The following is a 45,978-nucleotide window of genomic DNA, read 5'->3' as shown; positions in this document are numbered from 1 at the left end:
CTAGGGCGTGACTGGTGGATCTTGTGGTCGTTGGTCAGGTGTGTCGTATGGCGAGTTGTCCGATCGGGAGTGGGAGCGGTTGGAGCCGATGTTGCCGCAGGTCACGCCGCAGCGGGGTGGTCGGTGGCGGGAGCATCGGCAGGTGGTCGAGGGCATGATCGTCACAGACCGCGCCAGCTGCCCGTGGCGGGACCTGCCGGAGCGGTTCGGTCCGTGGCAGAGGAGTGCAGTCTCGTTTCTACCGGTGGGCCGCCGGCGGCACCTGGGATCGGATCCTGACCGAGCTGCAGCGGGCCGCCGAGGCCGCCAGTGAGGTGGACTGGACGGTCAGTGTGGATTCCACCGTGGTGCGCGCCCACCAGCACGCCGCCGGAGCAAAAGGGGGGCACCCGCAAGCACTGGGCCGGTCCCGAGGAGGGCTGAGCACCACGATTCACCTCGCTGTCGACGGACGAGGCCGTCCGCTGAGTCTGCTGATCACGCCGGGACAAGCCGGTGATGCTCCGCAGTGTCTGCCGTTGTTGGCGGCCATCCGAGTTCCCCGCCCAGGGCGTGGGCACCCGCGCACCAGACCGGTGCGCATCATTGCCGACAAGGCCTACTCCTCACGAGCAATCCGGGCCCACCTACGGCGTCGCGGCCTCGCCGCCACCATCCCGGAACCAGCCGACCAGGCCGGACACCGCCACAGGCGAGGCTCGGCGGGAGGCCACCCACCCGCCTTCGAGCCCACTGTCTACCGGCAGCGCAACATCGTCGAACGCAGCATCAACCGCCTCAAGCAATGGCGCGGCATCGCCACCCGCTTCCACACCAAAGCCCACTACTTCCACGCCACCCTGACCCTAGCCAGCATCCTCCTCTGGCTCCGCACCTGATCCACCAGTCACGCTCTAGGTGTGCTGTTCGGGCACGTGGACGGGGGCGTCGAGGCCGGAGTGGACTCGGCCCTTCCCGCCTTCGCTCGAGCCCACCCATCAGTTCTCCCGGAGTGTGAGATTCGGCGTCGTGCCGACGATGCCGCTGTTCGCCTCGTGCCACTCGATTCGAGGGTGTCCGACCATGAAGAACATCGTCCCCACCGCCGTTCTCGGCGGTCGATTCGGATCGTTCCGCGGTCCGTCGGAGCCGGACACCGCACGTTGCTGAGATCAACATCACCGAGACTCGACCGTCCGGATCGCCCCGTGCTGGTCACCGCCGAGTCCGGTGCTTCCCCGAACGCCGTCCCCTGGTGGTGTGAGGTGAAGAAGTGGTCAGCACGTCGCTGGTGCTGCCGCGATCAGGGGCCTCACCGGCGCGCATTACTGTCCACAGTCGACTTGTGTTGCGTCGTGATGATCAATTAGCTTGGCCGATCGGGTGACTGATGATCGCCTGAACGGGCGAGTAGATGTGGTCGTCCTCCGACTGAGCAGGACCATGCTCGGAACCGCGCTGGGGGAGTTCAGTGCGCAGGCGCTGACCGATCCGACTGTGCGGGCAGGAATGTGACATGCGTCGAACTGGTGGTGTGTGGTGACAAGCACGGAGTCGGTGTCCGGTCAGCAGAGTGGTGACGGGCAGTCGCGGTTGAGCCTGGGTACGTCGGCGGCGCGGAATCTGGCGACGACGACGAAGACGCCGCCGCAGATGCAGTCGATCACCTCGCGGTGGTTGCTGCGCCTGCTGCCGTGGGTGCAGGCCACGGGTGGTTCTTACCGGGTGAACCGGCGGCTGACCTACCAGCTCGGGGACGGGCTCGTGACGTTCTCCAACACCGGCTCGACGGTGCGGGTGATCCCGGGCGAGCTGTGCGAACTGCCCGCGTTGCGCGGATTCGACGACATCTCGGTGCTGGAGGGCTTGGCCGAGCGGTTCGTGCAGCGCGAGTACGCGGCGGGCGACGTGATCGCCGAGGCGGGCCGGTCGGTCGACGAGGTCGTGCTCATCGCCCACGGCAAGGTGAACAAGCTCGGTAGCGGCCCCTACGGGGAGCGGGCTGAGCTGGGAGTGCTGGCAGGCGGGGAGCACTTCGGTGGTCAGCTCCTGGCGGACGACGAGGCCACGTGGGAGTTCACCGCCAAGGCCGTGACCCCGTGCACGGTGCTGGCGTTGCCCCGCCAGTCCGCCCAGGAGGTGGTGGACCGTTCCGAAGCGCTGCGCGACCACCTCGCGCGATTCCGAACCGGGTCGCAGGGTGCGCACAACGAGAACGGCGAGGCCGAGGTCGCGGTGGCCTCCGGGCACGCCGGTGAGCCGGATCTGCCCGGTACGTTCGTCGACTACGAGCTCAAGCCCCGCGAGTACGAGCTCAGCGTCGCCCAGACGGTGCTGCGGGTGCACAGCCGGGTCGCGGATCTGTACAACGAGCCGATGGACCAGACCGAGCAGCAGCTGCGGCTGACCATCCAGGAGCTGCGCGAGGAGCAGGAGAAGGAGCTGGTCAACAACCCCGAGTTCGGGTTGCTGCACAATGCCGACCTGCGCCAGCGCATCCACACCCGCACCGGTCCGCCCACCCCGGACGACATGGACGAGCTGCTGTCGCTGGTCTGGAAGGACCCCGGCTTCTTCCTGGCCCACCCGAAGGCCATCGCCGCGTTCGGACGTGAGTGCAGTCGCCGCGGGTTGTACCCGGCCAGCGTGGAGGTCGGTGGGCACCACGTGCCGGCTTGGCGGGGTGTGCCGATGTTCCCGTGCAACAAGCTGCCGATGAGCGGCTCGCGGACCACGTCGATCATGCTGATGCGCACCGGCGAGGCCAACCAGGGCGTGGTCGGGTTGCACCAGACCGGGCTTCCCGACGAGTACGAGCCGGGCCTGTCCGTGCGGTTCATGGGCATCAACGAGAAGGCGCTGATCTCGTACCTGGTCTCCACCTACTACTCGGCGGCGGTGCTCGTGCCGGACGCGCTGGCGGTGCTGGACGACGTCGAGACCGGCAGGGAAGGCTGAGCCAGTGGCGAGCCAACCCTTTGAACTCCCGGAGTTCTACCTGCCCTGGCCCGCCCGGTTGAACTCGCACCTGGGGAGCGCGCGTGAGCACTCCACGGCGTGGGCGCGTCGGATGGAGATGGTCACCCCCGGTGGCGCGGCGGGCAGCAGCGGTGCGTTCGCCTGGGACGAGGCCACGTTCGACTCGGCCGACTACCCGTTGCTGTGCGCCTACACCCACCCCGACGCGACCGCGGCGGACCTGGATCTGGTCACCGACTGGTACGTGTGGGTGTTCTACTTCGACGACCACTTCCTGGAGCACTACAAGTACACCGGGGACCTGGCCGGGGCCCGGCGGTACCTGGCCGGGCTGTCGGCGTTCATGCCGACCGATCCCACCGCGCGTTCGCCGGAGCCGGCGAATCCGGTGGAGTGGGGCCTGGTCGACCTGTGGAATCGCACGACCTCGATCATGTCGGCAGACTGGCTCGTCCGGTTCGCCGAGGCCACCCGCAACCTCCTCGAGGACTGCGTGTGGGAGCTGACCAACATCAACCAGGGGCGGGTGCCCAACCCGGTCGACTACATCGAGATGCGCCGCAAGGTGGGTGGGGCGCCCTGGTCCGCCGGGCTCGTCGAGCTCGCCGCCCGCGCCGAGATCCCGGCGACGATCGCCGCGAGCAGGCCGATGCGGGTGCTCACCGACACGTTCTCCGACGGGGTGCACCTGCGCAACGACCTGTTCTCCTATCAGCGTGAGACCCAGGAGGAAGGCGAGCTCAACAACGGCGTGCTGGTCATGGAGAGCTTCTTCGGAACCGGTCCGCAACGGGCCGCCGAGCTCACCAACGATCTGCTGACCTCCCGGCTGGAGCAGTTCGACAACACCGCGCTGACCGAGGTGCCCGCGCTGTGCGACGAGCACGCCCTGGGGCCGGACGAGCGGGGCAGGGTGCTGGCCTACGTCAAGGGGCTGCAGGACTGGCAGGCCGGTGGTCACGAGTGGCACACCCGGTCCAGCCGGTACATGAACGAAGGCGTCGCCACGACACCCACCTTCACGGCCCTCACCGGTCCGACCGGACTGGGCACCTCGGCGGCCCGGGCGTTCACCCGACTGCGGCCCGGAGCCCGACGCCGGGCCCAACAGCAGTCCCACACCCCGTTCCAGCCGGTGGGGCATCTGACGCTGCCGGAGTTGTACATGCCGTACCCGGTGCGGATGAGTCCACACCTGGACAGCGCGCGCGAGCACGGCCTCGACTGGGCCCGGCGGATGGGGATGTTCGACTCGGTGCCCGGAGTGGAATCCCACGGAGTGTGGGACGAGCGCCGGTTCATCGGTTTCGACTTCGCCCACTGCGCGGCGATGATCCACGCCGACGCGAGTTCGGAGCAGCTCGACCTCTCGGCGGACTGGCTGGCCTGGGGAACCTACGGCGACGACTACTTTCCCGTGGTGTTCGGAGCGTCCCGCAATCTGGCGGCCGCCAAGGCGTGCAACGATCGCTTGTCGGCGTTCATGCCCGTGAACGGTGAGTCCGTCCCGGAGCCGACCAACCCGATCGAGCGAGGTCTGGCCGATCTGTGGCGCCGCACCGCCGGGCCCATGCCCACCGCCGCGCGGCGTCAGTTCCGTACCGCGGTGGAGGAGATGACCGCCAGCTGGTTGTGGGAACTGGCCAATCAGGCCCAGCACCGCGTGCCGGACCCGGTCGACTACCTCGAGATGCGTCGCAAGACGTTCGGCTCGGACATGACGATGAGCCTGTCCCGACTGGCCAATCTGGACCTCGTGCCCGCCGAGGTGTACCGGAGCACGGTGGTCCGGGAGATGGAAACCGCCGCGCAGGACTACGCCTGCCTGACCAACGACCTGTTCTCCTACCAGAAGGAGATCGAGTTCGAGGGCGAAGTCCACAACCTCGTCCTGGTCGTCGAGCGATTCCTCGACGTCGACCGCTGGCAGGCCCGTGACGTCGTGGCCGAGGTGATGAACGCCCGGATGCGGCAGTTCCAGCGGATCCTCACCGATCAGCTGCCTCGGGTGTTCGAAGAGTTCGGACTCGACGAGTCCGCCCGCCGGGTGCTCATCGGTCACGCCGAAGGCTTGAAGGACTGGATGTCGGGAATCCTGGAGTGGCACCGCAGATGCGTGCGCTACACCGAGGCCGAACTGCGACGTCGACACGCCCTGCCGACCGCTTCGGTGGAGACGTCACAGCCCGGGGCCGTCTCCGGGACCCCGCGGCCGGAGGGAGGGCTCACGCCCCGGCATCGCCTGGCCGGTCCGACCGGACTGGGTACGGCGGCCCGCATCGCCGCTCCGAAGGGCACTGCGGGAGTTCGGTCCCCCGAAGCCGGGTGACTCTTGGCCCACCGCAGCCTTCTTCCTGATCCGACACGCGAACGGTAGAGGTACATGACCGAGACCGCATCGAACGCGACCGCCACTTCCCGGTCCCAGGGGCGGGGACAGCTCAGCCTGGGCACGGCCGCGGCCCGCAACCTGGCCACCACCACGAAAACACCGCCGCAGATGCGGTCGATCAGCCCGAGGTGGCTGCTGCGCATGCTGCCCTGGGTCGAGACCACCGCCGGTTCCTACCGGGTCAACCGGCGGCTGACCTACCAGCTCGGCGACGGCCGCCTGACGTTCTCCAACACCGGAGACCAGGTTCGCGTGCTGCCGCCGGAACTCCGCGAGATACCGTCCCTGCGCGAACTCGACGACGAGACGGTGCTGACCGCCCTGGCCGACAGGTTCGCCCAGCACCACTACGCGCCGGGTGAGAACATCACGTCGGCGGGCCTGCCCGCCGACGAGCTGGTACTGCTGGCCCACGGCAAGGTCAGCACCAGCACGCCGGGGCCCTACGGAGACGAGGTCTCCCGGGACGTGCTCGCCGATGGCGACCACCTCGGCGAGCACGTCCTCACCGGCAGCCGGGACACCTGGCAGGTCACGGCCACCGCGCTGACCCCGTGCACCGTGCTGACTCTCTCCCGCGGTGCCCTGAACGAGCTCACCGGCCGTTCCGAGCCGTTGCGCACCCACCTCGAACAGGTGCGAAGCCGAACCCTGCCCGAGCACAACAAGCACGGTGAAGCCGCCGTGCGGCTGGCCTCCGGGCACGAGGGCGAGTCCGAGCTGCCCGGTACGTTCGTCGATTACGACCTCGCGCCCCGCGAGTACGAGCTCAGCGTCTCCCAGACCATCCTGCGCGTGCACACCCGGGTCGACGACCTCTACAGCGAGCCGATGAACCAGCTCGACCAGCAGCTGCGGCTCACGGTGGAAGAACTGCGCGAACAGCAGGAGGCGGACCTGGTCAACAACCGCGAGTTCGGGCTGCTGCACAACGCCGACCTGCGCCAGCGCCTCCAAACCACCGGAGGTCCACCCACGCCGGGCGATATCGACGAGCTGCTGTCCCGGCGTCGCAAGTCCGAGTTCTTCCTGGCGCACCCGCGCACCATCGCCGCGTTCGGCCGCGAGTGCAACCGCCGGGGTCTCTACCCGGAGACCGTCGACGTGCGCGGAACCCAGGTGACATCCTGGCGCGGTGTGCCGCTGCTGCCCTGCGACAAGATCCCCATCAGCGAGAGAAACACCAGCTCGGTCCTGGTCATGCGGATCGGAGCGGAGCACCAGGGCGTGGTCGGGCTGCACCAGACCGGCATCCCCGACGAGTACGCCCCCGGCCTCAACGTGCGGTTCATGGGCATCGACGACAGGGCCGTCACCTCGTACCTGGTCAGCGCGTACTACTCCGCCGCCGTGCTCACCCCCGACGCGCTCGGCGTGTTGGAGAACGTCGAGATCGGCCGGTGAAAGGAAAGCTCACATGGCCACCTCCGATGTGCTCCCCCACGCCACCGCTGACCATGAGGCGTATCGAGCCCTGGACGTCGCGCGCGGCCGCGTCGAGCCCGCGCTGCGGTCCGCTCTGGACACGCTGCCCGAGGACATGCGCCACATCGCTCGTTACCAGTTCGGCTGGATCGACGAGCACGGGCAGTCCAGTGACGCCTCCGGCGGCAAAGCACTGCGCCCCGCCCTGGTCCTCCTCGCCGCCGAGGCGGCCGGTGGTACCGCCGAGGCGGCGCTGCCTGCCGCGGTCGCCGCCGAGCTCGTGCACAACTTCTCACTGCTGCACGACGACGTCATCGACACCGACGCCACCCGTCGCCACCGTCCCACGGCCTGGACCGTGTTCGGGGCCAGCGCGGCGATCCTGGCCGGGGACGCACTGCTCTCGCTGGCGTACGAAGTGCTCGCGGGTAGTGGGCACCCGGGCGCGCTGCCCGGCATACGGCTGCTCAACACCACCGTTCAGGAGCTGATTCAGGGGCAGGTCACCGACCTCGCCTTCGAACAACGCGGCGATGTCGACGTCGCCGAGTGCCAACGCATGGCCGAAGCCAAAACCGCCGCGCTGCTGGCGACCTCCTGCGAGCTCGGGGCTCTGTTCGCCGGTGCCGACCGGCGGCGAACCGAGCACCTGCGCCGCTTCGGACACGACCTCGGGCTGGCCTTTCAGCACGTCGACGACCTGCTCGGAATCTGGGGCGACCCCGGCATCACCGGCAAACCCGCCTATTCCGACCTGCACGCCCGCAAGAAGAGCCTGCCCGTGGTGTTCGCGCTGAACTCCGACACCCCGGCCGGGCGACGACTCGGTGCGCACTACCACCAGCCTCCGACCTCGGAGGCCGACCTGACCGGCACCGCCGATCTCGTCGACACCGCGGGCGGGCGCACCTGGAGCCACGCGCAGGCCGACCGGCTGCTCACCAGCGCCCTGGGCCACCTCGACGCGGCCGATCCCCTTGCCCGAGTTGACGAGTTGACCGCGCTCGCTCATCTGGTCACCCGGCGCGACCACTAGCCGAGACCGGGCGGTCCCGCGGGCAGGGCGCGATCGGCTCCGGGCACCCCCGTGGTCGGGGTGAGGTGGGGGAACGACCGTTCCCGGTAGCCGCGGACGTTCACCGGTGGTGAGCTCGGCGGAGGGGCTCGCGACGCGCCTTTCCGTCAGCGGAGCGTGGCGGGGGTGGTCGAGGCGGATCGTATTGTCCGGCGGAACGCCACCGAGCCCCTCCGGTCCGGACACTCGGTGCGCTCCTGCGGTGAAGCGCGTCGGGGCCGTGCCGTGGTTCGCGTGGCGACGCACGTCTGTACTTCCCGAGTGCCCCGGTGAGTACTTGACACTTAGGCGCTTAATTGGCCTGTTCTCTGCGGCTGCTTCCGGAAACACACGGCGGACGGTGTGTGCCGGGCGGTGTGTCTCGCTGGCATCGGTGGTGTGATCGACGTCGGAAGCGACGAGCCGGTCCGACGGGTTTGGAGGTGTCGGACGCTCGTGTGGAGTGGATGACCTGTCGATCCGTTGATTCGACCGTCCTGGTGGGTACGTCGTCGCTCGACGCCGGGTGCGGAAGGTCAGTGGCGCTGTGCCGGGCCGGTGCTCGCCCGGGGGATCAGCTCCGGATCCGAGGTCTTGGCGTCGTGGGGTGTCTCGCCCGCGATGATGTCCGTCAACATCCGGATGGCGGTGGCGCCGTGTTCGGCGATCGGGCGGCGAACGGCGGACAGCGCGGGCCGGACCAGCTCGCACAACGTCGAGTCGTCCCAGGCGACCAGGGACACGTCCTCGGGAACCGACAGGCCGAGCTCCTGGGTGACCCCCAACGCCGCCACGGCCATCACGTCGTTGTCGAACACCAGCGCGCTGGGCGGTTCGTCGCTGGTGAGCGCTCGACGTGTCATACGTGCTCCGCTCTCGTCGGAGTAGTCGGCCGTGACGATGTGCGCCTGATCCAGGCCGAGGCGTTCGGCGGCCTCGCAGAACGCCCTGGAACGCGTCCTGGTGTGCAGGAACTCGCTCGGTCCGGCCACTCGGGTGATGCGCCGGTGTCCGAGCTTGGCCAGGTACTTGACCACCTCGACGATCGCCACCTCGTCGTCGGTCCACACACGGGCAACGTTGTCCGTATCGGAGGGTTCGCCCAGCACCACGGCCGGGAGGCCGAGTTGTTGGACCAGCTCCGTCCGGGGGTCCTCGATCCGCAGGTCCACCAGCAGCACACCGTCGACCCGATGCTCCGCCGACCACTGCCGATAGGTGGCGAGTTCGGCGTCGGTGTTGTCGGTGACTTGCAGCAGCAGTGAAGTGGGGCTTCCGGAGAGGGCCTCCTGGATGCCGGAGATGAGCTGCATGAAGTAGGGCTCGATCCCGAGGACCCGCGCGGGGCGGTCCACCACGAGACCGACCGCGTTGGTCTGGCCGCCGGTCAGCGAGCGCGCGACGCTGCTGGGTGCCCATCCCAGGCGCTCGGCGATGTCGAGGATGCGACGCCGGGTCTCGTCCGATACGCCGGGGCGGTTGTTGAGGGCATAGGAGACCGCGCCGATCGACACCCCGGCCGCTCTGGCGATGTCGGAGATGGTCGGTCGTTTGCCCGGCATCGATGTCTCCTAGTTGCTGAAGCGGTTTTTGTGAACTCTACTGGTTCGCTCCGGCCGGATCGGCGCTCGGTTCGGGATTCACTTCGGCACGCCCGGTGCCGGAAAGACCGGGAGGACGGCCGAAATGTGCTGGAACCGTGTCACCACCGGCCCCGCGCGACGCCCTCCCCGGCGCTACCGGAGGGGGAGCTCGGTGCTGCGTTCGTCTCCGGGACGGGGGCCGTGGACGCGTCGGTCGGTTTCCGCGATGGCGACGTCGTTGATACTGGCTTCGCGGCGCCGCATGAGGCCGTTCCCGTCGAACTCCCACATTTCGTTGCCGTAACTGCGCCACCACTGTCCTGTCGCGTCGTGGCACTCGTACTGGAAGCGGACGGCGATCCGGTTCTCGTGGAACCCCCACAGGTTCTTGCGGAGCGCGTAGTCGAGTTCGCGCTCCCACTTCCGGGTCAGGAAGGCGACGATCTCCTCCCGCCCTCGCAGGAACGCGCCCCGGTTGCGCCACGTGGAGTCCGGTGTGTAGGCGGCGGCGACCCGTCGTGGGTCGCGGGTGTTCCAGGAGGCCTCGGCCGCCTGGACCTTCAGCAGGGCCGTTTCCCGGGTGAAGGGTGGGTACGGCGGGCGGTCTTCCGGCATGGTGGGGCTCCTCAAGTGTTGAGAACGTGCGTTCTCCATCGATGGTGATCTAAGGTAGAAAACGATCGTTCTCGAAGTCAAGGAGGTGTGGATGCCAGCCCCGCTCACCGAGGAACGCGATCGCCTGGACCGTGCCGCGCTGCTCGACGCGGCGGAGCGGCTGTTCTACGAGCGAGGTATCCAGGCGGTCGGGATGGATGAGGTGCGTGCGGCCTCGGCGCTGTCGTTGAAGCGGATCTACCGGTTCTTCCCCGGCAAGGAGGACCTGGTGGTGGCGATGCTCCGGCGTCGCGACCAGCGGTGGCGAGACAGCCTGGCCACGTTCGTGGAACGGATATCGGATCCGCGCGAGCGCGTGCTCGCGGTTTTCGACTGGCTCGCCGAGTGGTTCGCCGAGCCCGGTTTCCGGGGGTGTGCCTGGATCAACGCCCACGGTGAGCTCGGTTCCGCGTCGGCGGCGGTGCTGGCCGAGGTCCGCTCGCACAAGCAGGCGTTCCACGACCAGCTCGCGGAGTGGGTCCGCGCCACCGGAGTGGCGGTGGTCGAACCGGTGTTCCTGCTGGTCGAGGGAGCCGTCGTCACCGCGGGCATCAGTGGTGACCCGAGCCCGGCCCGCCACGCCCGCACAGCCGCCGCGGCACTGCTCGGCACGCCGTGACACGCCCCACGGCGTCCCTGGCCGAGGCGCCTCGTACGGCACCGGAGCGCTCCGTGCCGGTCGTGAGGGGGACGACAGTTCTCGCGACGCTCTCCGAGTCGTGCCTGCCGGTGACCGGCGTACTCGTCCGACCCGCCCACCCGTGGCGGCTCGACGGGCTGTCACGGGTGGGCGCCTTTCTCAGCTGCTGGGAGCGGTGAGATCCCGGAGCCGTGCGAGTGACCGGTAGGGGTGAGGGCAGTGGCGGCCGGGCCGCACCCCACGTGCCTTTCCGGCCAGGGCGACGTGGAACTCAGGTGAGCCTGATCTGGCGGTTGACGTCCTTGTAGAGCAGGTAGCGGAACTTGCCGGGGCCGCCCGCGTAGCAGGCTTGCGGGCAGAAGGCGCGCAGCCACATGAAGTCACCGGCTTCGACTTCGACCCAGTCGTCGTTGAGGCGGTAGACCGCCTTGCCCTCCAGGACGTAGATGCCGTGTTCCATCACGTGCGTCTCGGCGAAGGGGATCACGGCCCCGGGGTCGAACGTGACGATGTTGACGTGCATGTCGTGGGACAGGTCGTCGGGGTCGACGAACCGGGTGGTCGTCCACGCGCCGTCGGTGTCCGGCATCGGGGTGGGGGTGATGTCCTGCTCCTGCACGGCGAACCCGCTGGGAATCGGGTGGTCCCGCAGCGGTTCGTAAGCCTTGCGGACCCATTGGAAGCTGGCCGTCCCGTCCGAGTCGTTGGTCACCGACCAGTCCGCGTCCGGAGGGAGGTAGGCGTAACCGCCGGGGGTGAGGACGTGGGGCTCGCCTTCGATCGCGACGGTGAGCGTCCCGTCGAGCAGGAACAGCACCGACTCGACGCCCGGTTCCGGCTCCGGCTCGGTGCTACCGCCGCCGGGGGAGACCTCGACGACGTACTGCGCGAACGTGGTGGCGAACCCGGCCACGGGCCGGGCGAGGATCCAGGACCGGGTGTGGTTCCAGCCGGGCAGGTTGCTGGTGACGATGTCACGCAGTACCCCCCTGGGGATGACGGTGTAGGCTTCCTTGACCACGGCCCGGTCGGTGAGCAGCGTGCTCTGCGGCGGCAGCCCTCCTCGCGGGGCGTGGTACGACGGTGCGTTCAAGGTTCCACTCCTGTTTCGGTCGGACTTCGCGTGCCCGGCCCGCGCTTCCGGTGTGGTCCTCCACCCTGTCCGTTCGGGTACGGGCAGCGCTCCGGACGGCCCTGGGCTGGTGGACGTTTCCGAGGTGCCGGGGAGGTTTCCGAGGTGCCGGGGAGGTTTCCGGAAGAGCCCGTCTTCCGGGGCTCGGGCCGGGATCGGTGCCGGTGCGTTCCCACCGGGCCCCGTGTGAGGTTCCGGTGGGGCGGCGACCGCGGAAGACCCGCTAGGTGTCCCCGGGGGCCGGGACGCACGTCGAGTCGGCCGCGATCGGCTCGCCCGACGAGTCGGCGGCCGTGATCCGCACCACGATTGATTCCGTTATTCGGAATAATAATTTCACATTTAGAATACTCTAGTGAGTGCCGTGCTCCGGGTCAACGCTCCGCCGGCCGGCCACACAGCGCACCACACTCGAAACCGGCTTCTCGGACGGGCCGCGTCCCGGCCGGAGAGGCTCCCGCACGCGAGGAAATCCCGTTGCCGCGAGACCGGAGTGCTCCCGGGCCGAACCGGAGACCCGGTTCGAGCACCGCTGGACGAGCACGACTGGTCAGTGAGCCACGATTCAGGGGAACGGGCCGGAACACGTGGCATCGGTGGTCGGTGTCCTCCGGGCCTGAAGCGTGGTGACGCTGCGATCGAGGAGTGGGTCATGACGAGCGATGTCGAACTGGGACACTCGCGTCGGTGCGTGGAGCTGGCCGCCGAGGCATTGCGGACGGGCGACGAACCCTTCGGCTCGGTGCTGGTGGCTTCCGACGGGAGCCGCCTCGCCGAGGACCGCAACCGTGTCTCCAGCGGCGGTGACGCGACCCTGCACCCGGAGTTCGCCCTGGCACGGTGGGCGGCGGCGAACATGACTCCGGCAGAACGGGCGGCCGCCACGGTGTTCACGTCCGGAGAGCACTGTCCGATGTGCGCGGCCGCCCACGGTTGGGTGGGGTTGGGCCGCATCGTGTACGTGAGCTCGGCCGCCCAGCTGGCAGGTTGGCTGGCCGAGCTCGGGGCGGGCGCGCCGCCGGTTCGGATGATGCCGGTCACGGAAGTCGTGCCCGGTCTCGTGGTGGAGGGCCCGCTCCCCGACCTGGCCGACGAGGTGCGGGAACTGCATCGGCGCTTCGCGCTCCGCCGTGACTGAACGACCGGCGCGAGCGGCCCCGCCGCGCACGGCTTCCGGCCGGGAAGGCGCGGAAAGGCCGCTCCCGCCGCGCGAGGCGTGGCTCCTGCCCGGCGTCCCGACCGCTACCGGGGGTCGGCGGGGACGTGGAGAGGTCCGTCGCGGCGAGCGGGTTCACGCGGGGTGGACAGCTCGTTCTCCGCCGCGAAGCACGCGCGCCTGGCGGTTGAGGTTCGCCAGGTCGGCGAGAGGATCACCCTCGACGACGAGCAGGTCGGCGGCGTAACCGGCAGCGATGCGGCCGGTTTCCTTGCCGTGGCCGAGAGCGTCCGCCGTCGTGGTGGTGGCGAGTTCGATGACCTCGGCGTTGCTGTAACCGATCTCCCGGTAGAGCCCGAGGGCGTTCGGGAAGTTCCGGAAAGCGGAACCGCGCAGCCCGGCGTCGGTGCCCAGGATGAGGGGTACCCCGCGCTCGGCCATCCACCGCAACCGCTCGATGGCCGCCCTGCTCCGCTCGGGGCCGATCCGTTCCGCGAAGTGCCGCCAGTCGGCGGGCCAGCCGGGGCAGACGGCGATGCCCCGCTCGGCCATGTCTCGTGCGGTGTCCTCGCGGAGGTCGCTGCCGGAGCCGCCCTCGGCGATCCAGGTCGCGTGCTCGATCGTGTCAACACCCGCTTCGACGGCGTCCACGATCGACTGCGTCCCGTGCGCGTGGGCGGCCACGGGCAGCCCCACCGACCGCGCCGCTTCGACCACGACGCGCAGCTCGGTCAACCCGAACTGCGACTGCCACATGGGGGGCGAGTTCGGGGTGACCGATCCGCCGGATGCCATCACCTTGACGAGGTCGCCGCCCGCGGCGGCGTGGTCCTCCACCCGGGTACGGATCTCGCTCTCGTTCGACACCTCGCCACCGAGGAACCAGCAGTGCCCGCCCGGCACGGTGATCGGCGATCCGGCGCTGAGGATGCGGGGACCGGCGAGTTCGCCGTCGTCGACGGCGTCGCGCAGGCGCATCGCGAGACCACCGCGGTCACCCAGATCGCGGAGCGTGGTGACGCCGGAGGCCAGCGCTTGCTGAGCTCGTCCGGCCATACCGAGGAGGAGATCGGGATCGTCGCTGTCGTTGAGGTGGGTGTACCACTCGGCGGTGGTGTCGAACGCGAGGTGCACGTGGGCGTTGATCAGCCCGGGAAGCACCGTGTGCCCCGGGAAGTCCACGTGTTCGGCGTCCTCGGCGAGTGGTGTCACCTCGCTGCGCGGGCCGACGGCCCGGATGGTCCCGCCGTCGACGAGCACCGCGCCGTCGGGCACGCTCTCGCCGGCCGGACCGGGCAGCACGGTTGCGGCGGTGATCAACTGCACGGGGACCTCCACGGGTCAGGAGAGGGAGCGGGAAAGGAGTACGAGTTGCTCCACGTCGGCTTCGACGTCGAAGGCGCCGGTCGAACTCGGAGCCGCGACCAGCACGGCGTCGCGGGTGCTCGGGGCCGTTCCGGACCGTTGGCGGCGGATGGCCTCATTGAGCAGACCGGACTGCTGGTGCAACGAGGTGTCCGGGTCGTAGCCCAGGTCGGACAGATGAGGGCTGAGCTGCACCAGACCGTCGCGGATCTCCACTACGGCCCGCCAGAACTGCTGATGAACTCGGCGCGGTGAGAAGCGGTCGATCCGCGACTGCTCGTGGGCCGGAACCAGTCTGTCCTCCGGGAAGAGGTCGTGGAGGACGGACCACAGCGGTCGCAGTTCGCGCAGGGCGCGCCGGTGCCGCAGCCAGATTCGGAACCGTTCGATCCGCGCGGCGGCCCCGGCCAGGCACACGCCGAACACGAACAGCAGCGTGCCCAGCGGCACGCCCAGGTTGACGAGGGTCGCCCACTCCGGGAGTGTGCCGCCGCCCCAGATGAGCAGGATCTGTCCGGCGCGGATCGCGGCCACGGAGCCCAGTGTTCCCAACGCCACCGCGGCGATGCGTAGCCCCAGCCGCGTGCGTTGCGTGCTCTCGGCGGCGTAGCTCCACGCCCAGATCGCCGCACGCCAGGTGACATAAGCGATGTAGGCTGATCCGACGATGTAGAAGGCCACCACCGATATCGAGACGTCGGAGGGTAGCGCGCCCCCGGCGCCGGAGGAGAATGCCTCGTCGGCATTCGGGGTGACAGCGACCATCACGGTCATCGTCAGCATCGCCGCGACCATGATCGCGATCTCCCGGAACGCGGTGCGCACCGCCCGGTGCGGTGTCGCGGCGAGCAGGAAGAACAGCAGCAGGGAACACCACGAGGCGGCCAGCGCGATGTTCATGACCACCTTGGCCACCGAGGCCGAGGACAGCACGCCGCCGAAGTGGCCGCGCAGATCGGCGATCCCGCCGGAGGCGAAGTAGCGGAACGCGAGGCAGGACACCACGGCCCAGAGCGCGAGGCTGTGGGGGGAACGAGTCAGGCGGTAGGCGAACCAGACGAAGGCGATGATGATCGCCAGCTGGATCGGGCTCTGGCCGGCCAGGGTCACAGCCATCCCTCCAGGTCGCCGAGTGCGTGCTGGGCCCGCTGGGCCCTTCCGGAGGAGCCGGGGGAGACGACGCCGTCGCTGGCCGCCGCCGACTCCAGCAGCAGCGTGGCGACGGTCTCGGCGTCCTGCTCCTGTTCGGAGTCGTAGGCGGTGCGGCGGAGAGCTCCCCAGTCGAAGGAGTCGGAATCCACGCCGTCGCTGGGCAGGATCGGGTCCGGCCGGTGACCGCAGAGGATGTGTCCCAGCTCGTGGGCGATGATGTGCTGCTGGTGCAGGGCGGTGGTCCGCGGTTGGAACAGGATCCACTCGGCCTTGCGCCCCGGCAGCCACAGCCCGAAGGGGCCGCTGGCCGCGAGCGGGTACTCCGTGGGGTAGATCGGACGGCTCCGGTTCCGTGAGAGGCGGTGGCAGACCTCCAGCATGTCCATCGGGTGGTCTACTCCGGCCACGCGCAGTGTCGTCCGCAGGCTGCGCCGCAACCGTCTCTCGCGTGCGCGCCGCGCGCGGCGCGCACGCGACTTCTCGCTACTCAGCACTGGCTGATCTCCGTCTCTGGCTCGACATCCCGCACGGTGTGGTGTGGACACGCGGCGCGACAACGGTGACGAGTCACTCGTTCGGGTCCTCCCGGGAGCTGTCCACCTGTGATTCGAGGAATCGGATGTACTGTGCGAGATGGGTGAGTTGCTCCTGGGGAAGCTCGCCCGCGCGGTACAGCGCCGCGGGGAGCTCGGGCTCGGTGGAACGTTCGCTGAAGGTCTCCACCCCCACGTTGAAGACGTGCGCCAGCGCGTCGACGAGCGCGAAACTCGGCTGCGCCCCGTCCCGCAGCAGCTTCCACACGTGCTGACGCGACACGGGGTGCCCCGAGGCAGTGAGTGCCTTCGCCACCGCCCCCGGTGTCCACGCTCGCCCGTTGGGCTGCGGATAGGTCTCCATGAGCCACCGTAGTCGTTCACCGAACGACCGGCTGCCGGGGCCTTCGCTGCTCATGGCCGCCTCCGTAACACTGTCAGCAGGATGTCGCTTATCGTTGTCGAGTAATCGCATACTGTCTTCTGTGGTTGACATCCTGGCAAGCAGAGTTTACGATTTCCTTGATTTTGTCAACTGTAGCTAACGCCATCCGGATGCTCAATCGCATGATCGCACGAGAGGGGAACAGAGCGTGCGCCTGCCGCCGCGTTCCGTACGGCGGTTCCCGGTCCGCTCCCGAAGCCACTGGATTTCGGGGAGGTCCTGGAGTGGTGCCCGAGCCTTTCGTGCGGAGTCCTGTTTCGACACAGGGCTGATCCGCCGGACTGCGCCGGAGGTGTGGCGCCCTGCTCGATTCGGGCTTGGCGAGGTCCCTGCTGGGGGTAGGGGCCTCGCCGTGACTCACGAGAACCGATCACGCGACTCGACCGACGCGCCGGGATCGTCTCGAACTCTGGTTCGGCTCGCCCGCGCCTATCGCGGTCGTGGCTCTTTCGGAGGACGATGAACCGACGGGTGACTTCTCGCGTGCCGACGTCGCTGTCCGGCTCCAGCCGGGAAGAACGGGGCTCCCGAGGGCACCGGACGGCGTGGCGGATGTGCGAACACGACCGGTCGCGCCCGCGCGACCGTTGCCCGCACAGTGGTGGTGACGCTACTCGAACAGCTCGGGATCGCCCGCTCCGTAGCGGACGATCTCGGGTTCGTCGTCGGAGAAGTCGACCACGGTGGTGGGCTCGGTGCCGCAGTCACCGGAGTCGATCACGGCGTCCACCTCGTCGTCGAGCCGCTGCTTGATGTCCCACCCGTTGGTCATCGGCTCCTGCTGTTCCGGCAGCAGCAGGGTGCTCGACAGCAGGGGATCGTCCAGCGTGTCCAGCAGCGCCTGGGCGGTGACGTGGTCGGGGATGCGGACGCCGACCGTTTTCTTCTTGGGGTGCAGCAGCCTGCGGGGGACTTCCTTGGTGGCGGGCAGGATGAACGTGTAGCTGCCCGGTGTGGCGGCCTTGATGGCGCGGAAGACCGCGTTGTTGACGACGACCAGCTGGCCGAGTTCGGAGAAGTTCCGGCACACCAGGGTGAAGTGGTGGTGCTGGTCCAGCCGGCGGATCGTGCGGATGCGCTCCAGCCCGTCCTTGTTGCCCACTCGGCAGCCGAGCGCGAAGCAGGAGTCGGTGGGGTAGGCCACCAGGCCGTCCGAGCGCAGGATCTCGGCCGCCTGGCTGAGAGCGCGACGCTGCGGATTGCGTGGATGCACCTCGAAGTACTGCGCCATGTCCCGAGCCTAGATCCGGTAGTGCCATCACGAAACTCGGCCGCTCCCGCTCTCGCCGGCCGGCGAAGCCGGAACAGCGGTGAGATGTCTTGTTTCCCTCGGAATCTCCGGTGCGGCGTCCGGGATGCCGTTTTTGTCGCGCTCGTGTTGTTTTCGGCGCCTGAGTTCTCAACCCCGGGTGTTGAACTATGGACGGCAACCCTCGACAGCCTCACTCGACTCCGGAGTCAGGCCGCCGTCCGTTCTTTCGGGGGAGGTCGGGAATTTTCCGGGGTCGCTCGTGGGGTTTTTCGGGGGTTCGGGAACCGTGTGGACCAGTAAGGCTGTAAGCCCCCCTCGATCTCGGGTGAGCCGTGAAACGGGCACGGTTCTCCCGGGATCGAGGGGGAGGTGAAGGTCTCGGTCTACCGGAATTGTGACTTCGGAGCTTCACCCCGCGCGGGGTGTTACGCCCGCGCCGAGCCGGGGGTTACGGGCAGAGCGGCGATGATGGGCCGATAGTGCCCGAACATGAACGCCAGGGCTTACCAAGGACACGGTCGGGTTCGCCTGGATCGTGCGTTGCCTGACGCGCGAGCTGCACGCCCTCTGACGGCGACCCGCACGGCTGTGAACCGTGGCCAGGACTTGTAACCCTACCCACACGCTGCCTGGACCGCATGTGGCGGGAAGCGTATTCCGTGCTAGACGCAGCACTGCTATTTGTACTCTTGGCGGATACGAAGTAGCACGGAGCCCCCTGGTCACGATCAGGGGCTTTTCTTCGTTCTCAATCCTGAAAGAAAAATCCTTTCAGGAAACCCGTCTCGACGAATCCGAGGTACGGCTTCGAGTAGTGCGTCAGCTGCGCCATTCGGGTGAGGCTTAGACCAGCAGCCTCGCGAGCGGCCCGCAGTAGTGCCCCCACATCTTCCGCTGTAGACACTGGAAGACCTCTCCGAACTTCACTCGATGATCGACGTCTCCGACGATACTGACAGATAACTTCAATCGGTAATAACTCAAATCCATTGCGTGTAAAACTGATTGAGACAACGAGGGAGACGTAACGATGGAAACCACCGAGCGACAGCACTACTGGCTACCGGTCCCCGAACGGATCGGGGTTCGATGGCACCGGCACGCCTTCCGGGGCAAGCACTGGGACGGTCGTCCGGCCGACACCTCGGTGTGCGGCAGGCCGTGCGCGATGGCGCGACCGAGCGAGCTGCACTGGTTCCAGGCTCCCACCTGCCGGGACTGTACCGAGACGCTGCTCGCCGAGCTCTCCGGGACCAGGAGTTCGGAAGGTGGGCGTTGACGAAGCGGGGTCACCCAAAAAGGTGTTGGGGGAACCGAATGAGCGGATACGTCCCGGCGTTCGCCGGAGAGCCGCACGAACCACCGAGGAGGCAGCACGAACGGATCCTCGACGGACTGGAACGACTTGTGAGTGCCGGGAACCGAAGAGCCTCCCGACGGGGTGTGGCGGCCCCACGACGCCGCGCGGGTGCCGTTGTCGTGTTCGGTGCGATCGCTGGCACCCCGCCAGGCACGTGCTCGGAAGGGGATCAGCCGATCTCGGCGACAGTGATCCCGCTGCTCGGCGGGGTCGTCTCGTTCATCGCGACCAGCGCGGCCGGTATGTCGTCCAGCTCGACTCTGCGACCGATCAGCCGGTCGAGGTCGATGCGGGAACCGGTGACCAACCGCAGCATCTCCGGATACTCGTGGGCCTGCAGGCCATGAGTGCCGAGGACGCGCAGCTCCCGAGCGATCACCTCGTGCATCGGCACGGGCGGCAGCCCCCGTTGGGGCGGCATCAGGCCGAGCTGCACATGAGTGCCCCGCGTGCGCAGTGAGGAGATCGAGGCGGCGCAGCTGGCCGGGTGTCCCACGCAGTCCAGCGACACGTGGGCGCCTCCGCCGGTGAGCTCCCGGACCGCCTCGGCCGTGTCGGGGGTCCGGTTTCCGTTCACGGTGTGCTCCGCGCCCAGCTCGGCGGCGAGCCGCAGTGCCTCATCGGAGAGGTCCACCGCCACCACCCGGGCACCGGCCGCCGCTGCGATCGCCACCGCCGAGATGCCCGCGCCCCCGCAGCCGTGCACCGCGACCCACTGGTCCGCGCGCACCGACCCCTGCCGCAGTACCGCCCGGAAGGAGGTGGCGAACCGGCAGCCGAGCGCGGCGGCCGAAGTGGTGGGCAGCTCGTCGGGCAGGGCCACGAGGTTCGTCTCGGCGCGGGGTACGGCGACCCGTTCGGCGAACGAGCCCCAGTGGGTGACTCCCGGCTGGAATTGGTGTTCGCAGACCTGCTGGTTTCCCGCGGCGCACTGGTGGCAGGTGCCGCAGGCGCAGACGAACGGAACGGTCACCCGGTCCCCGGGGTGCCAGCCGCGCACCGAGGAGCCGACCTCGACGAGACGTCCGGCCAGTTCGTGACCGGCCACGTGCGGCGGGGTGACGTCGGGCTCGTGCCCCTGCCAGGCGTGCCAGTCGCTGCGGCACAATCCGGTGGCCTCGACCGCCACCACCACCCCGTCCGGGGAAACGGCGGGGTCGGCCACGGTGCGTACCTCGGGGGTGGAGCCGAACCCGTCGAACACAACGGCGCGCATCGCGGTCCCTCCGTCTCGACCTCGTTGCCGTGATCACCCTAGTAGTGCCGTGCCGGCTCGTGGCGGAGTCCTTCGAACTCCTTCGAGCGGTCAGCGGCGGGAACGACGAGGTGGTCGATCCGAACGAGGAACGTCCGTGGTCTCTGTTGTCGCCGTACTGGTGGGAACGAGAACGGTGCCGTGTACTCGGGCGCCGTCGCGGGGAGAAGTGCCCCCCGTAGGTATGCTCGGACACCGAAAGCGCCGATCGGTGGGTGGGATGGGGATTTCGTTTCCGCGGTGGCCGATCGTGTGTTCCGCCGACCGTGGCCGCCTGCTGAGCCCGTGTGGACGGCGTCTCGCGCCCACCGCTCGGCGTTCCACCGAAAAGGTGACGATCTCTCCGTGAGGTGATGCCTCGTCGGTGCCGTTGCCACATGCTCGTTCGGCGAGCTCCGACCGGAAACCGATTATTTCGCATCACGAAAGGTAGGGTTCGGGTCATGCGGATGGGACAAGCCGTTGAATGGACCTTGCACTCCTGCCTGAACCTCGCCTGGGTGGGTGAGCCGGTGTCCGCCGCGCGGTTGGCCGGGATCTACGAGCTACCGGCGCCCTACCTGAACAAGCAACTGCAGGCCCTGGTGAAAGCCGGGGTCCTCGAATCCGTTCCCGGGCCGCGCGGGGGATTTCACCTGGCCCGCCCCGTCGCGGAGATCACACTGCTCGACGTCGTGGTCGCTGTGGAAGGCCGCGAGGAGGCCTTTCGCTGCACCCATATCCTCCGGAAGGGGCCAGGTGGGGATCCGGACCTGGACTACAGCTCCGTCTGCGCGGTCTCGCGGAGCATGCGTCAGGCGGAACTGGCCTGGCGGCGCGAGCTGGCCAGTCGAACCATCGCGGACGTCAGCGATGACGTCGTCCGGCACAGTCCCGAAGCTCCGGAGCGCGTCCGGGAAGCTTTGAAACGCTGATCGCCCGCTGTTGGGAAATCCTCGTCCGGGAGGCTTCCCCGGTTCGCGTGGTCAACGAAGCCGATAAGGCTACCTTTAGTGATCTGTTTTTACTTTTTGTGGCTGTTGCGAGGGCAAAATCTGGATGTATAAGGTCTAGATTATCGGTGGTGGACACCGAGAACGTCCGCTTCGTCGACGTCATCACCGCGCGGCACGAGGTGGAGATCCGGGGTCACCTCCGGTGGTCCGAGTGAGGAAGCGGTAGTCAAGGGGCTCCCAGCGGGGTCCGAAACCGGGAGAAGGGGATCGACGAGAAGATGAGAACAGCTGTCCTGGGCGCCACCGGCACGGCGGGTTCGCGAGTCGTGGAGCGGCTGCGAGCCGAGGGAACGCAGGTGGTCGAGGTCTCCCGTGGGAACGGGGTGGATCTGGTTTCCGGCGACGGGCTGGCAGCGGCCCTGGAGGGCGTGCACACCGTCGTGGACGCCTCGAACTCCTTCCCGTCCGACGACTCGATGGCGTGGGGCGAGGCGCTGACCACCGCCACCCGCAACGTGGTCGCCGCCTGCGCCGAGCAGCGGGTGGCGCACCTGGTGTTTCTGTCCATCTCGGGGGTCGAGGACCCCGCCTTCGATCAGTTCGAGTACTACCTCGCCAAACGTGAGCAGGAGAAAATCGTCGCTGAGAGCGACCTCGACGCCACGATCGTCAAGACCACGCAGTGGCACGAGTTCGCCACCAACCCGGCCGCGGTGACCTTCTACGACGACCGCGTCGAGGTGCAGGACTGGCTCGTGCAGCCGATCGCGGCCGACACCGTCGCCGACGTGCTCGTCCGGGAAGTGCTGGATCGGTCCGGAAACCAGCGTGTGCTCGTCACCGGGCCGGAGAGCATCCGTCTGCCGGAGTTGGCCAGACGTCGGCTGGAAGCACTGGAGGACCGGCGTCCGGTGCACGCCACCGAGCCGTACCTGCCGGAGTTGGCCCAGGGTGTGCTGCGAGCCCCGGCGGAGGCGAAGGTCCTCGGCCCGAACGTCGAGGAGTGGTTGGCCACGCTGGCGTGAACGCCGGTGGGGAGGTGCGCCGGGACTTCCCGGAGCACGAGCGGGACGGCTCGTCGGACAGTGCTCCCCGTCCCGATTCGGTGCGGTAGGACGAGTGCGTGACGTTTCGGGCGGAACGTCACGGCGGGGCGGTCGATTTTGCCGCCTCTTCCGTTGGTGAGTGCGTCGGTGGCGGAAACGTCCACTTCCCGCGGTGTCTTCCACGGGTGGTGCCGGGAGCCCCACGTGGAAGTGGTGCCGCTCGTCCATACCGCGAGCCGCATCCACTCCTTACGAATCGGTCGCGTTCCCGCAGCCGGCTTGGTAGCCCGTTGCTCTCTACCGACCGACCCGCTGCGGGTGCTCACAGGGCGGCGACCGCTTCCGGAACCGGTGTGTCTCCCTCGGTCAGTTCGAGCGTCCGAGCGCTTCCCCGGTGGGTGGCGAGCAGTTCCGCGAGCACGGCGGCCACGTCCTGACGCGACACGCGGCCGCGTGGAACGGGCGGGGAGGAGAGGGCGACCAGACCGCTTCCCGGGGCGTCGGTCAACGCCCCGGGGCGCAGGATGGTCCAATCCAGCTCTCTGGAGCGAAGGTCCTGCTCGGCGCTGGTCTTGGCGTCGATGTAGGCCTTCCAGACCTCTCCGGAATCCGGATCCGGCGAACGTCCGGCACCCATCGTCGAGATCTGCAGGAAACGCGGCACACCCGCGTCCTCGGCGGCCGCCGCCAACGACACCGAACCGTCACGGTCCACCGTGTACTTCCGTTCGACTCCGCTGCCCGCACCGGCGCCCGCGGCGAACACGACCGCCTCGGAACTCCGCAGGGCCTCCGTGATCTCGGCGCGGGAGCTGTGCTCCAGATCGAGCTCGATCGGGTGGGCACCCGCGGCTTCCAGGGCGGGGGCGTGCTCCGGTTTCCGGACCAGTCCGAGGACTTCGGTCCCCCGCTCGTGGAGCAGACCGGTCAACCGCAGCGCGATCTTCCCGTGTCCACCCGCGATGACGACACGCACGTCGTGGCGCTCCTTTCCGTACCAAGGACGCGGCCGGAGGCGTTCCGGACCCACGTCGTTTCCAGGGCCCGATTCCCCGCACTGTTCCTGGGCCCGCTCAGTTCAGTGAGGGAAGCATCCTTTCGGCCAGCGGTTCCGAGGAGGCCGGATTCTGACCGGTGTGCAGATTGCGGTCGACCACCACGTTGGGCTCCCACGGGGCTCCCTCGGAGAACTCGGCCCCGAGGGCCAACAGTCTGTCCTGCAGCAGCCACGTCGCCTTGTCGGCCAGACCGGCCTGCTTCTCCTCAGCGTTGGTGAACCCGGTGAGCCGGTATCCGGAGAACGGGCTGGTTCCGCTTCCGTCCTGGGTGGCCAGCAGGGCGGCCGGGGCGTGGCAGACCACGCCCAGCGGCTTACCCGAGCGCAGGATCTCGGTCAGCAGCCGGGCGGAGTCCGCGTCGCCGGCCAGGTCCTCCATGGGGCCGTGACCGCCGGGGTAGAACACCGCCGCGTAGTCGTCCGGCCGTACGTCCTCCAGCCGCAACGGTCGCCGCAACTCCTCGGCCGACTCCAGGGTCGCGGCGACCTGGTCGGCCCGTTCCTGCCCGCCGTTGGCCTCCGGGGCCAGGCTGGAGCGGTCGACCGTTGGGACGACCCCGCCGGGAGTGGCCACGACCACCTGGTGCCCCGCCCCGGTGAACACCCGGTACGGGGCGGCGAACTCCTCGGCCCAGTATCCGGTCGGATGCCGCGTCCCGTCTGCCAGCGTCCAGTGGTCGGCGCCGGTCATCACGAACAGGATTCTCGCCATGCCGCAACACTCCCCGTTCCGGGATCTTCGCTCGTCGTCGGCCGCTCGACGGGACAGCCGTGAGTCGTGCTCTCGTCATCAGGCCACCAGGGTTTCCACGGTGGCCCGCTGGGAAACGACGAATCCGACGGCGGCATTCCCGAAGGGTTGTCGGAGCCCCTCTGGCCCCTGGGCCGTTGGGGGCTCTCCCGCACCGTTCCGGAGGGCCCAGCGCGGCGAACGGGCTGCCGCCGGTGCGTCACCGGTCAGCTGGGGCGGATTCCCACGGCGGCGTAGCCGTTGGAGCGCCGGGCCGCCTCGTCGGTGATGGGCTCGGCGGGTCGCCAGGCGGCGCTGGGGACGATTCCGGGGTCCAGCAGGGTGTATCCCGCGAACAGCTCCCGGATCTCTGCGGGATCGCGGAACGTCACGTGCGGGGTGGTGGTACCCGACATGACCTGGTCGATGCCCGCTCGTTCGGCATCGGTCATGGCCAGCTGCGCGCCGTTGGTGATGGCCAGCGCGCTTCCGGGAGCGCAGGCGTCGCGGTAGGTGGCCAGCATCCCGTGGGGGTCCCGGACCGAGATGATGTCCAGAATAGCCACGGCCAGCACCGCCACGGGGCGGGTGAAGTCCAGCAGTCCCGCGACCCCGGGAGCGTTCAGCACCTGCTCGGGCAGGCGTATGTCGGCCCTGGTGATGGTCGCCAGTTCGGTCCCGCGCAGCATGTACTCCGCGTGGCTGACCGCGACCGGCTCGATGTCGACGTAGGCCACCCTGGCGTCGGGGTTCACCCGGTGGGCGATCTCGTGCACGTTGCCCACGGTGGGGATGCCCGACCCCAGGTCGAGGAACTGGTCGATGCCCAGTTCGCACAGCTCGCGTACCGCCCGTCCGAGGAACGAGCGGTTGTGCTGGGCCCACAGCGTGTTGCCCGGGTAGACCCGCAGGAACTCCTCCGCGGCGACACGGTCGGTGTGGAAGTGCGCCGATCCGCCGAGGAAGTAGTCGTACATCCGCGCGATGTTGGGCGTCCGCTCGTCCACCCGTGGTGGTTGCTGTCCGGTTCCCGTCTCCAACGGTGGCTCCCTTCTCGGGCGATTCGACACACTCCGGGACCGTATTGTCCACAGTGAGCGATCATCGCGCTACGGTGAGCCACCGTACTGCGCCGGTCGTGGAGGTGGACGTGGTGACGGGTGGGGCTCAGCGCCGGGAATGTTCGAGCTCTTGTCGAGCCGCTCATGCGGGGGTGTGGCAGAGCACCTCGCCGTGCGGGAGGGCGAACCAGCCGTCGGGGTGCCGCGCCCACTCGCGCCAGGCCGTCGAGATCGCGGACAGTTCCTCGCGGGTGGCGTGACCGCCTGCCACGGCTTGTTCGGTGATGCGCGAGCCCAGCATGCGGTCCGCCCACATCCCGCCCCACCACGCGCGCTCCTCTGGGGTGGCGTGGCACCAGATCGACGCGCTCGGCGTCACCCCGACCGCCCCAGCGGTGTGAGCCCAGGAAAGCAGTCGTCGCCCGGCGTCCGGTTCGGTGCCGTTGGCCCGCGCCACCGACCGGTACACCTCCAACCAGCGGTCCAGTCTCTCGTCGGCCGGCCACCAGATCGCTCCGGCGTAGTCGGTGTCGCGGACCGCGACTACTCCTTCCGGACGTACGACGCGAAGCATCTCCCGCAGTGCCGCGACCGGATCGGTCAGGTGCAGCAGCACCTGGTGTGCGTGCACCACGTCGAAGGTGTCGTCATCGAAGCCGAGGTTCCACACGTCGCCGCGCCGGAACTCGACGTTGTGGACGCTGGCCGTCGCGGCGGCGGCGCGTGCTTGTGCCAGCACCGGCTCGCCGGGGTCCACCCCGACCACGCGGCCCGGCGCCACCCGTTCCGCGAGATCGACGGTGATCGTTCCGGGGCCGCAGCCCACGTCGAGCACGTGCTGTCCCGGCCGGAGCCGGTCGGCCAGGTAAGCCGCGGAATCGTCCACCGTCCGCCGGCGATGCGAGCGCACCACGCTTTCGGCGTAGCCCTGGCCGTAGACCTGTTCGGAAGCCGTCACCGTTGATTCTCTCCTCCGCGCCGTGGTGGTGCCGCTGGTTCGGGCAGTGGCGACCCGCCGCGTCATTATTCTCGCAATGTGGACACTTGTTGTCACTTTGTGGGAACAGTTTAGGAGGGGGCCGCGACCGCCACAAGTGGCCGACCACGACCGCCCGCGACCGTGCGGCGGTGTCCCGGGGAACCGCTCGCATCGGAGACAACGGCGCCGATCGCCCGGCGCGGTACGTGCGGTGCGGTTCGGCGGGTGATGAGGACGACCCCTCTACTGGTCTTCCGGTGTGGACCCGTCGTGGGCGCAGGAAACCTCCATTCCCCACGGCGTCTCACGCTGGGACCTCGGGGTGGCGGCAGTAGGGGCGGTGCTGCTCGTCCGGGCCGGACGCCGACAGCGCGGAACGCGCTCGGAGGTGCTGTTCACCAGGACGTTCGCGCTGCCGCTGGGGCTGTTCGCGCTCGCGATGCGGATCTACCGGGTGCTGCCCCCGCAGTGGGACATCGGAGTCTCGCCGCCGCACCTGTCCGACCTCGCCTGGATCGTGGCCATCTGCGCGTTGTGGACGCGTCGGTGGTGGGCGCACTCGCTGACGCACTACTGGGGACTCACGCTCGATCCCCGGGCCATGCTCACTCCTGCCCTGGACGCGCCGGGGTTTCCCCACGCCGACTTCGTCGATTTCTGGGGCCAGCGCACCCTCGTGGTGTGGGCGGCCATCTACCTGGCCTGAGGACCGGGGCTCCACTCCGGGCGGCGCGCTCTGGCGACCACCGTCCTCGTCACGGTCGCCTGAGGTGTGGTCGTGTTCGGGGGCAACAGCGTCACCGGCACGAACTACGGCTTCCGCAACGCCGAACCGAACAATCCGTCACTGCTGGATGTCATGGGGCCGTGGTACCTCGCCGTGGAGTTCGCGGTGGGGCGTCGCCGCCTGGGCGTTGATCACCTGGCCGTGGAAGCGGGCGGCGCGGCCGACCACTTCCGCGAACTGACCACCCCGTCGGTATCGTCTCGCTCCTTTCGAAGGGTTCCGCCGCTCAGCCCTCGCCGTTCGGATGTCGGTTGTTCGTGGCCCGACCGTGTTCAGCGGTTCGGCGCGGACAGGGGTAGTGGATCACCACCGCTGTCGGCCTGTCGAGCTGAGTCGGCGGACCGGCCGTCATTCCGGTCGGTGGGACTCGCCATGCGGCGAACGCTGGCCCCGGCTCCGATCACCGCGCGGGAGCTGGTCGTGCGGAACCGGCGGAGGGGATCACCCCTCGTGCGACTCCCCGGTACCCTCGGGCCGGCTTCTCGCCGAGCTCACCTCCCGGACGGTCGGCGTCCGCCCCGCCGCCTCCTCGACCCTGGTGGGCTGGGCGAAGTGCCGTGCTCCGGGGGCCAGAGCGGCCAGGGCGGGGGCCGCGAAGCACGCCACGGCGCACACCACCAGCACCCAGAAGTTCCCGACGAGCGTCATGGCGGGCGCGATCAGCGCCAGTCCCAACGGTGCCAGTCCGTAGGAGACCAGGAAGTCCAGGGCGGACACGCGAGCCAGCTTGTCCGGGGCGACCTCGCGTTGGGTCGCGGTGAACCACGGGACGTTGAACAGCTCGATCCCGATCCCAGCGAGCACGTAACCCGCCACCAGCAGTGCGGCCGGAAGCGGCAGTAGCAATCCGAGCGGGGCGAAGCCGTAACAGGCCAGCCCGGCCAGCGCCCAGAAGCCCTGTGAACGGGGCCGCCACCGTCCTACGAGCAGCGCCCCGAGCAGCGCCCCCGCCGTGTAAGCGGTCAGCGCGGCCGCCAGCACCGCTTCGGTGTCGTAGCGATCGCGGCTGATCAGCGGTAGGAGGACCCCGGTGGCGGAATAGCCGGTGGTGATGACGGTGGCCAACGCGGCCAGACCGGCCAGGAACCAGGGGTGCCTGCGTGCTTCGCGCAGTCCCTCGGTGAACTCGGAGACGAACGGCATGCCGCCGTCACGCGTGGGGGCACCGGTGTTCTTTCGCCCGGCCGGTGGAAGCCAGGCCGCCATCAACCAGAGGACCCCGGTGAGCAGCAACAGCGCGTCGGTGTCGACGGCGGTGGCCGCCAGTGCCGTCAGACCGGGCGCGACCAGTGTGGTCACCCGTACCGACAGGGTGCGCGCCGCGTTGGCCCGTTGCCGTCGGGCGGGGTCGACGACCTCGGCGGTCAGGGCCTGGAACGCCGGCCTGCAGGCTCCCTGTCCGGCTCCGACCGCGGCGGCTGCCGCCGCCATCAACGGTTGCGAGGTGCCCGAGCCGATCGTGAGGACCACGGTGGCTACAGCGGCGGTGACTCCCGACAGCGCCACCACCCTCCGGCTGGAGTAGCGGTCGGCCAGTACTCCGCCGAGAGGGACGGCGAGCAGGAAGCCAGCTGTCCGCGTCGCGAGCAGCACCCCCAGCGCCGCGGCGCCGATGGTGCGGTCGAGCACGGCCAGGCCGAGCACGAAGGGCAGTGCCCACGTGGCGAGCCCGGAAGCGGTCGTTCCGGCCCAGAACCGCAGGAAGCTCGGCTCGCGGAACAGCGACCTTCGCGGCGGGGTTTCCTCTGGTCCGGTAGGTGCGGATGTCACTGGATCTGCTCCCGTCACACGTGTCCACGGCGGTGCCGCACTGGAGAACGAACCTGACCGACCATTTCGGATACCACGGCGGCCGCGCGACGTGTCCTCGCTGTGACGGTTCTCCCAATGAACATCAACCGTAGACGAAAATGATTATCGTTTTCTACGATGCATCGTAAGCGACCGCGGCATCCGTCCTCGACCCCCTTCGTCCGACCACCGCGGAGCTTCGAACACGGAGCGCGAACAGTGACCACTTCGGAGACACAGTCGGCCCTCCCGGTGAGCGGAAGGGAAAGAGGCCTGATCACGGCGGTTCTGCCGTTGGTGGTGGTTCTGGCGGGTTCGATCCTGATCGGCATCGCTCTCGGCCCCACCCCCGTGCCGCTGCCCGAGACCGTGCGCTACCTGGTGGCAGCGATCACCGGTGGGAGCGTCGACGCGGGGGAGGCCAGCGGGTACGCGATCATCTGGCAGGTACGCACCCCGCGAGTGCTGCTCGCGGCGGTGGTGGGGGCGGGACTCAGTGTCGTCGGCGTGGCGATACAGGCCACGGTGCGCAACGCGCTCGCCGACCCCTTCATCCTCGGCGTCTCGTCCGGAGCCTCGGTCGGCGCCAGCGCCGTGGTCTCCTTCGGGCTGTTCGCCGGACTCGGGGTGTACGCGCTGTCCACCGCCGCGCTGCTGGGGGCGCTGGGGGCCTCGGCACTCGTTTACCTCGCCGCACGCGGCAAGTCCGGGCTCACCCCGCTTCGCCTCGTGCTCACGGGCGTCGCCCTCGCCTACGGATTCCAGGCGTTGATGAGCGCGATCGTGTTCTTCGCCCCCTTCAGCGATTCCGCCCGCACGGTCCTGTTCTGGCTGATGGGCAGCCTGGGCAGCGCCACGTGGTCCAGCCTCCCGTTGGCCGCTGCCACGGTCGCCCTCGCCACGGTGCTGCTCCTGCGGAACTGCCGTGCCCTCGACGTGCTGGCGCTCGGCGACGAAACCGCCGCGGGCCTGGGCATGGACGCCACCGCCGTTCGCAAGAGACTCTTCCTGTTCACGGCGATCGTGACCGGCTGCCTGGTCGCGGTCAGCGGCGCGGTCGGTTTCGTCGGTCTCGTCATCCCGCACCTCGTGCGCCTGCTGGTCGGTGCGAACCATCGCCGGGTTCTGACCCTCGCCCCGCTGATCGGCGCGATCTTCCTCGTCTGGGTCGATCTCGCCTCACGGACGTTGTTCGCACCCCGTGAGCTGCCCCTCGGCGTGATCACCGCTCTGATCGGAGTTCCGGTGTTCATCACGCTGCTGCGACGTCGTGGCTACCTGTTCGGAGGTCGGTGAATGTCGATCGCTTTCGATGCCGTGTCCGTGCGTCTCGCCGGGGCCGAGCTCGTCCACGACCTGAACGTCAAAGCGGAGGAAGGGGAAGTGCTCGGGTTCGTGGGGCCCAACGGGAGCGGCAAGTCCACCGCGTTGCGGTGCGTCTACCGGGCGCTGCGACCGAGCGGGGGAGCCGTGCTGCTCGACGGCACCGACCTCGCCGTCCTCGACCCGCGTACGTCCGCGCGGTCCATCGCCGCCGTCCCCCAGGAAAGCGGCAACGACCTCGACTTCACCGTCGCCGAAGTCGTCGAGCTCGGCCGTTTTCCACACCACCGTGGGAACCGGCCGATGACCGCCGAGGAGCGCGCCGTCCGCGACGAGGCGATGCTGCGTGCCGACGTCGCTCACCTGGCCGACCGGGGAGTGCTGTCGTTGTCCGGTGGCGAGCGACAGCGAGTGGTGCTCGCCCGCGCCTTCGCGCAGCGACCCCGTGTGCTGGTCCTCGACGAACCGACCAACCACCTCGACATACACCACCAGCTCCAGCTGCTCCGCCAGCTACGCGCGGAGTCGCTCACCGTGCTGATCGCCATGCACGACCTCAACCTCGCGGCGGCCACGTGCGACCGGCTGGCCGTGCTCGCCCGCGGAACAGTGCTGCACCTGGGCCCACCCGCCGAGGTCCTCACCCCCGAGGTGATCAACGAGGCGTTCGGCGTGACCCCCTCGGTCGTTCACCACCCGCGCACCGGCGTCCCTCAGTTGCACTACGACATCTGACCACCGCTGTGAACAAGGAGGAGTACCCGCGATGGCATCACGCCTGGCCGTCCCGATCCTGCTGACCACCTCGTTACTCGCCACCGCCTGCGGAGCCGACATCACGCCGGCCTCGAACGGGGAGTCCGGCACGGTCACCATCGAAAACTGCGGGCGGACGATCGAATATCCCGAACCACGGCGCCCGGTGGCCTATGACATGAGCAGCACCGAGAAGATGTTCGCCCTCGGACTGGCCGATCGCATGCGGGGCATCGTCATGCCCAGTACCGCCGACCCGTCGGTGAAACGTTCCCCGTGGCGGGAGGACTACCGCTCCGTCGAAACGCTGAGCACCGACGTGCTCAGCCTCGAGGTCGTCCTCGACGCGAAAGCGGACTGGGTCCTGGCCGGTTGGGAGTCCGGTTTCAGCCAGTCCCGGGGGATCACCCCGAGCAAGCTCGACTCCCTGGGCATACGCAGCTACCAGCACACCGAGAGCTGCTTCAACTACGGCTCCGACCTCGTGCGCGTCCCCCCACTGGAAGCGCTCTACACCGATCTGCGCCAGCTCGGGAAGATCTTCCGCGTCGAGGAGCGCGCCCAACGGGTGGTCGCGGATCTGAAGCGGCGTGCCCGGGATCTTCGCGAGCGACAACCGGAAGGCACGCCACCTCGGGTCTTCATCTACGACTCCGGAACCGACAAACCGTTCACATCCGGGGCCCAAGCGGCCCCCGACTCCATCGTCTCCCTGGCGGGAGGTCGCAACATCCTGCACGACCTCGCCAAGCGCTGGACCACGGTCGGCTGGGAATCCGTCGTGCGGGCCGATCCGGAAGTCATCACCGTCGTCGACTACGGGGACGAACCCGTCGAGGACAAGATCGAGTTCCTGAAGTCGTTCCCCCCGCTGGCGCGGACCCCCGCGGTCAGGAACGACCGGTTCCACGTCATCGACTACGGAGCCGCCGTCAGCGGCCCCCGCAATATCGCCGCCGCCGAGAGGCTCGCGGACTACCTGCGTTCCATCGGGCGCTAGCCCACGATTCCGCTCTCCCGGCCAACCGCTCCGGAAAGGCAGCAGCATGACCGAAACAGCGACGCTCGACGCTCTCTTCGCCGAGGCGCTCGGTGGCTCCAGGGGGCCACATCCGAGTGAACTGGTCGCCACCAGCGTGTTCTGGCTCCAGCACGGCACCCGGCTGGCAGGATCGAACACCACGTCCCGCAGCCGGTACGTCCTCGTCCGAGTCGGACGCTCCTACGGCGCCTGCGCCTTCGAGGCGGGCGAACTCGCTACGAACGTCTGCTCGGAGGCTTCGGGCAGCCGACTCGACGCTCTGATGCGCGACGCACCGCTCGCGCTGCGCGTCGCCGCGCTCGACGCCTACCTCACCGAGGTCGAGCACCACCGCGACCGGGCCGACGCGGAAGCCGTCGCACTACCGTCGGGCACTCCCGAGCAACGTGCCCGGGCACGGGACGAAGCGATCACGGGGCTTCTCGACGCCGCCCCGGGAACCAGGGTGGCGCTCATCGGCGTCGTCTCCCCGCTCGTGGCGGCCCTGCACGAGCGAGGGTGCGTCTGCCTGCCCTGTGACTACAACCTCGACACCACCGTGGACGGTGGGCCTGTCACCTCGGTCATGAGCGAAGTGCTCGAACCCGCCGAGGCCGTCGTGGCCACCGGTATGACTCTGGGCAACGGGACCTTCGAGGAGATACTGCGGCACTGCGGGCAGCGGGACGTGCCGCTGACCATCTACGCCCAGTCGGGGGCCGCCGTCGCACGGGCCTTCCTCGGCTCCGGCGTCACCGCGCTTTCCGCCGAGCCTTTCCCGTTCTCCCAGTTCGACTCGGGACCGACCACTCTGTACCGCTACCGGGCCGGTCACTCCTCATGAACGCATCCACCGACCGGAAAGCTCCACCGAGGACCGGGACGGGCCGGTCCAGCTGCCACCACGGTGAGATCCTGCAGGGAGCCTTCCTCGACGAACGGGGACGCGGCTGCCGAGGCCTGGTCACGCTGCCCCTGCCCGGCCCCCGCAGCAGAGCCGTCTTCGTGCCCGAGCCGGACACCGCCCCCGAGGCCATCACCACCACTCCGGACGGCCGGGACAAAGCGCGACGAGCGGCCACCCTGACCTGCCAACTCTGCGGAAACATCACGGCTCGGGCACCGTGCGGCGGACAACTGTCCCTGAGCAGCGAGATTCCCGACGGACTCGGGATGGGCTCGTCGAGCGCCGACGTCCTGGCCGCCATTCGCGCCGTGGCGGACGCCTACGGTACGCACCTGTCCGTGGAGACCGCCTCGGGAATCGCCGTGTCGGCCGAACACGCCTGCGACCCGCTGATGTTCGGCGACCGCCCCCTGCTGTTCGCGCAACGGCAGGGCAGAGTCCTCGAAGAGCTCGGTGCCCGGCTTCCCCCGGCACTGGTGGTGGGATGCCTCACCGAGGGTGCGACCGGCGTCGACACCCTGAAGCTGGGTGCCGCCCCCGTTCGCGAGGCGGATGTACGGGCAGGCGAACGGCTGCGCGTACTGCTGCGGCGAGCCGTGGCCCGCTCGGACACCGCCCTGCTCGGTCGGGTCAGTACCGAGAGCGCCCGGAACAACCAGCGTGTCCTCGACAAGACCCAGCTGAACTCGCTCCTGGACATCGCCGAGCGGGTCGGAGCGGTCGGTCTGCAGGTCGCGCACAGCGGCAATGTCGCCGGGCTGATCTTCGACCCGAGCTCCCCCGGAGTGGGGGCCCGGATACGGGCATGTCTTCTCGAACTGGCCCGCGACGACATTCCCAGCACACGAGTGTTCAGCACTCGCTCTCGTTCCCGGAACGGTGATGGTGATCATGGACGAACACATCGCGGACGCGATCGCACGCCCCGACCTGATCCGCCTCGAAAGGGGACTCGTATGCCTTCGGTTTGAGACGATGAAGGTCGTGTCCGCCCTGGCCGCGGTCGAGCGATTACTCGAACGGGGAAGGGTGCGTCCCGGCGACACCCTGTTGGACAGCTCCAGCGGCATCTACGCGTACGCGCTCGCGGTGGCCTGCCACAGGTACGGCCTCGGCTGCCACATCGTGGGTTCGACGACGATCGACTCCGCTCTGCACAACCAACTCGTCCTGCTGGGGTGCCGCCTGGAGCGGGTCGAACCGTCGGCGGACCTCAAGCTCGACCAGAGCCTGCGGGTGCGTCGGGTGCGGCAGCTGCTGCACGAGAATCCGGACTACCACTGGATGCGGCAGTACCACGACGACATTCACTACCTCGGGTATCGCACGATCGCGGATCGCATCCGCGCCGAACTGGACAGCGACTCGCTCACCATCGTCGGCGGCGTCGGGTCCGGCGCTTCCACGGGAGCGCTGGCGAAGTACCTGCGCGGCGTCGACACGGCGGTCACCCTGGTGGGGGTTCAGCCGTTCGGCAGCGTCACCTTCGGCAGCGAGCACGTCTCCGACAGTGAAATGATCATCGCCGGGATCGGCAGCTCCATCCCGTTCGGCAACGTCGATCACACCGCCTACGACACGTTGCACTGGATCTCCTTCGACACCGCGCTCTCGGGCAGCACTGACCTGCTCCGTAGGCACGCCGTGTTCGCGGGGCTGTCCAGCGGTGCGGCGTATCTGGCCGCGCGCTGGGAACGGTACGAGGGGGCGTCCGGCCCGGTGCTGTTCATCGCGGCCGACACGGGGCACCGCTACAACGAAGCGGTGTTCTCCCGTGCCGAGGCGGCCGAGGACATCGCCGAGCTCGCACCGCGTCCGGTGGACAGCACCACGGAGCTCACGATGCCGTGGTCGCGCATGCGCTGGGACCGCGCGTGCGCCCCACCCGGCGCCCGCGGTGAGCGGGAACGGGTGACGACGCCGCTCGGTGGGGCCGGATGACGACGTGGCGGAAGGACGGGGCCGGACGGAGGTGGTCGTCCGGCCCGCGTCGCTCAGTACAGCGTGGCGATCGCCTCGCGGGTGAACGGCACGAGTTCGCCCTCGCGGCCGTTCAGTACCTTCCGGCTCCACTCCGGGTCGGCCAGCAGCGCGCGGCCGACGGCGACGAGGTCGAACTCCTCCCGCTCCAGACGTTCGGCGAGCCCTTCGACGCTGGCCACGTTGGTGCCCGCGCCGTCGCCGAGGGTGGCGGGGTCGAACACCGCGTCCAAGCCGACCGAGCCCACGGTGATGACCGGCTTGCCGGTGAGCTTGCGGGTCCAACCGCCGATGTTGAGGTTCGGGTCGGACTCGGGGAACTCGGGTTCCCAGTAGCGGCGCCCCGAAGCGTGGAAGGCGTCCACCCCGGCCTCGCTCAGCGGGGCGAGCATCGTCCGCAGCTCGTCCGGGGTCTCGGCGAGTTTGGCGTCGTAGTTGTCGGCCTTCCACTGCGAGAACCGCAGCACGACGGGGAACTCGGCCGAGACCCGCTCGCGCACCGCCGTGACGATGTCGGCGGCGAATCTGGTGCGCTCCAGCGGGGAACCGCCGTAGGCGTCGGTGCGCCGGTTGGTGCGTCCCCAGAGGAACTGGTCGATCAGGTAGCCGTGCGCGCCGTGGAGCTCCACGCCGTCGAAGCCGATGCGCTCTGCCTGCCGCGCGGCTTCGGCGAAGGCCTCGATGAGGCGTTCGACGTCGGCCAGCGAGAGTTCCTCGCCGGCTTCCGGGGTCCCGTCCAGCGCGATGCCGGAGGGGCCGACCGAGGGGGCCTCGGGGACCGGCGGTTTGCCCGCCCGTCGCTGGATGCCGACATGCCACAGCTGCGGCATGATCTTCGCGTCGTGCGCGTGGACGGCGGAGACGACCTCGCTCCAGCCCGCCAGTGCCCGCTCACCGTGGAAGCGCGGCACGTTCTCCTGGTCACCGGCCGAGGGGTGGTCGACGTAGGTGCCCTCGGTGATGATCAGACCGGTACCGGCGGCGGCACGCCGGGCGTAGTAGGCGGCGACGTTCTCGTCGGGAACCCCGCCGGGGGACTGGGCGCGGGTCATCGGGGCCATGACCAGCCGGTTCGGCAGTTCCAGAGAGCCGAGGGTGAGCGGTCGGGACAGCGCCTGCGCTGCGCGAGCGGACATGTGGGCGTCCTCCTGGGGCACGCGAAAACAAAATGTTCTTTTTAAAAATACACTTTCGGGTTCGGGTGGCCACGGCGGCCCTGTTAGCCTGGGAGAACACCAGGTGGCAGCCACCGGTTCGGCCGACGGAGGGAGGTGCTGCCAGCGTGCTGGACATCCGCTTCTCCAGCGCTCTCATGGCGATGTTGATCCTCGCCCTCGCCGAGGAGGAGGGAAACCCGACGCTGAGCTCCGCACAGCTCGCCGAGCGGATGGGCACCAACGCGAGCCTGGTGCGCAAACTGGTCCTCCCGCTGGCGCGGGCCGAGCTCGTGGTCTGCTCCAAGGGGCGCACGGGCGGGACCCGGCTGGCGCGGTCCCCGGAGGAGATCACCCTCGCCGAGGTCTACCGCTGCTCGTCGGGGGACAAGCCGCTCTGGAACTGCCGCTCCGGTGACGAGCACGACTGCCGGGTCGCCGCGAACACGCAGGCCTATTTCGCCGAGCTGACCAGGGAGGCGGAACGGGCCGTGCTCGACGCGCTCGGCGATCGCACGCTCGCCGACGGAGTCCGCGAGCTCCGGCGTCTCGACCGCGAGGGAAACCCGAGCGGGGACGACGCCGGACTTCGCGAGGTCGCTTCGCCCGACCGGCGCTAGCGGTACCAGGCGCGGACACCGAGCTTCGCGGTGCTTCCGAGGTTCATGGTGATCGCGTCGCGGTCCTGCCGGGACGATCCCCGTTCCCGGCCGACCGGTACCACCGGTTGCCAGGGCCGCCCTCGGGCCGGAGCGATCCGCAGGTACTCGCCGACCACCGGAGCGTTCATACTGGCATTGGTGTTGCGCCACATCAGCAGGGTCTCGGCGTGCTCTCCCGGCCGCAGCGTGATCGCCTCCGGGGGATCGTCGAAACCGTCGACAGTGGCGATGTCCGCCGAACCCCGCTCGGCCCGGACGTCCAATGGTTCCCGATCCTCGTCCAGCACGCGCACGCGTGGATAGCCGTCCAGTGCGTAGGGCCGGTCACCGCAGTTGGCCAGCTCGACTCGCATCACCCGCAGTCCCATGGCCACGTCCACCGAGTCGGTCGTGAGACGCACCCCCGTCTCGGGGCAGTCCGCGGCCGCTGAGGCAGTCGTCGGAGTCGGCCGGACCGTGGTCGTGGCCGGCGATGATGTCCCCTCGCCGGGGTGCGCCGGGCGTGCGCCACAGCCGGTCATGGCCACGACTGTGACGAGGGGAAGCAGTGCCACGATCCCACGGGCTCTCATGATCACCATGATCGCACGGATCGACGCTTCCGTGGCCGGATCCGATCCGAACGGCTGGGCGCGCAGGGGCGTTGTTCGTGGAAGTCGCGACTCCCACCGCCGTAGCTCCGGCGCGGGGATTCGGGGCCCGGCCCGGGCACTACGGCAGGATTCCGACGGCGCCGTAGACGTTGCCGCGCCGGGCCTCCTGCTCGGTGACGGGCTGGTCGGGCCGCCACAGCGACGCGGGTACCACGCCGGGGGGAAGCAGCGTGTAGCCGGGCAGCAGCGCGGCGACTTCCTCACTGTCGCGCATGTACAGGTTCGGCGTGGAGGTGTCGGCCAACAGGGAGCGCAGGGCCGCGACCTCCTGGTCGGTCCGGCTGAGCTGGGCGTTGTTGGACAGCGCCAGCGCACTGCCCGATGTGCACGCCTCGCGGTACCGGGAGACGAGTCCCGCCCCGTCGGTGGTGGGCAGGATGTCCAGGATTCCGAACGCCAGTACCGCTACCGGGCGAGCGAAGTCCAGCAGCCCCGCCACTCCGGCGGAGTCGAGCACGGTCTCGGGTTCGCACACGTCCGCCTCGGTCACCGTCACCCGGTGCTCGTCGGGGCCGAGCAGGTGACGGGCGTGGTGGCAGGCGACGGGTTCCCAGTCCACATAGGCCACACGTGCGCGGGGGTCGTGCTGGTGGGCGATCTCGTGCACGTTTCCCACCGTCGGCACGCCGGAGCCGAGGTCGAGGAACTGGTCGATCCCGTGCTCGGTGACGAGGGTGCGCACCGCGCGGCCCAGGAACGCGCGGTTGGCCCAGCAGTAGTCCCGCTCCGTGGGCACGAGCCGCAGCGCTTGTTCGGCCACGGTCCGGTCGATGGCGAAGTTGGCGGAGCCGCCGAGGTGGTAGTCGTACATCCGCGCGATGTTGGGCTGGTCGAAGTTCACGTTTCCCACCTGGGCGGCCAACTCCGCGTCGTGCGACATGCCGACAGCCTATCCCGCCACGCGGGTCGGACGTCGCGCCGGGCAACGCGCGCCGCGCGGGGAACGGGCCGTCACGAGTACTTTCGGGGCGCGCACCGCGAACGGCTCGTCCGGCGGTCCGGCCAGGACGGACCGCGGCTCCCACGGTCGGGGTCCTGCCCTCCCGGCACCACCACGCCCACCCTTCCAGCGGGGAGAACATGGCCGAGAGCCGACCGCGAGCCCCGAGGTACGAGCTCATCCGGCAGTCGAGTCCGTGCTCACCGAACGCGCGTAACGTACCCCGGCCGCCAGCAACACCAGACCGGTGCACAGGAACGCCACCACTCGCGCGAAGCCGTCCAGCGTGGCCAGATCGAACAGGAACAGCTTGGTCAGCGCCACGGAAAGCAGCACCATGCCCGCGACGCGAAGCGAAGTCAGCCTGATCCCCCGCAGCAGCAGCGCGATCGCTACCACCACCCAGCTCAACGTGATCGACACGTGTCCGAGCAGGAATCCGGAACGATCCGGCTGGAACAGCGACACCAGCGCCATCGTCGCGCTGGCCGTGCCGTACAGCACCAGGACTCCCGCCAGGCTCCACAAGGTCTTCGCCGCCGGCGGGCGGGACAGCACACCGAGGCGAACCCCCGTGATCGGAATCGCCACCGCGACCAGTGCGGTCAGCGCGCCCACCAGAACTCCGGCGGCGCCCGCCGAGTGCGACACCAGCACCAGGTGCCGTGGCGGGACGTCGTGGTACAGCGCCATCACCGTACCGAGCGTCGCGTAGCACAACGCCCCGAGCAGCACACCGGGGCCGCGCAGCCACAACGCCCCGAGGGTCAGCAGCAGCGCCTCGCACAGCAGCGCAGTGGCCCAAGCCGAGGCGTCGAGCGAGGTCATCGTGGACTGTACGGCGGCAACCGCCGCGATTCCGCCCGCCGCGGTGGTGAACTGCGCGGGCAGCCGGTCATGCCAGTTCAGGAGGAAACGCGAGCCCCACAGGACGGCCAGCGCCGCGGCCACGCCAGCGGCGAGCGCGGCCGCGAACGGACGTTGCAGCAGCGGGGTGGTCAGCAGGACCGGTACCGGTGCGGCCACCAGCGCGGCGGTCGCGGTGTTGTCCTCCGGCCGGAGGACGGAGGTGAACGTGGCGACCACCACCCCCAGCAGGGAGGCGGCGCTCACCACGAACACCACGGCGAGGTGGTCGGTCCCGGTCAGCATCGCCCAGACGTCGGCGAGGACGGCGGCGATCACCACGGGCAACGCGGCGACTCCGGCCAGCTGCCTCCACCCGTGCCGGAGCTGCACCGGAGTGGCCACCAGGTGCAACAGCGCCAGAAAGCCGACCAGCACCGCGTTCGGCTCGCCGGTGACCAGCGGCGCGCACACCGCGCAGCCCGCCACCACTCCCACGGCCACCGGCTGGGCCCGCCACCGGTCGGACAACAGCAACCCGCCGCCTGCGATGACGAAGCCCGCCGTGAGACCACCGAATACCGGCAGGTAGTCGTACAGGACGGTCGCCGCCACCGCGTCCAGGTACAACACCGCGAAGCCCGTCGCGGCCAGCGCGTAACCGCCGGACGTGCCGCCTGGTCCGCCGCGCACGCGGAAAGCGGCCGCCAGCAGCACCGCTCCCAGACCGGCACCACCGAGCACCCGCGTGACGGGGCCGAGCCAACCACGTTGGACCGCGAGCACCAGCAGGAACACCACGCCGAGCAGCGTCACCGCCCCGCCGGTCCAGGCCAGCAGCCTGCTCGGGGTCCATCCGTGTCCCACCGGCCGGGATTCCGGGACTCGCCGCTCCTCGTCCGGGACGGCGCCTTGGTCGGGCACCGGCGGTGCGTGCCATACCGCCCCGACAGAGGAGGGGGCGATGGTCGGTGGTGGAGGTGGGGCAGCGGCGGGTGGTTCCGAGAGCCGTTGTTCCCCGGGGAAGTGTTGTGCGGGCGGGTTCGTCTGGAGCCGCACGGCACCGGCGAGGCGATCCAGCCGTCGGCTCATCTCGGTGAGTTCTTCGGCGACCGCTTCCAGGGTGGGGTGCTCCGGCTCGGACATGTCCTCAACATGGTGTGCGAGGCGTCGGTGCGGGAACAGTACGAATACTCAGATTCCCGGCCGTGTCCCTACGTACTCGACCGTTTCCCGGTGTGCTCCGAGCCCGTCCGATGTGAGGTGCTCGTTCGACCGGAGCTCATCCGTGACCGGGCACCACGAATCCGGGTCCCGCCCACGGGGACGCGCGTGGGCGGCTCGACGGTGGTGCCGACCGCTCGGGTGGTGTGCTTCGAGTCGCCGCAGCCGCGTCGGGTCCGCTCGGCCGGTTCAGGACTCGGAATCCTCGGTCTCCGTCCCGGAGCGGGCCCGCTCGGTCAGCGCGCGCAGTCGATCGATGTTCTCGACAGCGCTGCTCAGTGCCTGGTGCGCCGTGTCGAGCTGTTCGGCGACCGAGTCGATGTCGGCCTGGTCGGTGAGGGTGTGGCTCGCCGCGCTCACGGCCAGCAGCCGATCCAGCCCTTCGGCGGTCTGGGCGGCGGCCACCGGGACGGGTCCGGCCTGCTCGGTTCGGGCGTTCTCCCGCAGCGGGGAGGCGATCCGCAGCAACTGCCACCGCAGGAATTCCAGCATGCTGGTCTGGTCGCCGGTGACGCCGGCGGTCTGCTGCTGCTGGAGGTAGATGGCGCTGCGTTGTTCGGCGTCGAACTCGACGGATTCGTTCAGGAGCGCTTCGAGCTGGGCCGCGCCGAGCAGCGCGTTGGCCAGGTAGGCGCGGTAGACCGCTTCGCCGCCGAGCCGCTCGGCCGCCGCCGTGTGTTCGTCCGGGGTGTTCGTCCCGCGGTAGTGGTCCAGCGCTTGCAGCGCGGTGGCCAGTCGGCCGACCGAGGCCGGCTGATCTGCTTCCGAGGAGGAGGCCGAAGTGGTCATCGCCGGGCAGCATAACGGCCGCCGTGGCCGAGCCCCGCAGGCGAGGGCGTTCTGGGTGAGCTCGTGCTCGGGTTCGACGTTCCTCGACGACCGGATCGCCGCTGTCGAGCCGTCCGTGCCGGGAGTCCTCGCACCAGTTCCCCGTGCCCGTCCGTCGAGCTGCCGGAAGTCACGTCGCGACGGTCTGCCGTCCCGTCCCCGGGACGCTGCTTTCGTCCCGGGCGTCGCGCCGCGTGGTCCGAAGGGATTTCGTGCGGAGCTCGCTCGAAGCGCTCCCTACCGCTGAAGCTGTCCTGAGCGGCGGAGCGCAGCGATCCCGGTGGGGCGGCGGCACCACCGGCCTGCGAGCACTGCGTACGTGACCCACCGTTTCAGTGCGACGAGGTGGTCATCGTGCGGCGCCGGGGTGAGGTGGTTCGGGGTACTGACCGGAGGTGAGGCGTGTGGCGGCGTCGACGACGGCGTCGTGCCACTCGGCCGGGAGCACGGCGAACGTCCCGTCGTCGATCGTGGCCAGGGCCCGCGCGGCGACCGTCGATGGATCGGTACCTTCGCCGGACATGCCGGTCGAGACGAGAGCGGGGCAGACCATGCTCACCCCGACCGGGGTGCCGGCCAGCACCATCGCGGCGTGTTCGGCGACGGCGTGGACAGCGTGCTTGGAAGGACCGTAGGCACCACCGCCGGGAAATGTCGTGGCCCCGGCCAACGAGCCGGTGATCAGGATGTGCGCCGGCTGATCCGCGGCCAGCAACCGGGGTACGAACGCGCGCAACCCGTTGACGACGCCGCCGACGTTCACCGCGAACACCCGGTCCCAGTCGTCGGCGGTCACCTCCCAAGGCGCGCCGAGGTCACGACCCACGATGCCCGCGTTGAGGCACACCAACCGAGCGTCACCGGCGGCCTGGGCGAGCGCCTCGACCGCTTCCGGCACGGCGACGTCGGTGGGAACCGCTCGCGCCCCCAGCGACTTCGAGACATCGCTCAATGCGCTGGAATCCGTGTCGGCGAGCACGAGGTGCGCTCCCCGCTCGGCCAGTCTCCGGGCCAGTGCGCGCCCGATCCCGCTGCCGGCGCCGGTCACCACTGCCGTCCTGCCCTCCACGTCTCGAATCCTACTGATCACGAAAATTCGCCGACATGCCCCTGCCGGAGGGGAACTCCCGCGCGGGTGGTGGTGTGTTCCAGGGACGAGCACGGGTGGTGGTCGGGGCGGGACGATCAGCGACTGCTAGAGTTGTGCCATGCCTACGGGAAGTCTGTTCCTCTGAGGCACTCCTCTCGGGGAGTGCGGACGGCCGGAGTGATGTCCCCTCCGGTTCGGTGGCGCCGGGCCGTGGCCCCGCCACTCGTTTTTCGTGGCCAATTGGGTCGAGTCCTCCTCCCCGTTCGGTGATCGTGTTTCGTCTTCGCACCGAGAGTTGAGTGACTGATGACTGACCGTATGTCTCGTTCCGCTGCCTCGCTGTCCGACTGGTTCGGCGAGCACACCAGCACCCTGCGTGGTCTCGATGTGGACGCGCCGCTGGACGATCTCGAACCGTTGCGCGACATCGTCGGCGACGCACGAGTGGTGGCTCTGGGCGAGGGTGCCCACTTCGTCGGCGAGTTCACCCGCGCCCGACAGCGGGTGCTGCGCTTTTTGGCCGAACGCTGTGGATTCACTGTCGTGGCCTTCGAGTTCGGATTCAGCGAAGCCGCGGCCCTGGACCGCTGGCTGCGGGGCCACGGTGACGACGCTGATCTGGCCGAGGTGGGTGGCACCACGAACGCCGGGGTGAACCCACAGCTGGTGCACTGGCTGCGCCGACACAACCGCACCAGCGCACACCCGTTGCGTTTCGTCGGCGTGGACACTCCCACGGCCGGCGGCCGGTTGCGCCCGGCGTTGGAACCGCTGGCCGACTACCTGCGCGAGGTGGACCCCGAGGTCCTCGGCCTGGTCGAGCGGGCGTTGGCCGTCGCCGACCGGTTCACCGGAACCTCGGTGGCCGTGGCCGCCCCGAAATGGGCACAACTGGACGGCGCCGACCAGGACGCGCTGACCGCCTCGCTGACACGGCTGCTGCTGCGGTTCCGCTCGCTGGAACCGCTGTACGTCTCACGCAGCGACCAGGCCGGCTACGACCTCGCGTTGCGTCACCTCGAGGCGGCTCTGCACGCCGACTACATGTTCACCGCCATGAGCGACCTCTTCGCGGGCCGGGGGCGGGAAGGGGACGCCGCGGTCAGGGAACACTACATGGCCGAATCGCTGCACTGGCACCTCGACCGTGCCGACCCCGGCACGCGCATCGTGCTGGCCGCCCACAACAATCACATCCAGAAGACTCCCGTGTACTTCGACGGCGAACTCGCCGTCCTGCCCATGGGTTACTATCTCCATCGCGCGCTCGGTGACGACTACCGGGCGCTGGCTCAGACCCACACCGCCGAGCACGTCGCCGAGATGCATCCGACCGAGGGGGCCGAAGGAGGCTTCACCGTCACCGAGGAACGCCTCGATACCCCAGAGCCCGGAAGTGTCGAGGCCGCCGTCATCGACGCAGGGTACGGCGCCGACATCAGCCTCACCGACCTCCGTGGCGCTCCCTCGGAAGGACTGGACAGCATCCGGACCCAGAGCTCCAGCCTGTCCACTCCCGTATCCCAAGCGTTCGACGCGGTCCTGACCAGCCCCACGACCACCACCTACTACACGACCAGCCTGCACGGCGAGCGGTAGGAGCGACCGGTTCGGGCCCGAGGAGGGCGCACCGCTCGGGCCCGACCCCCATTCCGAAGCCGCTGTCCACGGTCGTGCCGTATCGGGGGACACGATCTCCGTGGTGTATCGTTGGCCGAGCCCGGTCGGACGCGTCCGCGACGGATTCTGGCCGGAGCAAGCGAGCGCAGTCCTTTGCGTACCTCCACTGTCGAAGTGGCCAGCGGGTCGTGGCCCCGGAATCGGGGTCGTCCCGTACGTGAGGATTCCGGTAGTCTGAACGTGCGGTTCGCACCCATGGGCCGATCATCGAATACGCGCGTCGTCACATCCACGAGCAAGCCCTGTCGCCCTCCGCTGGCGGCTGGACGAGTTCGATGTCGCCCCCACACCGGGAGCCGATCCCGGCTGAGGGCCCGATGACCGTCGAGCACGTCCTCGACGCTGCACTCATCACCGGCGAGTACCCCGCCCCGAGTCCGCCGGTCCGCTCAACCGGTGGCCCCGAAGAGTTGTTCACCCGCTTCGGCGAAGACCGAACGCAGCCAGACGTGCTCGGGATCGCTGTCGTGCGTGGGGTGCCACCACAGGGCTTCGACCAGCGGCACGGTCTCGTAGGGGCAGGGCACCGCGCGGACCTCACCCGCCGCGGTGAGCAGCGGAGCCAGTTTGGCCTGTGTGAGGGTGATGCGGTTCGTGCCCGCGATGAACGACGGCAGCGCCAGGAAACTCTCCACCACCACCCGCACGTCCGGTTCGACGCCGAGCATCTGCAACTGGCGCGCCGCCGGGGTGAACGCCGAGGGGGAGTGGTAGGTCAGCACCCACGGCAGCTCGGCGAGCTGCTCCATCGTCAGCTCCTCGTCCACGTGGGGGTTGTCCTCGGCCACCAGACAGACCCAGCTGTCCGAGAAGACGTCCAGGTTCGGCAGGTCGTTGAGAAAACCGTGCGGCAGCAGCAGCGCGTCGACGTCGCGCAGCACCTCGTCCGCCCGGTCGATCACGCTCGGGGTGTGCAGCTCGAACCGCAGCCGCACGTTCGGAGCCCGCTCGGCCAGCAACCGACCGACACGCCCGCCGAGCAGCGACATGGCGTAGTCGGATCCCAGCACCCGGAAGGTCGCCTGCGAGGTGGCTGGGTCGAAGACGGGTTCGCTGGTGAAAACGCGCTCCACTCCGGCCAGCGCTGTTTCGGTGCGCGACCTCAACCGCACTGCCAGCGGGGTGAGCTCGTAGTGGTTGCCCACCCTGGTCAGCAGCTCGTCACCGAAGTGCCGCCGCAGCCGTGCCAGGGCGGCGCTCAACGCGGGCTGTCCGAGGCTCATGCGCTGGGCGGCCCGCGTGACGCTGCGTTCCCGCAGCAGGTGGTGCAGCGACACCAGCAGGTTCAGATCCAGGTTCGCCAGGGCTTTCCTATCGATGGCGTCGATCTCCCGTATACGCGGATTCATCTTCCGTGATGCCTTGGTGGCGTTTCAGAGTAAACGTGTCGTTACGAAGACGAAAGGACGCAGTCTTGGCTGAGGCCGGCAGTCCGTTCGCGCTCGGCACGTTCGCCGCGGGGAACGAGGAGTTCCCCGGGCTCGTGGTCGGTGACCGGACCCTGAACCTGTCGCACACCCCGGCAATCCCGGGCAACGTGCTGTCCATCGTGGAAGCTTGGGACGCGGTTTCGCCGCGACTCGCGGAGTTGGCCGCGGACTCGGACAGCTCCCGCTGGTGCCCGCTGGCTGAGCTGTCGGTGCGCGCCCCGCTGCGCCCCAGGCAGATCGTGCAGGCCGGAGCCAACTACCGCACCCACGTCATCGACCTGGCCGTCAAGCACGCCGAGCTCGGTCCCGAGCGCACGGAACAGCAGGTCCGGGCGGAGACCACCGCGATGATGGACCGCCGTGCCATGGAGGGGGAACCGTACCTGTTCGCCGGACTGCCCGGTGCGGTCACCGGTCCCTATGACGAGGTGGTGCTGCCGGGTTACTCCGAGCAGCACGACTGGGAGCTGGAACTGGCCGCCGTCATCGGCCGCAGGACCTTCCGGGTCGATCGCGAATCGGCTCCGCGCCACGTAGCCGCCTACACGATCGCCAACGACCTGACCACGCGGGACCTGGTGTTCCGAGGTGACATGCCCGAGATCGGCACCGACTGGCTGCGCGCCAAGAACGCCCCGGGATTCCTGCCGACCGGTCCGTGGTTGGTGCCGTCGGAGTTCGTGGACCCCGGTGACCTGCGGTTGACGCTGGAGCTCAACGACGAGGTCATGCAGGACGAATC

General features: G+C 69.2%; 41 protein-coding genes and 2 pseudogenes (1 of these 43 cut by a window edge). 21 read left to right on the top strand and 22 right to left on the bottom strand.

Going from position 1 to position 45,978, the window contains the following annotated elements:
- The first annotated feature begins 88 nt into the window (after positions 1–88).
- From BLQ75_RS07125 to BLQ75_RS07105, 6 genes and pseudogenes are all read left to right on the top strand, one after another.
- A pseudogene (locus BLQ75_RS07125) lies at positions 89–878 on the top strand (IS5 family transposase).
- Between the two features lie 484 nt (positions 879–1,362).
- On the top strand, positions 1,363–1,494 hold the full coding sequence (locus tag BLQ75_RS24455) for a hypothetical protein (RefSeq protein WP_280137819.1): 132 nt from the start codon (positions 1,363–1,365) through the stop codon (positions 1,492–1,494).
- 138 nt (positions 1,495–1,632) lie between these two features.
- Positions 1,633–2,937, top strand: a complete 1,305-nt coding sequence (locus BLQ75_RS07120; RefSeq protein WP_425286441.1) for a family 2B encapsulin nanocompartment shell protein — start codon at positions 1,633–1,635, stop codon at positions 2,935–2,937.
- A 4-nt stretch (positions 2,938–2,941) separates the two neighbouring features.
- Positions 2,942–5,287 carry a family 2 encapsulin nanocompartment cargo protein terpene cyclase gene (locus tag BLQ75_RS07115; protein WP_092599560.1) on the top strand — a complete coding sequence of 782 codons (2,346 nt, stop codon included), beginning with the start codon at positions 2,942–2,944 and terminating at the stop codon, positions 5,285–5,287.
- A 54-nt stretch (positions 5,288–5,341) separates the two neighbouring features.
- Positions 5,342–6,754, top strand: a complete 1,413-nt coding sequence (locus tag BLQ75_RS07110; RefSeq protein WP_092599557.1) for a family 2B encapsulin nanocompartment shell protein — start codon at positions 5,342–5,344, stop codon at positions 6,752–6,754.
- Positions 6,755–6,767: 13 nt separating this feature from the next.
- Entirely contained in the window at positions 6,768–7,811 is a 1,044-nt protein-coding gene (locus BLQ75_RS07105; RefSeq protein WP_092599554.1) for a family 2 encapsulin nanocompartment cargo protein polyprenyl transferase, read from the top strand.
- 554 nt (positions 7,812–8,365) lie between these two features.
- On the opposite strand, the gene BLQ75_RS07100 is transcribed toward BLQ75_RS07105, so the two are convergent.
- The gene (locus tag BLQ75_RS07100) at positions 8,366–9,391 is read right to left on the bottom strand and encodes a LacI family DNA-binding transcriptional regulator (protein ID WP_092599551.1); all 1,026 of its coding nucleotides are present in this window, start codon (positions 9,389–9,391) and stop codon (positions 8,366–8,368) included.
- Between the two features lie 174 nt (positions 9,392–9,565).
- Positions 9,566–10,027, bottom strand: a complete 462-nt coding sequence (locus BLQ75_RS07095; RefSeq protein ID WP_092599548.1) for a nuclear transport factor 2 family protein — start codon at positions 10,025–10,027, stop codon at positions 9,566–9,568.
- 91 nt (positions 10,028–10,118) lie between these two features.
- Between BLQ75_RS07095 and BLQ75_RS07090 the strand changes: the two genes are divergently transcribed.
- Entirely contained in the window at positions 10,119–10,685 is a 567-nt protein-coding gene (locus tag BLQ75_RS07090; RefSeq protein WP_092599546.1) for a TetR/AcrR family transcriptional regulator, read from the top strand.
- Between the two features lie 292 nt (positions 10,686–10,977).
- On the opposite strand, the gene BLQ75_RS07085 is transcribed toward BLQ75_RS07090, so the two are convergent.
- On the bottom strand, positions 10,978–11,799 hold the full coding sequence (locus tag BLQ75_RS07085) for a bifunctional allantoicase/(S)-ureidoglycine aminohydrolase (protein WP_092599543.1): 822 nt from the start codon (positions 11,797–11,799) through the stop codon (positions 10,978–10,980).
- Positions 11,800–12,490: 691 nt separating this feature from the next.
- On the opposite strand from BLQ75_RS07085, the gene BLQ75_RS07080 reads away from it, so the two are divergent.
- Positions 12,491–12,976, top strand: coding sequence for a nucleoside deaminase (locus BLQ75_RS07080; protein ID WP_092599755.1), 486 nt, complete (start codon positions 12,491–12,493; stop codon positions 12,974–12,976).
- Positions 12,977–13,129: 153 nt separating this feature from the next.
- Here BLQ75_RS07080 and BLQ75_RS07075 read toward each other — a convergent pair whose 3' ends face one another.
- The 6 genes and pseudogenes from BLQ75_RS07075 to BLQ75_RS07050 all read right to left on the bottom strand — a co-directional run.
- Positions 13,130–14,320, bottom strand: coding sequence for an amidohydrolase family protein (locus BLQ75_RS07075; RefSeq protein ID WP_211481207.1), 1,191 nt, complete (start codon positions 14,318–14,320; stop codon positions 13,130–13,132).
- Between the two features lie 15 nt (positions 14,321–14,335).
- Positions 14,336–15,475, bottom strand: coding sequence for an MAB_1171c family putative transporter (locus BLQ75_RS07070; RefSeq protein ID WP_170837371.1), 1,140 nt, complete (start codon positions 15,473–15,475; stop codon positions 14,336–14,338).
- Entirely contained in the window at positions 15,466–16,005 is a 540-nt protein-coding gene (locus tag BLQ75_RS07065) for an ImmA/IrrE family metallo-endopeptidase (protein WP_198319297.1), read from the bottom strand. Before BLQ75_RS07065 ends, BLQ75_RS07070 begins: the two co-directional genes overlap by 10 nt.
- 73 nt (positions 16,006–16,078) lie before the next feature.
- On the bottom strand, positions 16,079–16,462 hold the full coding sequence (locus BLQ75_RS07060) for a helix-turn-helix domain-containing protein (protein ID WP_092599534.1): 384 nt from the start codon (positions 16,460–16,462) through the stop codon (positions 16,079–16,081).
- A gap of 637 nt (positions 16,463–17,099) precedes the next feature.
- Positions 17,100–17,720, bottom strand: coding sequence for an L-threonylcarbamoyladenylate synthase (locus BLQ75_RS07055; RefSeq protein ID WP_092599531.1), 621 nt, complete (start codon positions 17,718–17,720; stop codon positions 17,100–17,102).
- A 799-nt stretch (positions 17,721–18,519) separates the two neighbouring features.
- Positions 18,520–18,645, bottom strand: a pseudogene (locus tag BLQ75_RS07050) (helix-turn-helix domain-containing protein); the annotation flags it as partial.
- 126 nt (positions 18,646–18,771) lie between these two features.
- Between BLQ75_RS07050 and BLQ75_RS07045 the strand changes: the two are divergent.
- Positions 18,772–19,020 carry a hypothetical protein gene (locus tag BLQ75_RS07045; RefSeq protein ID WP_092599525.1) on the top strand — a complete coding sequence of 83 codons (249 nt, stop codon included), beginning with the start codon at positions 18,772–18,774 and terminating at the stop codon, positions 19,018–19,020.
- A gap of 250 nt (positions 19,021–19,270) precedes the next feature.
- Here the strand turns inward: BLQ75_RS07045 and BLQ75_RS07040 are convergent, their stop codons facing one another.
- The gene (locus BLQ75_RS07040; RefSeq protein WP_092599522.1) at positions 19,271–20,317 is read right to left on the bottom strand and encodes a zinc-dependent alcohol dehydrogenase family protein; all 1,047 of its coding nucleotides are present in this window, start codon (positions 20,315–20,317) and stop codon (positions 19,271–19,273) included.
- Between the two features lie 482 nt (positions 20,318–20,799).
- Between BLQ75_RS07040 and BLQ75_RS07035 the strand changes: the two genes are divergently transcribed.
- On the top strand, positions 20,800–21,270 hold the full coding sequence (locus BLQ75_RS07035; RefSeq protein ID WP_170837370.1) for an RrF2 family transcriptional regulator: 471 nt from the start codon (positions 20,800–20,802) through the stop codon (positions 21,268–21,270).
- Between the two features lie 299 nt (positions 21,271–21,569).
- Complete coding sequence (locus tag BLQ75_RS07030) at positions 21,570–22,316, top strand: SDR family oxidoreductase (protein ID WP_092599519.1); 747 nt, start codon at positions 21,570–21,572, stop codon at positions 22,314–22,316.
- A 343-nt stretch (positions 22,317–22,659) separates the two neighbouring features.
- Here BLQ75_RS07030 and BLQ75_RS07025 read toward each other — a convergent pair whose 3' ends face one another.
- From BLQ75_RS07025 to BLQ75_RS07010, 4 genes are all read right to left on the bottom strand, one after another.
- Positions 22,660–23,313, bottom strand: coding sequence for an NAD(P)H-binding protein (locus BLQ75_RS07025; protein WP_092599749.1), 654 nt, complete (start codon positions 23,311–23,313; stop codon positions 22,660–22,662).
- 97 nt (positions 23,314–23,410) lie between these two features.
- Positions 23,411–24,106, bottom strand: a complete 696-nt coding sequence (locus tag BLQ75_RS07020; RefSeq protein WP_092599516.1) for a type 1 glutamine amidotransferase domain-containing protein — start codon at positions 24,104–24,106, stop codon at positions 23,411–23,413.
- 245 nt (positions 24,107–24,351) lie between these two features.
- Positions 24,352–25,164, bottom strand: coding sequence for an SAM-dependent methyltransferase (locus BLQ75_RS07015; protein ID WP_244515294.1), 813 nt, complete (start codon positions 25,162–25,164; stop codon positions 24,352–24,354).
- Positions 25,165–25,327: 163 nt separating this feature from the next.
- Entirely contained in the window at positions 25,328–26,143 is an 816-nt protein-coding gene (locus BLQ75_RS07010) for a methyltransferase domain-containing protein (protein WP_211481206.1), read from the bottom strand.
- A 280-nt stretch (positions 26,144–26,423) separates the two neighbouring features.
- Here BLQ75_RS07010 and BLQ75_RS23805 point away from each other — a divergent pair, with 280 nt between their 5' ends.
- Entirely contained in the window at positions 26,424–26,870 is a 447-nt protein-coding gene (locus BLQ75_RS23805; RefSeq protein ID WP_211481205.1) for a YwaF family protein, read from the top strand.
- A gap of 522 nt (positions 26,871–27,392) precedes the next feature.
- Here the strand turns inward: BLQ75_RS23805 and BLQ75_RS07000 are convergent.
- On the bottom strand, positions 27,393–28,721 hold the full coding sequence (locus tag BLQ75_RS07000) for an MFS transporter (RefSeq protein ID WP_244515293.1): 1,329 nt from the start codon (positions 28,719–28,721) through the stop codon (positions 27,393–27,395).
- 240 nt (positions 28,722–28,961) lie between these two features.
- Here BLQ75_RS07000 and BLQ75_RS06995 point away from each other — a divergent pair, with 240 nt between their 5' ends.
- From BLQ75_RS06995 to BLQ75_RS06970, 6 genes are read left to right on the top strand one after another with little or no spacing between them, the layout of a single operon-like run.
- Entirely contained in the window at positions 28,962–30,038 is a 1,077-nt protein-coding gene (locus tag BLQ75_RS06995; RefSeq protein WP_244515292.1) for a FecCD family ABC transporter permease, read from the top strand.
- Positions 30,039–30,800, top strand: coding sequence for an ABC transporter ATP-binding protein (locus BLQ75_RS06990; RefSeq protein WP_092599507.1), 762 nt, complete (start codon positions 30,039–30,041; stop codon positions 30,798–30,800).
- Between the two features lie 31 nt (positions 30,801–30,831).
- The gene (locus BLQ75_RS06985) at positions 30,832–31,821 is read left to right on the top strand and encodes an ABC transporter substrate-binding protein (RefSeq protein WP_170837369.1); all 990 of its coding nucleotides are present in this window, start codon (positions 30,832–30,834) and stop codon (positions 31,819–31,821) included.
- 46 nt (positions 31,822–31,867) lie between these two features.
- On the top strand, positions 31,868–32,686 hold the full coding sequence (locus BLQ75_RS06980) for a Rossmann-like domain-containing protein (RefSeq protein WP_092599504.1): 819 nt from the start codon (positions 31,868–31,870) through the stop codon (positions 32,684–32,686).
- Positions 32,683–33,720, top strand: a complete 1,038-nt coding sequence (locus BLQ75_RS06975) for a GHMP family kinase ATP-binding protein (protein ID WP_092599501.1) — start codon at positions 32,683–32,685, stop codon at positions 33,718–33,720. The genes BLQ75_RS06980 and BLQ75_RS06975 overlap by 4 nt, the downstream gene beginning before the upstream one ends.
- Positions 33,641–34,690: a pyridoxal-phosphate dependent enzyme gene (locus BLQ75_RS06970; RefSeq protein ID WP_092599498.1), complete on the top strand. Its 1,050-nt coding sequence runs from the start codon at positions 33,641–33,643 to the stop codon at positions 34,688–34,690. The genes BLQ75_RS06975 and BLQ75_RS06970 overlap by 80 nt, the downstream gene beginning before the upstream one ends.
- Before the next feature lie 53 nt (positions 34,691–34,743).
- Here BLQ75_RS06970 and BLQ75_RS06965 read toward each other — a convergent pair whose 3' ends face one another.
- A complete protein-coding gene (locus tag BLQ75_RS06965) occupies positions 34,744–35,865 on the bottom strand; it encodes an NADH:flavin oxidoreductase (RefSeq protein WP_092599495.1) in 1,122 nt (373 codons plus the stop codon).
- A gap of 146 nt (positions 35,866–36,011) precedes the next feature.
- Between BLQ75_RS06965 and BLQ75_RS06960 the strand changes: the two genes are divergently transcribed.
- The gene (locus BLQ75_RS06960) at positions 36,012–36,503 is read left to right on the top strand and encodes an RrF2 family transcriptional regulator (RefSeq protein WP_092599492.1); all 492 of its coding nucleotides are present in this window, start codon (positions 36,012–36,014) and stop codon (positions 36,501–36,503) included.
- Here BLQ75_RS06960 and BLQ75_RS06955 read toward each other — a convergent pair.
- The 5 genes from BLQ75_RS06955 to BLQ75_RS06935 all read right to left on the bottom strand — a co-directional run bounded on the left by BLQ75_RS06955 (position 36,500) and on the right by BLQ75_RS06935 (position 42,105).
- The gene (locus BLQ75_RS06955) at positions 36,500–37,117 is read right to left on the bottom strand and encodes a DUF4232 domain-containing protein (RefSeq protein ID WP_211481204.1); all 618 of its coding nucleotides are present in this window, start codon (positions 37,115–37,117) and stop codon (positions 36,500–36,502) included. The genes BLQ75_RS06960 and BLQ75_RS06955 overlap by 4 nt on opposite strands.
- Before the next feature lie 139 nt (positions 37,118–37,256).
- Complete coding sequence (locus BLQ75_RS06950) at positions 37,257–38,078, bottom strand: SAM-dependent methyltransferase (protein ID WP_092599489.1); 822 nt, start codon at positions 38,076–38,078, stop codon at positions 37,257–37,259.
- A gap of 237 nt (positions 38,079–38,315) precedes the next feature.
- The gene (locus BLQ75_RS06945; protein ID WP_092599486.1) at positions 38,316–40,130 is read right to left on the bottom strand and encodes a DUF2339 domain-containing protein; all 1,815 of its coding nucleotides are present in this window, start codon (positions 40,128–40,130) and stop codon (positions 38,316–38,318) included.
- Positions 40,131–40,397: 267 nt separating this feature from the next.
- Entirely contained in the window at positions 40,398–40,997 is a 600-nt protein-coding gene (locus BLQ75_RS06940) for a DUF6245 family protein (RefSeq protein WP_092599483.1), read from the bottom strand.
- 388 nt (positions 40,998–41,385) lie between these two features.
- Positions 41,386–42,105 carry an SDR family oxidoreductase gene (locus tag BLQ75_RS06935; protein ID WP_244515289.1) on the bottom strand — a complete coding sequence of 240 codons (720 nt, stop codon included), beginning with the start codon at positions 42,103–42,105 and terminating at the stop codon, positions 41,386–41,388.
- 327 nt (positions 42,106–42,432) lie between these two features.
- Here BLQ75_RS06935 and BLQ75_RS06930 point away from each other — a divergent pair, with 327 nt between their 5' ends.
- Complete coding sequence (locus BLQ75_RS06930) at positions 42,433–43,725, top strand: erythromycin esterase family protein (RefSeq protein ID WP_244515288.1); 1,293 nt, start codon at positions 42,433–42,435, stop codon at positions 43,723–43,725.
- A 470-nt stretch (positions 43,726–44,195) separates the two neighbouring features.
- On the opposite strand, the gene BLQ75_RS06925 is transcribed toward BLQ75_RS06930, so the two are convergent.
- Entirely contained in the window at positions 44,196–45,155 is a 960-nt protein-coding gene (locus BLQ75_RS06925; RefSeq protein WP_170837368.1) for a LysR family transcriptional regulator, read from the bottom strand.
- 65 nt (positions 45,156–45,220) lie between these two features.
- Here BLQ75_RS06925 and BLQ75_RS06920 point away from each other — a divergent pair, with 65 nt between their 5' ends.
- Positions 45,221–45,978: the 5' portion of a fumarylacetoacetate hydrolase family protein gene (locus tag BLQ75_RS06920; protein ID WP_211481203.1), read on the top strand. It continues 208 nt past the right edge of the window; only the first 758 of its 966 coding nucleotides appear in the window; its start codon is at positions 45,221–45,223; its stop codon lies off the right edge, out of view.

Source organism: Actinopolyspora xinjiangensis (assembly GCF_900104475.1).
GTDB lineage: Bacteria > Actinomycetota > Actinomycetes > Mycobacteriales > Pseudonocardiaceae > Actinopolyspora > Actinopolyspora xinjiangensis.
Note: the sequence above shows the minus strand (reverse complement) of the source record. Positions and strands in the feature narration are given on the sequence as shown.

Coding starts and splice junctions, on each gene's coding strand:
- BLQ75_RS07120 (WP_425286441.1), top strand. CDS start 1,633: ATGCAGTCGATCACCTCGCGGTGGTTGCTGCGCCTGCTGCCGTGGGTG.
- BLQ75_RS07110 (WP_092599557.1), top strand. CDS start 5,342: ATGACCGAGACCGCATCGAACGCGACCGCCACTTCCCGGTCCCAGGGG.
- BLQ75_RS07105 (WP_092599554.1), top strand. CDS start 6,768: ATGGCCACCTCCGATGTGCTCCCCCACGCCACCGCTGACCATGAGGCG.
- BLQ75_RS07100 (WP_092599551.1), bottom strand. CDS start 9,391: ATGCCGGGCAAACGACCGACCATCTCCGACATCGCCAGAGCGGCCGGG.
- BLQ75_RS07095 (WP_092599548.1), bottom strand. CDS start 10,027: ATGCCGGAAGACCGCCCGCCGTACCCACCCTTCACCCGGGAAACGGCC.
- BLQ75_RS07090 (WP_092599546.1), top strand. CDS start 10,119: ATGCCAGCCCCGCTCACCGAGGAACGCGATCGCCTGGACCGTGCCGCG.
- BLQ75_RS07080 (WP_092599755.1), top strand. CDS start 12,491: ATGACGAGCGATGTCGAACTGGGACACTCGCGTCGGTGCGTGGAGCTG.
- BLQ75_RS07070 (WP_170837371.1), bottom strand. CDS start 15,475: ATGGCTGTGACCCTGGCCGGCCAGAGCCCGATCCAGCTGGCGATCATC.
- BLQ75_RS07060 (WP_092599534.1), bottom strand. CDS start 16,462: ATGAGCAGCGAAGGCCCCGGCAGCCGGTCGTTCGGTGAACGACTACGG.
- BLQ75_RS07055 (WP_092599531.1), bottom strand. CDS start 17,720: ATGGCGCAGTACTTCGAGGTGCATCCACGCAATCCGCAGCGTCGCGCT.
- BLQ75_RS07045 (WP_092599525.1), top strand. CDS start 18,772: ATGGAAACCACCGAGCGACAGCACTACTGGCTACCGGTCCCCGAACGG.
- BLQ75_RS07040 (WP_092599522.1), bottom strand. CDS start 20,317: ATGCGCGCCGTTGTGTTCGACGGGTTCGGCTCCACCCCCGAGGTACGC.
- BLQ75_RS07035 (WP_170837370.1), top strand. CDS start 20,800: ATGCGGATGGGACAAGCCGTTGAATGGACCTTGCACTCCTGCCTGAAC.
- BLQ75_RS07030 (WP_092599519.1), top strand. CDS start 21,570: ATGAGAACAGCTGTCCTGGGCGCCACCGGCACGGCGGGTTCGCGAGTC.
- BLQ75_RS07020 (WP_092599516.1), bottom strand. CDS start 24,106: ATGGCGAGAATCCTGTTCGTGATGACCGGCGCCGACCACTGGACGCTG.
- BLQ75_RS06990 (WP_092599507.1), top strand. CDS start 30,039: ATGTCGATCGCTTTCGATGCCGTGTCCGTGCGTCTCGCCGGGGCCGAG.
- BLQ75_RS06985 (WP_170837369.1), top strand. CDS start 30,832: ATGGCATCACGCCTGGCCGTCCCGATCCTGCTGACCACCTCGTTACTC.
- BLQ75_RS06980 (WP_092599504.1), top strand. CDS start 31,868: ATGACCGAAACAGCGACGCTCGACGCTCTCTTCGCCGAGGCGCTCGGT.
- BLQ75_RS06975 (WP_092599501.1), top strand. CDS start 32,683: ATGAACGCATCCACCGACCGGAAAGCTCCACCGAGGACCGGGACGGGC.
- BLQ75_RS06970 (WP_092599498.1), top strand. CDS start 33,641: ATGGACGAACACATCGCGGACGCGATCGCACGCCCCGACCTGATCCGC.
- BLQ75_RS06965 (WP_092599495.1), bottom strand. CDS start 35,865: ATGTCCGCTCGCGCAGCGCAGGCGCTGTCCCGACCGCTCACCCTCGGC.
- BLQ75_RS06955 (WP_211481204.1), bottom strand. CDS start 37,117: ATGAGAGCCCGTGGGATCGTGGCACTGCTTCCCCTCGTCACAGTCGTG.
- BLQ75_RS06950 (WP_092599489.1), bottom strand. CDS start 38,078: ATGTCGCACGACGCGGAGTTGGCCGCCCAGGTGGGAAACGTGAACTTC.
- BLQ75_RS06945 (WP_092599486.1), bottom strand. CDS start 40,130: ATGTCCGAGCCGGAGCACCCCACCCTGGAAGCGGTCGCCGAAGAACTC.
- BLQ75_RS06940 (WP_092599483.1), bottom strand. CDS start 40,997: ATGACCACTTCGGCCTCCTCCTCGGAAGCAGATCAGCCGGCCTCGGTC.
- BLQ75_RS06930 (WP_244515288.1), top strand. CDS start 42,433: ATGACTGACCGTATGTCTCGTTCCGCTGCCTCGCTGTCCGACTGGTTC.
- BLQ75_RS06925 (WP_170837368.1), bottom strand. CDS start 45,155: ATGAATCCGCGTATACGGGAGATCGACGCCATCGATAGGAAAGCCCTG.